General features: G+C 52.3%; 59 protein-coding genes and 1 riboswitch (1 of these 60 running past the window's edge). Of the genes, 11 read left to right on the top strand and 48 right to left on the bottom strand.

Annotated features, from left to right (window positions below):
* Window positions 1–547, top strand: partial view of a futalosine hydrolase gene (locus N0M98_RS24715; protein ID WP_259619474.1) — the 3' portion only. It extends 110 nt beyond the left edge of the window; the window shows 547 of its 657 coding nt (coding positions 111–657); its start codon lies off the left edge, out of view; its stop codon occupies window positions 545–547.
* On the top strand, window positions 547–1,389 hold the full coding sequence (locus N0M98_RS24710) for a 1,4-dihydroxy-6-naphtoate synthase (protein WP_249863103.1): 843 nt from the start codon (window positions 547–549) through the stop codon (window positions 1,387–1,389). The genes N0M98_RS24715 and N0M98_RS24710 overlap by 1 nt, the downstream gene beginning before the upstream one ends.
* Window positions 1,390–1,601: 212 nt before the next feature.
* On the opposite strand, the gene kimA is transcribed toward N0M98_RS24710, so the two are convergent.
* The 5 genes from kimA to N0M98_RS24685 all read right to left on the bottom strand — a co-directional run bounded on the left by kimA (window position 1,602) and on the right by N0M98_RS24685 (window position 7,550).
* Window positions 1,602–3,434: a potassium transporter KimA gene (gene kimA, locus N0M98_RS24705; protein WP_249863102.1), complete on the bottom strand. Its 1,833-nt coding sequence runs from the start codon at window positions 3,432–3,434 to the stop codon at window positions 1,602–1,604.
* Between the two features lie 103 nt (window positions 3,435–3,537).
* Window positions 3,538–3,677: riboswitch (cyclic di-AMP (ydaO/yuaA leader) on the bottom strand.
* 292 nt (window positions 3,678–3,969) lie between these two features.
* Entirely contained in the window at window positions 3,970–4,518 is a 549-nt protein-coding gene (locus N0M98_RS24700; RefSeq protein ID WP_249863101.1) for a hypothetical protein, read from the bottom strand.
* A 116-nt stretch (window positions 4,519–4,634) separates the two neighbouring features.
* Window positions 4,635–5,837, bottom strand: a complete 1,203-nt coding sequence (locus tag N0M98_RS24695) for an oligogalacturonate lyase family protein (protein WP_249863100.1) — start codon at window positions 5,835–5,837, stop codon at window positions 4,635–4,637.
* 246 nt (window positions 5,838–6,083) lie between these two features.
* Window positions 6,084–6,986 carry a polysaccharide deacetylase family protein gene (locus N0M98_RS24690; protein WP_249863099.1) on the bottom strand — a complete coding sequence of 301 codons (903 nt, stop codon included), beginning with the start codon at window positions 6,984–6,986 and terminating at the stop codon, window positions 6,084–6,086.
* Window positions 6,987–7,115: 129 nt separating this feature from the next.
* Window positions 7,116–7,550: a VanZ family protein gene (locus N0M98_RS24685; protein WP_259619473.1), complete on the bottom strand. Its 435-nt coding sequence runs from the start codon at window positions 7,548–7,550 to the stop codon at window positions 7,116–7,118.
* Window positions 7,551–7,716: 166 nt separating this feature from the next.
* On the opposite strand from N0M98_RS24685, the gene N0M98_RS24680 reads away from it, so the two are divergent.
* Window positions 7,717–7,905, top strand: a complete 189-nt coding sequence (locus tag N0M98_RS24680) for a hypothetical protein (protein WP_249863097.1) — start codon at window positions 7,717–7,719, stop codon at window positions 7,903–7,905.
* Window positions 7,906–7,966: 61 nt separating this feature from the next.
* Here the strand turns inward: N0M98_RS24680 and N0M98_RS24675 are convergent, their stop codons facing one another.
* From N0M98_RS24675 to N0M98_RS24650, 6 genes are all read right to left on the bottom strand, one after another.
* On the bottom strand, window positions 7,967–9,517 hold the full coding sequence (locus N0M98_RS24675; RefSeq protein WP_249863096.1) for an extracellular solute-binding protein: 1,551 nt from the start codon (window positions 9,515–9,517) through the stop codon (window positions 7,967–7,969).
* 144 nt (window positions 9,518–9,661) lie between these two features.
* Entirely contained in the window at window positions 9,662–10,537 is an 876-nt protein-coding gene (locus tag N0M98_RS24670; RefSeq protein WP_249863095.1) for a carbohydrate ABC transporter permease, read from the bottom strand.
* Window positions 10,538–10,569: 32 nt separating this feature from the next.
* Window positions 10,570–11,463, bottom strand: a complete 894-nt coding sequence (locus N0M98_RS24665; protein WP_249866532.1) for an ABC transporter permease — start codon at window positions 11,461–11,463, stop codon at window positions 10,570–10,572.
* 346 nt (window positions 11,464–11,809) lie between these two features.
* The gene (locus tag N0M98_RS24660) at window positions 11,810–14,065 is read right to left on the bottom strand and encodes a helix-turn-helix domain-containing protein (RefSeq protein WP_249863094.1); all 2,256 of its coding nucleotides are present in this window, start codon (window positions 14,063–14,065) and stop codon (window positions 11,810–11,812) included.
* Between the two features lie 258 nt (window positions 14,066–14,323).
* Window positions 14,324–15,721, bottom strand: a complete 1,398-nt coding sequence (locus tag N0M98_RS24655) for an endonuclease/exonuclease/phosphatase family protein (protein WP_249863093.1) — start codon at window positions 15,719–15,721, stop codon at window positions 14,324–14,326.
* Between the two features lie 275 nt (window positions 15,722–15,996).
* Entirely contained in the window at window positions 15,997–17,220 is a 1,224-nt protein-coding gene (locus tag N0M98_RS24650; protein WP_249863092.1) for an MFS transporter, read from the bottom strand.
* 144 nt (window positions 17,221–17,364) lie between these two features.
* Between N0M98_RS24650 and N0M98_RS24645 the strand changes: the two genes are divergently transcribed.
* Together N0M98_RS24645 and N0M98_RS24640 are read left to right on the top strand one after the other, a co-directional pair.
* Entirely contained in the window at window positions 17,365–18,246 is an 882-nt protein-coding gene (locus tag N0M98_RS24645; protein ID WP_249863091.1) for a LysR family transcriptional regulator, read from the top strand.
* A 107-nt stretch (window positions 18,247–18,353) separates the two neighbouring features.
* On the top strand, window positions 18,354–19,103 hold the full coding sequence (locus tag N0M98_RS24640) for a GTP pyrophosphokinase (RefSeq protein ID WP_249863090.1): 750 nt from the start codon (window positions 18,354–18,356) through the stop codon (window positions 19,101–19,103).
* A 199-nt stretch (window positions 19,104–19,302) separates the two neighbouring features.
* On the opposite strand, the gene N0M98_RS24635 is transcribed toward N0M98_RS24640, so the two are convergent.
* The 10 genes from N0M98_RS24635 to N0M98_RS24590 all read right to left on the bottom strand — a co-directional run bounded on the left by N0M98_RS24635 (window position 19,303) and on the right by N0M98_RS24590 (window position 26,618).
* Entirely contained in the window at window positions 19,303–19,848 is a 546-nt protein-coding gene (locus tag N0M98_RS24635) for a P-loop NTPase family protein (RefSeq protein WP_249863089.1), read from the bottom strand.
* A 53-nt stretch (window positions 19,849–19,901) separates the two neighbouring features.
* Window positions 19,902–20,414 (bottom strand): DUF6886 family protein, encoded by a 513-nt coding sequence (locus tag N0M98_RS24630; protein ID WP_249863088.1) that lies wholly within the window; start codon window positions 20,412–20,414, stop codon window positions 19,902–19,904.
* 661 nt (window positions 20,415–21,075) lie between these two features.
* Window positions 21,076–22,317, bottom strand: coding sequence for a serine hydrolase domain-containing protein (locus tag N0M98_RS24625; RefSeq protein WP_259619472.1), 1,242 nt, complete (start codon window positions 22,315–22,317; stop codon window positions 21,076–21,078).
* Window positions 22,318–22,365: 48 nt separating this feature from the next.
* A complete protein-coding gene (locus tag N0M98_RS24620) occupies window positions 22,366–22,521 on the bottom strand; it encodes a hypothetical protein (protein WP_249863086.1) in 156 nt (51 codons plus the stop codon).
* A gap of 44 nt (window positions 22,522–22,565) precedes the next feature.
* Complete coding sequence (locus N0M98_RS24615) at window positions 22,566–23,138, bottom strand: histidine phosphatase family protein (protein WP_249863085.1); 573 nt, start codon at window positions 23,136–23,138, stop codon at window positions 22,566–22,568.
* 64 nt (window positions 23,139–23,202) lie between these two features.
* A complete protein-coding gene (locus tag N0M98_RS24610) occupies window positions 23,203–24,315 on the bottom strand; it encodes a Gfo/Idh/MocA family protein (protein WP_249863084.1) in 1,113 nt (370 codons plus the stop codon).
* Window positions 24,316–24,335: 20 nt separating this feature from the next.
* Window positions 24,336–24,707: a GNAT family N-acetyltransferase gene (locus tag N0M98_RS24605; protein ID WP_249863083.1), complete on the bottom strand. Its 372-nt coding sequence runs from the start codon at window positions 24,705–24,707 to the stop codon at window positions 24,336–24,338.
* 23 nt (window positions 24,708–24,730) lie between these two features.
* Complete coding sequence (locus tag N0M98_RS24600; protein ID WP_259619471.1) at window positions 24,731–25,000, bottom strand: hypothetical protein; 270 nt, start codon at window positions 24,998–25,000, stop codon at window positions 24,731–24,733.
* A gap of 54 nt (window positions 25,001–25,054) precedes the next feature.
* Window positions 25,055–25,573: a GNAT family N-acetyltransferase gene (locus N0M98_RS24595; protein ID WP_249863081.1), complete on the bottom strand. Its 519-nt coding sequence runs from the start codon at window positions 25,571–25,573 to the stop codon at window positions 25,055–25,057.
* 355 nt (window positions 25,574–25,928) lie between these two features.
* Complete coding sequence (locus N0M98_RS24590; protein ID WP_249863080.1) at window positions 25,929–26,618, bottom strand: queuosine precursor transporter; 690 nt, start codon at window positions 26,616–26,618, stop codon at window positions 25,929–25,931.
* Between the two features lie 242 nt (window positions 26,619–26,860).
* On the opposite strand from N0M98_RS24590, the gene N0M98_RS24585 reads away from it, so the two are divergent.
* Window positions 26,861–27,784: an AEC family transporter gene (locus tag N0M98_RS24585; protein ID WP_249863079.1), complete on the top strand. Its 924-nt coding sequence runs from the start codon at window positions 26,861–26,863 to the stop codon at window positions 27,782–27,784.
* 106 nt (window positions 27,785–27,890) lie between these two features.
* On the opposite strand, the gene hisD is transcribed toward N0M98_RS24585, so the two are convergent.
* Window positions 27,891–29,207, bottom strand: coding sequence for a histidinol dehydrogenase (gene hisD / locus N0M98_RS24580; protein WP_249863078.1), 1,317 nt, complete (start codon window positions 29,205–29,207; stop codon window positions 27,891–27,893).
* Between the two features lie 421 nt (window positions 29,208–29,628).
* Here hisD and N0M98_RS24575 point away from each other — a divergent pair, with 421 nt between their 5' ends.
* On the top strand, window positions 29,629–30,723 hold the full coding sequence (locus tag N0M98_RS24575) for a GerAB/ArcD/ProY family transporter (RefSeq protein ID WP_249863077.1): 1,095 nt from the start codon (window positions 29,629–29,631) through the stop codon (window positions 30,721–30,723).
* Window positions 30,724–31,019: 296 nt separating this feature from the next.
* Here the strand turns inward: N0M98_RS24575 and N0M98_RS24570 are convergent, their stop codons facing one another.
* The 9 genes from N0M98_RS24570 to infC all read right to left on the bottom strand — a co-directional run bounded on the left by N0M98_RS24570 (window position 31,020) and on the right by infC (window position 40,222).
* On the bottom strand, window positions 31,020–32,381 hold the full coding sequence (locus N0M98_RS24570) for an ABC transporter substrate-binding protein (protein WP_259619470.1): 1,362 nt from the start codon (window positions 32,379–32,381) through the stop codon (window positions 31,020–31,022).
* Window positions 32,382–32,845: 464 nt separating this feature from the next.
* Window positions 32,846–34,048, bottom strand: coding sequence for an MFS transporter (locus tag N0M98_RS24565; protein WP_259619469.1), 1,203 nt, complete (start codon window positions 34,046–34,048; stop codon window positions 32,846–32,848).
* A gap of 190 nt (window positions 34,049–34,238) precedes the next feature.
* The gene (locus N0M98_RS24560) at window positions 34,239–35,483 is read right to left on the bottom strand and encodes an MFS transporter (RefSeq protein ID WP_259619468.1); all 1,245 of its coding nucleotides are present in this window, start codon (window positions 35,481–35,483) and stop codon (window positions 34,239–34,241) included.
* A 235-nt stretch (window positions 35,484–35,718) separates the two neighbouring features.
* Window positions 35,719–36,429 (bottom strand): FadR/GntR family transcriptional regulator, encoded by a 711-nt coding sequence (locus N0M98_RS24555; RefSeq protein WP_259619467.1) that lies wholly within the window; start codon window positions 36,427–36,429, stop codon window positions 35,719–35,721.
* A 127-nt stretch (window positions 36,430–36,556) separates the two neighbouring features.
* Window positions 36,557–36,901 carry a hypothetical protein gene (locus N0M98_RS24550; RefSeq protein ID WP_259619466.1) on the bottom strand — a complete coding sequence of 115 codons (345 nt, stop codon included), beginning with the start codon at window positions 36,899–36,901 and terminating at the stop codon, window positions 36,557–36,559.
* Window positions 36,902–37,005: 104 nt separating this feature from the next.
* The gene (locus N0M98_RS24545) at window positions 37,006–38,115 is read right to left on the bottom strand and encodes a hypothetical protein (protein ID WP_259619465.1); all 1,110 of its coding nucleotides are present in this window, start codon (window positions 38,113–38,115) and stop codon (window positions 37,006–37,008) included.
* A gap of 25 nt (window positions 38,116–38,140) precedes the next feature.
* Window positions 38,141–38,911 carry a DUF975 family protein gene (locus N0M98_RS24540; protein ID WP_249863071.1) on the bottom strand — a complete coding sequence of 257 codons (771 nt, stop codon included), beginning with the start codon at window positions 38,909–38,911 and terminating at the stop codon, window positions 38,141–38,143.
* A 56-nt stretch (window positions 38,912–38,967) separates the two neighbouring features.
* Entirely contained in the window at window positions 38,968–39,522 is a 555-nt protein-coding gene (locus N0M98_RS24535) for a GNAT family N-acetyltransferase (RefSeq protein ID WP_259619464.1), read from the bottom strand.
* Window positions 39,523–39,733: 211 nt separating this feature from the next.
* Entirely contained in the window at window positions 39,734–40,222 is a 489-nt protein-coding gene (gene infC, locus N0M98_RS24530) for a translation initiation factor IF-3 (protein ID WP_259619463.1), read from the bottom strand.
* A gap of 63 nt (window positions 40,223–40,285) precedes the next feature.
* On the opposite strand from infC, the gene yxiS reads away from it, so the two are divergent.
* Window positions 40,286–40,597, top strand: coding sequence for a protein YxiS (yxiS, locus tag N0M98_RS24525; RefSeq protein ID WP_259619462.1), 312 nt, complete (start codon window positions 40,286–40,288; stop codon window positions 40,595–40,597).
* Window positions 40,598–40,921: 324 nt separating this feature from the next.
* Here yxiS and N0M98_RS24520 read toward each other — a convergent pair whose 3' ends face one another.
* The 3 genes from N0M98_RS24520 to N0M98_RS24510 form a co-directional block, all read right to left on the bottom strand.
* Window positions 40,922–42,163: an RNA polymerase sigma factor gene (locus tag N0M98_RS24520; protein WP_259619461.1), complete on the bottom strand. Its 1,242-nt coding sequence runs from the start codon at window positions 42,161–42,163 to the stop codon at window positions 40,922–40,924.
* Between the two features lie 8 nt (window positions 42,164–42,171).
* A complete protein-coding gene (locus tag N0M98_RS24515; protein ID WP_249863066.1) occupies window positions 42,172–42,519 on the bottom strand; it encodes a YciI family protein in 348 nt (115 codons plus the stop codon).
* Between the two features lie 135 nt (window positions 42,520–42,654).
* The gene (locus N0M98_RS24510) at window positions 42,655–43,635 is read right to left on the bottom strand and encodes a serine hydrolase domain-containing protein (RefSeq protein ID WP_259619460.1); all 981 of its coding nucleotides are present in this window, start codon (window positions 43,633–43,635) and stop codon (window positions 42,655–42,657) included.
* A 304-nt stretch (window positions 43,636–43,939) separates the two neighbouring features.
* Here N0M98_RS24510 and N0M98_RS24505 point away from each other — a divergent pair, with 304 nt between their 5' ends.
* The gene (locus tag N0M98_RS24505) at window positions 43,940–44,410 is read left to right on the top strand and encodes an SRPBCC family protein (protein WP_259619459.1); all 471 of its coding nucleotides are present in this window, start codon (window positions 43,940–43,942) and stop codon (window positions 44,408–44,410) included.
* Window positions 44,411–44,818: 408 nt separating this feature from the next.
* On the opposite strand, the gene N0M98_RS24500 is transcribed toward N0M98_RS24505, so the two are convergent.
* From N0M98_RS24500 to N0M98_RS33785, 3 genes are all read right to left on the bottom strand, one after another.
* Entirely contained in the window at window positions 44,819–46,201 is a 1,383-nt protein-coding gene (locus tag N0M98_RS24500; RefSeq protein ID WP_259619458.1) for an FAD-binding oxidoreductase, read from the bottom strand.
* Between the two features lie 509 nt (window positions 46,202–46,710).
* The gene (locus N0M98_RS24495) at window positions 46,711–47,658 is read right to left on the bottom strand and encodes an aminoglycoside phosphotransferase family protein (protein ID WP_259619457.1); all 948 of its coding nucleotides are present in this window, start codon (window positions 47,656–47,658) and stop codon (window positions 46,711–46,713) included.
* Between the two features lie 498 nt (window positions 47,659–48,156).
* Entirely contained in the window at window positions 48,157–48,417 is a 261-nt protein-coding gene (locus N0M98_RS33785) for an SRPBCC domain-containing protein (protein WP_310944415.1), read from the bottom strand.
* Between the two features lie 315 nt (window positions 48,418–48,732).
* Here N0M98_RS33785 and N0M98_RS24485 point away from each other — a divergent pair, with 315 nt between their 5' ends.
* Complete coding sequence (locus N0M98_RS24485; protein WP_259619456.1) at window positions 48,733–49,629, top strand: phosphotransferase; 897 nt, start codon at window positions 48,733–48,735, stop codon at window positions 49,627–49,629.
* Window positions 49,630–49,701: 72 nt separating this feature from the next.
* Here the strand turns inward: N0M98_RS24485 and N0M98_RS24480 are convergent, their stop codons facing one another.
* The 7 genes from N0M98_RS24480 to N0M98_RS24450 form a co-directional block, all read right to left on the bottom strand.
* On the bottom strand, window positions 49,702–49,977 hold the full coding sequence (locus tag N0M98_RS24480; RefSeq protein ID WP_259619455.1) for a hypothetical protein: 276 nt from the start codon (window positions 49,975–49,977) through the stop codon (window positions 49,702–49,704).
* Between the two features lie 127 nt (window positions 49,978–50,104).
* Window positions 50,105–50,350: a DUF7667 family protein gene (locus N0M98_RS24475; protein ID WP_249863059.1), complete on the bottom strand. Its 246-nt coding sequence runs from the start codon at window positions 50,348–50,350 to the stop codon at window positions 50,105–50,107.
* A gap of 410 nt (window positions 50,351–50,760) precedes the next feature.
* Window positions 50,761–51,588: an HAD family hydrolase gene (locus N0M98_RS24470; RefSeq protein WP_259619454.1), complete on the bottom strand. Its 828-nt coding sequence runs from the start codon at window positions 51,586–51,588 to the stop codon at window positions 50,761–50,763.
* 13 nt (window positions 51,589–51,601) lie between these two features.
* Window positions 51,602–52,138 (bottom strand): DinB family protein, encoded by a 537-nt coding sequence (locus N0M98_RS24465; protein WP_259619453.1) that lies wholly within the window; start codon window positions 52,136–52,138, stop codon window positions 51,602–51,604.
* Between the two features lie 348 nt (window positions 52,139–52,486).
* A complete protein-coding gene (locus N0M98_RS24460) occupies window positions 52,487–53,947 on the bottom strand; it encodes an ArnT family glycosyltransferase (protein ID WP_259619452.1) in 1,461 nt (486 codons plus the stop codon).
* On the bottom strand, window positions 53,931–54,293 hold the full coding sequence (locus N0M98_RS24455) for an EamA family transporter (protein WP_259619451.1): 363 nt from the start codon (window positions 54,291–54,293) through the stop codon (window positions 53,931–53,933). The genes N0M98_RS24460 and N0M98_RS24455 overlap by 17 nt, the downstream gene beginning before the upstream one ends.
* On the bottom strand, window positions 54,290–55,063 hold the full coding sequence (locus N0M98_RS24450) for a glycosyltransferase (protein WP_259619450.1): 774 nt from the start codon (window positions 55,061–55,063) through the stop codon (window positions 54,290–54,292). The genes N0M98_RS24455 and N0M98_RS24450 overlap by 4 nt, the downstream gene beginning before the upstream one ends.
* A 231-nt stretch (window positions 55,064–55,294) precedes the next feature.
* On the opposite strand from N0M98_RS24450, the gene N0M98_RS24445 reads away from it, so the two are divergent.
* Window positions 55,295–55,462, top strand: coding sequence for a hypothetical protein (locus N0M98_RS24445; protein ID WP_249863053.1), 168 nt, complete (start codon window positions 55,295–55,297; stop codon window positions 55,460–55,462).
* Window positions 55,463–55,473: 11 nt separating this feature from the next.
* Here N0M98_RS24445 and N0M98_RS24440 read toward each other — a convergent pair whose 3' ends face one another.
* Genes N0M98_RS24440 through N0M98_RS24425 form a run of 4 tightly spaced genes read right to left on the bottom strand, consistent with a single transcriptional unit; the run spans window position 55,474 to window position 57,279 of the window.
* Window positions 55,474–55,944, bottom strand: a complete 471-nt coding sequence (locus tag N0M98_RS24440; RefSeq protein ID WP_249863052.1) for an NUDIX domain-containing protein — start codon at window positions 55,942–55,944, stop codon at window positions 55,474–55,476.
* A gap of 32 nt (window positions 55,945–55,976) precedes the next feature.
* Window positions 55,977–56,159 carry a hypothetical protein gene (locus N0M98_RS24435; RefSeq protein ID WP_259619449.1) on the bottom strand — a complete coding sequence of 61 codons (183 nt, stop codon included), beginning with the start codon at window positions 56,157–56,159 and terminating at the stop codon, window positions 55,977–55,979.
* A gap of 2 nt (window positions 56,160–56,161) precedes the next feature.
* Window positions 56,162–57,115: a phosphotransferase family protein gene (locus N0M98_RS24430; protein WP_259619448.1), complete on the bottom strand. Its 954-nt coding sequence runs from the start codon at window positions 57,113–57,115 to the stop codon at window positions 56,162–56,164.
* Window positions 57,112–57,279 carry a hypothetical protein gene (locus N0M98_RS24425; RefSeq protein WP_249863050.1) on the bottom strand — a complete coding sequence of 56 codons (168 nt, stop codon included), beginning with the start codon at window positions 57,277–57,279 and terminating at the stop codon, window positions 57,112–57,114. The genes N0M98_RS24430 and N0M98_RS24425 overlap by 4 nt, the downstream gene beginning before the upstream one ends.
* Window positions 57,280–57,671: the final 392 nt, after the last annotated feature.

Genomic DNA, 57,671 nt, shown 5'->3' with positions numbered 1-57,671 from the left:
GGGCGTCGGGCCGGTGGCGGCCGCCGTAGGCGCTACGAAGGCGCTGGCCGCGGCCCCGTACGGCCTCGTCGTTATCGCCGGGATCGCCGGCGGCTTCGCGGAGCAGGCCGCGATCGGCTCGCTCGTCGTCGCCAGCGAGATCATCGCCGCCGACCTCGGAGCCGAGACGCCGGACGGCTTCTGCAGCCTGGACGAGCTCGGCTTCGGCTCGGCACGCATCGCGGTCGACCTGGCGCGCGCCGAACGGCTGGCCGAGGCGCTGGCCGCAGCGGGTCTCTCCGCCCGGCTCGGCCCGGTGCTGACGCTGTCCACCGTGACGGGCACGGCGGAGACGTCCGCCGCGCTGGCCAAGCGGGTGCCGGGCGCCGCCGCCGAAGCGATGGAAGGCTTCGGCATCGCCGCAGCCGCATTGTACCGCGGCGTGCCGGTGCTGGAGCTGCGCGCCGTCTCGAACGCGGTCGGTCCGCGCGACCGCGCCGCCTGGCGCATCGGCGATGCGCTGCAAGCCCTGCAATCCGCCAGCAAAGTACTTCAGGAGGTATTATAATGAATATCGCATTTTCGCCTTGTCCCAACGACACGTTCGTCTTTCATGCATGGGTGCACGGGCTTCTGCCGGATGCACCGCAGCTTCAAGTGACTTATGCCGATATCGATATAACGAACCATCTCGCCGCCGAACGCCAAGGCCCCGAGGTGCTCAAAATTTCGTACGCGGCGCTGCCATGGGTATTGTCCGACTACGCGCTGCTCCCGTGCGGAGGCGCTTTGGGCCGCGGCTGCGGGCCGCTGGTTCTCACTTCGGGCCGCTTGACGACGACAAGCGACCCGTCCGTGCTGAGCGGACGCCGCGTAGCGGTGCCGAGCGAGCGCTCCACCGCTTATTTGCTGTTCCGGCTCTGGGCCGCCAAGAACGTTCCCGGCGGCGTCGGCGAGATCGTCGTCATGCCGTTCCATGAGATTATGCCGGCCGTACGCGACGGGCAGATCGACGCCGGGCTCGTCATTCACGAAGCCCGCTTCACCTATCCGTCCTACGGGCTTACGCTGCTTGCCGATATGGGCAGCTGGTGGGAAAGCGACACCGGACTGCCGATCCCGCTCGGCGCCATTATCGCCCGCCGATCGATGGATATCGCTTCCTTGGCCAAGTGGACCCGCCAATCCGTCGAATACGCGTGGGCCCACCCGGAAGCGTCCCGCGACTATATTATGAGCCATGCCCAGGAGCTCGCTCCCGAGGTCGCTCAGGCGCATATCGACTTATACGTCAACAAGTTTACGGCCGATCTCGGCGAGGACGGCTATGCGGCGATTACGTCGCTGCTGCACCGGGCCGCGCAGGAAGGCCTCGTTCCCGAGTTCGACCTTGCCCTGCTTCGTTCCTAATTGCCCCGTTCGCTTGACGGCCAGCAATCCCGTTAAGACCGCGCGGAAAAAGGCGCATTTCCCGTTTCACCGGGAGATGCGCCTTTTCCGCTATTTTCCTTACGCCTGCTCGCCGCCCCTCTCGAAGCGCCGCACTCCCCTCATGCGATCAAAGCGCCGAAAGGCGCATGAAGCCATCCTCCCCGCCGGAGAATGGCCTTCATGATTTCGAGTTATTCGCTTAAATGAAACGGCAATGTGGCGACGACAATATCTTTTTCCCGCAATAATCTGGAACGGATGCGGTAAGCGGATTGGTTATGCAGCAGCCGATGCCACCAGCGCTTCGGAACGAACTCCGGCAGCAGCACCATAATCGTCTGCTTCTCCTGCACATGCGCATCGATGCGGGCGATGAAATCGACCAAGGGCTTGATCAGCGTCCGGTAGCGCGATTTGAAGATGACGAGCCGCACTCCCGGGTTCCACTGCTCCCATTTTTCCTCCATCCGGTCTTCGTCCTCGTCCGAGTAAGACACATAGAATGCGATCACATTGGGCGACAGCGTCTTCGCATAGGAGATGGTCGAGGCCACGACCCGGTGAATGCCCGCGATAGGAACGATGATGATCGATTCTTTATGCGGCAGCGGTTCTCCCAGATCGAAGCGCAGTTGTTTGGCCACATCTTCATAGTGCTCGTAAATTTGGGTAATAAACCACAGCAGCACAGGAGTAAGCACGATCACGATCCAGGCGCCTTGGGCAAATTTGGTCACGCAAAAAATAATCAGCACCGCGAAGGAGACGATAGCGCCGAGCCCGTTGATCGCCAGCTTCCCCTGCCAGCCCTTCTGCTTCTCGCGCAGCCATTTGCGAACGAGCCCGCTTTGCGCCAGCGTAAACGAAAGAAATACTCCGATCGCGTACAGCGGAATCAGCGCATCGGTCTTTCCCTTGAAGATGATCAGCAGCAGACTGGCCAGCACGCCCAGAGTGACGATGCCGAAATGAAACGATAAGCGGTCCCCGCGGTTGGCGAACATTCTCGGAAAATTTTTATCGACAGCCATAATGGAGGCCAATATCGGAAAACCGTTGAAGCTGGTGTTGGCCGCCAACGTCAAAATCATCATCGTCGCGATTTGCGTGGCGTAATACATCCATCCGCGGCCGAAAGCATGCTCCGTGACCATCGACAGAACGGAAGTATGCCCCTTCGGGTCGGGAGCGATGCCGTAAGCGATCGTTAGAACGGTAATCCCGCCAAATATAATGGCCAGCAGCGTGCCGAGCGATACGAGCGTTCGTTTGGCATTCGCCTGGGACGGCGTTTTGAAATGCGGCACCGCATCGGAGATCGCCTCGATGCCCGTCACCGCCGAACAGCCTGACGAGAACGCCTTAAGCAGTACGAACAGCGTTAAGCCCGCCGGCATCGATGTAGGAATCAGCTGGGATTCCCTGACATGCTCGGAGCCGGTAATAAGATCAAAGGCGCCTTTTCCGATCAGCACCAGTACGCACAGAATAAAGAAATACGTCGGGAAAGCGAACACCGTGCCGGATTCGGAAGTTCCCCGCAAGTTGAGCCAGACCATAATCCAGACAAGGAGCAGCGCGATCGGCACGATATATGGGATAGTGACCGGAAAAGCGGAGGTGATCGCCTGAACGCCGGCCGATACGGATACCGCCACCGTTAACGTATAATCGATTAACAACGACACGCCCGTCAGCCGCCCGAACGGGACCCCGAGATTTTCCTTCGACACCATATAGGCCCCGCCCCCGCCGGGATATGCGTCGATCACTTGACGATAGCTGACGACCAGCAGCGTGATCAGGATGATGATTCCGACGGCAATGGGCAGCGAATACGCAAAAGCTGCGGCTCCGAACACGGCCAAGGCAAGCAGAATTTGCTCGGTGCCGTAGGCTACGGAGGATAGCGCGTCGGAAGAAAGAATCGGCAGCGCTTTCCATACCGGCATTTTCTCCTGCTCCAGCTCATTGGATTTGAGCGGTCGTCCAAATACGATTCTCTTGATAGAATCCGATGTCATGATTACACCCTCAATTTGGCTGAAAGTTCATCTTCAAGAAAAATAAGGCGTTCTTACTATGCCCAAAAACAAAAAAATACACAAGGATAAACGCCTGTGCATTTTTCCTTCCCAGAAGCGCCTACGAGGTTAGCTGGCGGGTTAGAGCGTGAGAAGAGCGCTCTTCCATCGTCGAACGATAGATTCACCCCAAAATCGGTTGGTTCCCCCGTTTTTCCTAAGAAAACTCAGCGTTAAATTTTTTTCATGAATCGTATGATACTTCTTTTATTTCCTTAAGTAAATGAATTGAAACTGCCGAATTGCGCGATTATAAGTCAAAAAATCTGACAGCCTGCCGCCAGCTTCATTGACATGGATCATCGCATGAATTTTCTTGAGCAATCGCCGATTTGGAATCGCGACTTGACATTTCCTTTTTCCGACAGGGGATTCGGCGAAAAAAAGAAGCATGATAGGGTCCGTTAAGGACGCTATCGATGCTTCCGGGTTCAAGTATATCATATATTTACATTTTATGTAATTTCGGCATCGTTTACGGAGAAGTTGTCGTCTCGGTCTTCACGGCCGGAGCCGACAGGTCGAATGTTTTATTCTCGTTAACGACGATGTTCTGGAACGCACCGTTATTGCTGACCCAACCGCTTGCCAAGAGGGACGCCGTTCCGGTATTCACTTCCACCGTGCCCATATAGACGCGTTCGTTGCACTGTTTGTGATTACCGAAATTAATATGGTACAGCCCTGTCGCATGGCCTGGTAAGCTCGCGGCTTTCCCCGGGACCAGCGTCGAACCGATATCGCGGTAAGACGAGCCCTCTTCTTTGAATTCGCTGCCGTCCTGCTGATACAAATGCAGCGTAATTTGCGCAGGCGATGCGGAAGTGTTGGACAGCTGCAGCGCGAAGTCCATATTTTGTTCGGTGCTGCAGAAATTGTTCATAGGAATGGAAAAGGCCATCTCGCTGGGCAGCGCAAGCTGCTGACGCTCGCTCGCCGAAGGTTCTACCGCCGCAGCAGGCAGCAGGAACATAAGGCTGAGAGCTATCGCAGGCATAACGGCCGCCTTCAGTTTGTTCTTCATTGCAAATCTCCTTTAGTCATATGATGTTTATACTCTTTACTGTAAAGGAGCCTGCGTCCGTTGTCCAGTCCTGCCGGTCCCATAACGGGATTTGCAAGCGCTGTCTGATGCCTGCGTTAATGGCTGCCGGGCAGTAAAGGCTGCTTCGGCAAGCTGTCGAAATCCGGAACGTCGATCAAGTACAAATTCCCGTATCCGGTCATATCGCTCGTAAACAGCACCTGCTTGCCGTCGGGGCTGAACCGCGGATGCACATGCAGTTTCTGCGCTTGAAAGCTGCCGCGATGCCTGCACAAAATACGCGGACCTTCCAGGACGCCCTGATTGTTTTTCCACAGGCAGATCGTATCCTGGAATTGATCTCCGTGATAGGCGCTCGTCTGCTGCCCGTCCCCTACGATCAGCGAAGCGTCGTTGGAGTGTACGTGCATGTTTTGGAACGGGAAGGCGCTTTCGACCTTGTCCGTATTATCGTATTTGGTCGAGCCGATAAACTTGCCGTCCTTATTGCTGAGCGATTCGGTATATCCGTGATAGCCGATCGTCACTCCGTCCGCATGCCAATATTCATGCCCTACGAAGACGTTATCCTCCGATGGGCGGATTTTCCAATATTCGCCGGTCTCGATATTCAGGCACCAAATGCGGTGGTCGACCAAATCCCACGGGCCTTCGTGACAGAAGCTGAGCAGATGCGGCTGCGTCGGCGACGTGTTGACGTGCCCGATCCAGACTTTATCTTCATGGATAATCTGCGATTCACCGCCGGCAGCGGGAATTTTGACGATTTTGCAATGAGGCTTGGCCCTCGCGGTCTCTTCGAAGCCGATATATCCGGCGCCGAGCGAAGTCGGAATCCGGTCCGACAAATCTTCTTTGATGCAGGTGCATACCCATGCCCCGTCGGCGGTACAGCTCAGATTGCCGAGATTGAATCCATCCGGCGCCGTATACAGCACCTTCTCTTCGAGCGTCGTCAGATGGATGGAGAGCAGCTGCTTGTCTTTCGTAAAATACGCTTCCGTGCCGTTCGGATTAATAAAGGCGTTTTGCAGCCCGACGGCCGTCCCGGCGGGAAAATCGGTCAATTGGGTAATCTCTCCGTTCGTCAAATCCAAACTGTACAAATTCGTGGCATTGAGCCGGTCCGACCCGAACAGCAGCTTCGTGCCGTTGTCGTACCAGCCGTCATTCGTAAAGTAAAGATGGAAGCTGTGCGCCATATAATTCGTCAGCTGTTTCATCGGAAGCCCTGTAATCAGATCCTTGGTCTCCCGCCATTCTGCAGGCCATGTTTTCCCTTTTCCGTTAGAACTCATCGTGCCACCCCATTCATTAGTCTGATCTTGCTACAACCAGATTATAGGATCGTCTCTTTTCGGACAACGCCACTTTTTTGTTTCGGTGCCCGGAGGGGATTGCACTTTCTTTCTTCTTTTGGACTTTTTTGATTTGACCGGATTGCGTGCGGCCTAAGTGCCGGAATCGGCTTCTGCGGAAGCGGTATACGAAAAAACCGCGCCTTCGCGCGGTTCGAAATCATTGCAGCTGCTATAACGTTCGCTTTAGAAAAAGCGATACCGGATTTGTAAAATCAAATTTTTCAGCAGGTCTTCGCCTTTGCCGAGCAGAGTCGTTTCTTTATTGATTTTGTCTATGAGCCCTTGTCCGGATAAGGTCGGCACTCCGGCGGTCACCCGCTTCACCAGATGGTCTCCGACCGAGTTCAGCCCGTAATCCCCGGTAAAGATCGTATCGATACCGACCTGGCTGCTGAGCTTGACCAGCGTCTGACTATAGCGGCCGTGCGGCAGGCAGAGCATCGACAGCGTGTTGCCGAGCTGCTCGCGCAGCGCGTTCTCGGCTTGGGACAAGTCCGCTTTCACCCTCGTCTCGTATTCCTCCTGCGTCTCCATCCGCTGCTCGCCTTCCAGCCAGATCCGATTCGTCAGCGGAGATACCTGCTTGCCCTTCTCGTTGACGTTGAAGCCGTGAGAATCGTATGTATGGGAATAAAAGCTGAAACCATCCTTATGCATTAGTTTAATTTCATCCCACGTTAGAAACGGAGTCTCGGCCTCGCGGTCGCCGACCGAACGGACGATCAGGAAGTTCGTCGCCGTCATCCCCTGCTGCTTCAGCTCCGGATAAGCGTACCGGTAATACGACTCATACCCGTCGTCGAAGGTGATAACCACCGCATTGGGCGGAACCGGCGTGCCTTCGTTAATGAACCGGACCAGCTCTTCTGCGGAAATCACTTCATAATGGCTGGCCGTAAGCGCCAGCAAGTGCTCGCGGAACCGCTCCGGCGAGATCGTATATTCGGATTCCACGGGATCGATGTGGTGATACGTCAGCACGGCGACCTGATTCCGAAAATGATCGTCGCCCGAGCCGCTGCGATTCAATAAGAAAAAAGCGCAAATCACGATAATAAGTCCGATAACAATAATCCGCTTGTACATAATCGCTCCTTTGATATGCTGCAATATTTAAAATAATAGCAGATATACTCGAAGGAGGAAACTTTTGCTGCAAGCGGCCGCATCTCAGCCGTAATCGGGCCTGCTGCCCGTTGAAATCGCGGGCCGGGGTCAAAGCCCCTGCCGCCGAAGCAGCCCGCTTCTGCTCGCGATCAGTCGGAGCAGGTAAAACAAGATCAGTGCGGCAAGCGCACCGGCGGAATCGATCCCTACGTCTGTGACCGAGGGAGTCCGGCCCGGAGCGAACATTTGGTGAATCTCGTCCGTCGCTCCATACAGCGTCGCCCCGATCCAGGCGGTCACCGCCGCGACTTTCCGCTCGCCGATTGCAGTGTAGAGCAGTACGGCCAAAACACCGAATAACGTGACATGGGCAGCCTTGCGGACGCCAAAATCGATCTTATGAATCGTGGCGGGCTTCGCTTGAATCTCGGAGCGAATGACGGAGCTGGTGCTTGTGCTGGTTGCCGCCGGTGATGAAGTTATACAGAAGATCATAACACACCATAGTATCACTGCGATCCAGCAGATCCAACGCTTTTGCAATACCCTCACCTCGATTTCATTGTATCGCAAGCGTAAAACCTTGTAAAATCGTGCAAAAAGAGGGCTTTGTAATCCCTTCCGCTTCACTTTTAGGCGGCTGGCCCTGCTTCATTTCGTGAACATTTAGTGGTATGATGATGGCAACAACACATCGGCAGGTGGTTTATTGAAAAAGATCGTTTGGTTCTCCTTGCTTTTCCCGCTTCCATTTGCCTTCGTCTACTATATCAACTCGAATAGCGGGATCGAGTGCGCCGTTTATTATGCGCTATTTGCCGCGCTTCTGCTGGTCGCCCTGTTGATCCGCAAGCGGAAACCGCCCAGCGACCGCGATTACGACGATTACATGATCTAAGCCGGCTTACCCGAGCAAGCATAAGAGCCCGATCCGTCTGCCGGACCGGGCTCTTGCCGTCTTATTTCTTTTTGCTCTCCGCGTAAGCGTCGTTCATTTCTTTAATGTATTCGTTGCCGCCGTTTTTCTTCCACAGCTCCATCTCGGCTTGGAAGCCGGCTTCGTCGATCTTGCCGACGATGAATTTCACGCGGGCATCCTCCACTTGCTGATCCAATTGCGCGCCTTTTTGCGTGTAGGTCTGGGAAATTAACGGCTCGCCCGGATTCGGCAGAGCGATCTTCTCGTTGGCGGCTTTCACTTCGTTGGCTTTGGCGCGAAGCGGCGTTCCCGCTTTGAACGCGGTATCCAGCACGTTCGGTACGCCGATCAGCAGCTGGTTAAAGCTCTTGATGTTAATGTCCGGCGCTTGCGGGGAGTCGGAGCTCAAAATCGTCACCAGCTTGCCGTCCTCCACTTTGTAGTGCGTGCCTTCGATGCCGTACGTAATCAGAATTTGCATGTCTTTGTCGTCGATCTTATCGAAGAAGTTCAGCACCTTGCGCAGATCCGCTTCGGTTTTTACCGCCGATTTGGAAATCAGGAATATACCGCCGTAGCCCGTCGTTGCCGGGGTAACCGGAGCGCCCTTAGGCCCGTTGATCGCGGCGATCACGTCCATTTCCCCTTTAACGTTGCCCGCCTTCATCTTCTCGTCGATCTGATACGAACGGTCGACCACGTCCACCGCTACGCCGGCCTGTCCGTTAATAATCGGATCGTTCCACTTGGCGGAGTCGTAGACGGCGAAATCCTGGTTAATGAGCTTTTCGTCATACAGCTTTTTGAAATATTTCAGCGAATCCATATATTCCGGAGTCAAGTGAGCCGGAACCAGCTTGCCGTCCTTGTCGATGCCCCATTTGTTCGGCGCGCCGAACCAGGTGGACATAATATCCCACGGCCCCGAGTATTTGGTTACGACCATGCCGTACGTATCGTCCTTGCCGTTCTTGTCCGGGTCCTTCTCCTTGAACGCCTTGAGCATGTTGTAGAAATCGTCGGTCGTCTTCGGCTCGCTCATGCCGACGGCCTGCAGCCAGTCTTTGCGGTAAGAAATGGCGAACCGGCCGAGCGGCCTTGCGGTATACAAGCCGTATGTCTTGCCGTTAACCGACGTATTGTTCAGAATCGTCTCGTTCATCTGCCGCAGGTTCGGATAATCCTTCAAGTAAGGGCCGATTTCCCAGAAGGCGCCGCCTTTAATGGCATTAACGATCGAAGGCAGCTTCGCGTTCGCGGTAAAAATAACGGACGGCATCGAGCCGGAGGCCAGCGTAATGTTCAGCTTGTCGCCATATGCGGCATCGGGGGTAAACAGCACCTCCAGCTTCGTATTCGTATATTCTTCGACCTGCTTCCAAATCTTGCTCTCCGACGTGATCGCATCGTTCTGGAAGCTTTTCATCATCACGGAAAATTTGTAGGGCTCTTCTTTTTGCGCCCCGCCGCCGCTCCCCGTTCCCGCCGCCTCAGGCTTGCTACCCGACGAGCTGCAGCCTGCAAATGCCGTTGCCAGCATAGCGATACCTATTGCGGCCGCGGCCGCTCTTTTTTTCTTCATCTTCATCATGTTTCTATTCCTCCCTTTTCTCATCGGAATACGAATTAACTTACTATGATATTCGCAAGCTCCCGGCGCCCTCCGCCCGGCTTCGGCAGCCGTACGGAAGAAGGCAGGCTCATGCGGCAATCAGCTTCTTGCGGGAGCCTCTGCTCATCCTTTGACGGCCCCGATCATAACGCCTTTGGCAAAATGCTTTTGAAGGAACGGATAGACCAGCAAAATCGGCAGCGTGCCTACGACGATAACCGCCATTTTGATCGACTGATCCGGAGGCTTGACATACTGCGGGTCCATCGTGGACATGTCGAGCGAGCCGGAAGCGAGCAAAATAATTTGCCGCAGCAGCACCTGCATCGGCCACATCTTCGTATCGCTGAGATAGAGCAGCGCGTTGAAGAAATCGTTCCAATGACCGACCGCATAGAACAGGGCGAACGTTGCGATTACCGGCTTGGACAGCGGCAGCACGATGCGCCAGAGCACGCCCAGATCGGTGCAGCCGTCGATTCTCGACGCCTCCATCAGCTCGTTCGGAATTTCCTGAAAAAACGATTTGATGACAATCAGATTGAAGGCGCTGATCGCGGTAGGAATCATGACGGACAAATAGGAATTCAGCAGCCCCATGCTTTTGACGACAAGAAAGGTCGGAATAATGCCGCCGCTGAACAGCATCGAGAAGACGACCAGGTTCATCACCATATTGCGGCCGATCATATTGCGGCGCGATAACGCATACGCCATCGTAAACGTGAAGAACAGATTTACGATCGTTCCGGCAACGGTGACAAAGACCGAAACGAGCAGACTGCGCGGCAGGGCGTTATCCTTGAACACGTATTCGTAAGCGTTTAAGGTCACCGTCTTCGGGATAATGAAGAAGGCCCGGTTGCTCAGCTCGATCTCCGTAGCGAAGGAGCCTGCGACGATATACATGATGGGCAAAATCATACTGAGCGCGACAAGCGCAAGGAAAATATAATTAGCGGCGTCAAATATTTTGCCGCCTATCGTGGTATGCCTCAAATCGGCCGCCTCCTTTTTCGCGATAACCCGAATTAAAATATGCCCGAATGCCCGGCGCGCTTGGCCAAATAGTTGGAGCCGAGCACTAAGACGATGCCGATCACCGACTTGAACAAGCCTACGGCGGTGCTGTAGCTGAACGCCCCCTGCGTAATCCCGATCGTATACACGTACGTGTCGAATACCTCGGCCACGCTGCGGTTCAGCGCGTTGCTCATCAATAGTACCTGCTCGAAGCCGCGGTCGAGGAAATTGCCCATCCGGAGGATAAGCAGCACGATAATCGTGCCGCGGATCGCCGGCAGCGTAATATGCCATAGCTGGCGCAGCCGGTTCGCCCCGTCCACAATCGCCGCTTCATATTGCTCCTGATCGACGCCGGCCAGGGCGGCAAGGAAAATAATCGTCCCCCAGCCCATCTCTTTCCATAAGCTCTGGGTAATAATTAACGGCCTGAACCAATCCTCGCTCGTCAGAAACTCAATCTTGCGGCCGATCGCCTCACCCAGCATCTGGTTGATGATCCCTCCCTCTGTCGTCAGCATCAGGTACGTAATACTGGCGACAATGACCATGGAGATGAAATGCGGAATGTAAATCAACGTCTGGATAAATCGTTTGTAGAAGGCGATGCGAACCTCGTTGAGCAGCAAAGCCAAAATAATGGGAGCAGGGAAGAAAAAGATCATATCGTACAATCCGAGCAGCAGCGTATTTTTCATTAAGCGGAAAAAGATCGGATCTCCGAAAAACTGCTTGAAATTATCCATGCCGACCCATTCGCTTTGAAAAAAACCGAGAAAAGGCTGATAGTTTTTGAAGGCCAGCAGTACGCCCCACATCGGAATGTACTTAAAAATAATGAAGTAGGCCAAACCGGGAAGCAGCAAGAGCAGCAAGTATTTATCCTGAATGATTCGCTTCATGAGCGTGCCCGGCTTACGGGCTCTCACTGATGTCGCCTGTGCCGGGAGCTGCTCGGTTTGTGATGTTTTGACCATGGTCTCACTCCTCGCAATCGATCTTCTGGTATGTTGAAAACGCTTCCTGTATTCAACATATACGGCGCCCTATTTTCCGGCAACAACACTTTTTTGGAAGCGCTTTTTTGCGGTTTGTACTTTTTTTTCCGCGTTTATACTTTTTTGAATCGCTTATATAGCGCGGGTTTAGACGGCTTGGGCCGCCTGATTCGAGCCGTTTGCCTCCAACACAAAAAACGGCTGCCCGCCGCTTGCGGACAACCGTGTTATGAAAAGCGTATAGCTTGTTCTACTGCCCCCGGCTAATTTCCCGGTAATGGCTCGGCGTATAGCCGACATGCTTTTTGAAAATCCGATTGAAGTAGCTGTGTTGGTAGCCGACGCTGACGGCGACGTCATTAATTTTCAGCTCGGTATCCCTAAGCAGCTCCTTTGCTTTTTCCATGCGCAGCTCGGTCAAATAATCGATAAAATTTTTGCCGGTAATGAGCTTGAACGCTTTGCTCAGCGCGACGGCGTTCATTCCGGTAAAATCGGCGCACGTATCGAGGGAAACCTCTTTCATATAATGGTTTTGCAAATAGATCATGGCCGACTCGACAACCTTCTTGAGATGAGCGTCCGAACGCGCTTCAAGCTCCTTCATGAACGGTTCTACAATTCGTTCGTTGAACCATTTCAGCATTTTTGCCGGCTCGCGGATTTGCGTCAGCTGCTCGTACAAATTCGCGGATTTGAATACGCGGCTCGGGTCCATGCCTAATTGGCGGATGGCGTGAAGAATGCTGCCAAGCAGCTGCAGCATGCCCTGCTGAACGTCGATTTCCTTGGCTCCCCGCTCCAGCAGCGCGTCAAGGAACGAGGCGATTCGCTGCTCTGTCTCCTGGCGCTGGCCTGTGCGGATCATTTGAATGACCTCGCGCTCCAGAAGGAACGGATACTGCGGCTCGCTCGCCCCCTCTTCCGTCTCCAGCGACTCCAGATCGATAATCTGGTTCTCATTCTCGAAATTGCGGTAGCTCAGCGCCTGCTTCGCATCCTCGTAATGCGACGGAATTTGCTCGACATCGCCCGATGCCTTGCCGATCGCGATCGAAACCTGCAGCTTCAGAATGCGGTTGACCGCCTGAATAATTTCATCGCTTAATGCGCGCAGCTTCTCCTTGTAAGGCTCGCCGGAAGGCAGGATGATCATAAGACCGATCGATAAATCGTGAAAATTGATGACGTCCGCCTGCTCCAGCCGCGCCAGCGTCAGCTCCTCGATCATATTGGCCGCGGCGAAAGTAACGAGCCCTTCGTCTCCCTGCGAGAATCGGCCCTCCAAGTTCGTAAATCCGGTCAAATGAATGTGCATCATCACAAATTGCCGCTCGTCCACTTCCCATCCGTAGCTGCGCATCCTCTCCAGCAGGTCTTCCTCCTTGTACGCATACAGAAAACCTTGGACCAGCTGCAGCAGAAAGCCTTCGCGCACATGAGTCAGCTGCTGCTCCAGCTTGGTTTGCAGCGAATCGCTCTCCCGCGACAGCTGCAGCCATTCCTTCTCGATCAGCTTGAACTCGTCGTTATGCTCGGCGAGTCCGGGCGTGATCGAACGGGCCGAGGCAAGCGTCTTAATGAGCCGTCCGACAGGGGAATAAATTTTGCGCGAAGCGAACCAGGAGAGCGCGCAGGCGAGCAGCAGAGCGGCTAAGCTCACCGTCAAAATCAGCTTGGAGATGAAATCGACAGGCTTCGTAATTACATCGATCGGCGATGCCGATACGTAGGTCCACTGCGTCCCGACGCGCTGAAGAACGCCGTAAGACACGGTGTACGTACTGTCGTGAAAATCGTACAGGAACGAGCCCGACTCCTGCCCTCTCCGGTCCACCTCCGCCTTTAGCGTCTCGTCGAAAACGGACGATTTGGGACCTTTGGCGCTGGAAACCAGCACGTCGCCTCCGCTTTGCATGATGAAGGTTTCCCCTACGTTGTACGGAGTCAGCGTCTTGATCAGATTGGCCGCCTTCTCATCATTCACGCGGACGATCAAGGCTCCGAACGGATGAATATCCACGCCGGGGATTTTATGGACCAGCGCCAAATCCTGTTTGCCGGAAACCGCGGAATCGTTCTCCAGGCGGGTCCAGAAGGCCAAATTGTTTTGCGAAAAAATCCGATTGTAGCTGTCGATGGTTTGCCGGTCGACCGGCAGATCGTATTCCGGATAAAAGCGAATCGGCTGAGGGCTGTTCAAATACAGCTCAACCTGTCTGGCTAACGGAGTGGAGCCCTGCATAACGCCCAATGTTTTGGTAATGTCACGGGCAATTTCAAAATCGCGGTAAAAGTCGGTCGTGTACAAATTGCTGTTGAACTTCGTATCGAAAGCCCAATGGGCGATCGACGTTTCCATATAGGAGAACTGATCGTCAATGTTGGCCGCTCTTTGCACAATCTGGTTCGTATGCAATTGGAGCAGCGCATTCTCCAGCCAGCTTCCTCCCATCCAATAAACGAGTGCGCCGACAATAATGCCCGGAATGCTGGAGATGATCAATATTAAAACGAGGCTGTATCGAAAAAAACGTCCTTTGAAAATAAGGCATCACCACCATAACGGGAATGCCATTACTTTCGACACGATCCCCCCGATTTCCTACCTGATAGCGCGGGTGCTTACCGAAAAAGGAGCGAGGACGTTCATCCGCTTCGCTGCGATGCTCCGGTCTCCTGCCCGGGAGAGTTCGAGTCGATGGTTGAACTCCCCCATTCACGCCGTCAAGTCAAGATGATCCGGGTACGCCGCCGCTCCCCGTCACATGCCGGACGGCGGCATGCCCGGCGACGGCTTCTGATGGGCCGCCTCCTTCTTCATGATGCTGGACAACGGTGCAGGCGGAGAGAAGACGACCGATTCGTTGCTCTTCACATCCAGCACGCCTTGGTTATAGGAAGCGCCGACCAGATGCGCCCCATCCGGGGAAACGATGCTGACCGAGCGGCCCGTCGTCGCCGTTCCGTTGAAGCCCTGATTCTCTCCGGGAGTAAATACGGCGAGCAGACGGTCGCTCGGCAGCTCTTCTTCCGTCAACCCGTAATTGCTTCTGAAGTCGTCGATCCCCAGCTGATAGCAGCAAGGCTGCTTCTTGATCCATACCGCTTTCGTGCCGTGCGGCTCGATCACACTGCTCGTGCTGAACGCGTCTTTGGCGATCGTCCATTTGTTGGCCTTCGCTTTATCGAACGGAGCGGCCGGATCGTAGTAATAATACAGCTTGTAGCCTTCCAGATCGATCGGCTCATCGCCCGGATTGTAGACTTCCACATAATTGTAGTTGCCGCTGCTGGCCGAATTCGCAACGAGCTCCGTCAGCAGCAGCTTTGTCCTATGCTGCCGTTTTACTGTAGTCTCTCCTGCCGTCCGGTCGGGGTCATGCAAGGTCAACCGTACGGTAACCGGATAATGATCGCTGGGATATTGTTCAGAAGTATGGTACGTCACCGTTTCGCCGCGGGAGACGTCCGCCTGCCCCCTGTATAAAATCCAATCGATACGCTTGCCGCTGCCTCCCGCGGTCGGGTCCGTGTAATTATGGAACGTGCCGATATCCCCGTTCACCTTCTCCGCGGCGTCCGCAAACGCGTCCTTCAAGCCCTCCGGCCCGGTCAGGACCCGGTAAACTCCTCCGCCGCTATTCGAATTGAAGTCCCCGGTTAAGATCACCGGAATATTCGGAGCGAACGATTGCATGGCGTCCAGAATCAGCTGCGCGCTCTCCAGCCGGGCCGTCTCCAATTCATGGTCCAAGTGAGTATCTACCATATAAAATGTGTTCAGGCTCTCCGTGTCCTGAAAGCGGACCCAACTAACCATACGGGGAATCCGGTTGCCCCAGGTTGCGGAGCTGATGACGTCGGGAGTAGCGGACAGCCAGAAGTGGTCCTGCTCCAGCGGCTTCAATCGCTCCTGGTTGTAAAAGATCGCCATATACTCCCCCAAATCTCCGCCTTCGCGGCCGACGCCGATCCGGCCGTAACCGGGCAAATCTTCCTGCAGATCGGCCAGCTGCGCCGCGATTCCTTCCTGCGTACCGATCAGATCGGGCTTCTCGCTTGCCAACATCTGCTTAATGACCGGCCGCCGCTGTTCCCACGGATGATCGTCCTTGGCTGCCGCGGTCCGCAGGTTAAAGGTCATAATAGTTAACGGCATTGACCATCCCTCCTCCCCTGCTCTGACTTGGCTCGAATCGGACGCGGCGAACCCCCAGGCGAGCAAAAGTATGACAATGGCTGATAACGACAAACGGTTCCTATTGAGACGATCCATGCGGCTTCATCCCTCTCCTTTCATTGGATTTAGCCCCATGATATCCCATAAGAACCGCTTGTGAAATTGACCTTTTTTTAGAATATTGCCTCTATTTACGAAAATATGCTTCTTCTGAAGGCAGCAGTCTCTCCGGCCACTTTTTCACCGCCTTTTAATTAAGAGCGTTCGCCTTGCACGACGACGGCCGCTTGCCGCGGCACGGCTGCCTGCTTAGGCTGCCGTACGGCATTGCCGATGCGCCACTGCATAACGAGCATCAGAACGATGACGATCGACAGACCGCCGAAGGCCGGGATGAAGCTTCCGGCCTTGTCATGCGCCCATCCGACGAAGATCGGTCCGAACGCGCCGATAATATAGCCTCCCGATTGATTCATCGCCGACCATGCGCTTGCCGCCTCGGCATTGCCGGTCTCTTCAATCGGCAGCATCAGCGCCATCGGGAACAGACCGCCGGCCCCGATGCCGAGCAATACCGCCACAAGCCACGGGCTGGCATGAAGCATGAACAGAAACATGCCGACCAGCTCGAGCAGCGCGCAGCCCATCAGCCAATAGCGTCTTTTCGGAAAACGCGCAATCAGTATAGGCAGCACAAAGCTCACCGGAACCTGAATGAACGTGAACAAGGTCAGTATGCCGCCCGCGACCGTCTTGCTGTACCCCATGCTTTCCACTGCGGGAGCGAGCCACGCCGTCAACGAATAGAACATCATCGCCATCGACCCGAAGAATAGTGTAAGCAGCCATGCTCTCTTGTTTCCCCACGGAAGCTTCGCCGCCGCGGAGCCTTGCGAAGCGGTACCGCCTGCCGGACGCGCCGCGCGCTTCGCCAGATGTATCCATACCGGCAGCGCAAGCAGAGCAAACACGGCCCAACTGGCGAGCGAGCTCTGCCACGAGCTGCCGTACCAATGCTGCAGCGGCACCGATAATCCCGCGCTCAGCGCGGCGCCGACGACCATTGCCGACGAATAGATGCCTACCATCGAGGAGGCTCGCTCCGCGAAATGCCGCTTGATAAATCCCGATAATAACGGACCCGCCACCGCGATGCCGATTCCGGCAAGAAACGACGTGACGACCATCAACAATGACGAAGCCGCAAAATAGCGGATGATCGTCCCTAATCCGATGACCAGCAGAGCGAGCGTAATCGTCCTCTCCATCCCCCACCTGTGACTGATCTTGACCGCCATGGGCGAAAATAGTCCCATACAAAGAACCGGAATGGAAGTCAGCAGGCTTGCAACGGAGCCGCTCATGTCGAGTTCCCCGCGCACGGTCTCCAGCAAAGGAGAAATAGAAGAAATGGCGGGGCGCAAGTTCAGCGCCGCCAAAAATAGCGCTAATAATAAGTAACCGAACTTAAACTGCATATAGCAAAATTCCCCCTAACTTGTATTAAATGAAGCTTCGGCATCGGTCGATTATAGTAGTGTAAAGGGAATCAAACAATTGATCAATACAATTATTTCTATTATTATCATTGGTATATCCTATGATCTAAGGAGGTTCCTGATTTGGAGCTGCGTCAACTGGAATATTTCATTGCGGTCAGCGAAGAGCTTCATTTTACCCGCGCCGCCGAGAAGCTGGGCATCTCGCAACCCACCCTAAGCCAGCAGATCCGGGCGCTGGAGGACGAGCTGGATATCCCGCTGTTCGACCGGATCGGCAAAAAAATCGCGATCACCGAAGCCGGCTCCATCCTGCTGGAGCAAAGCCTGCAAATCGTCCGCAATCTGCAAAATGTTAAAGACTCCATTGCCGAGCTGCATAATTATAAGAAAGGATCGTTTGTTGTAGGGGCGCTTCCGTCCGATCTGGATTACCGCATATCCAATCTTCTTATAGACTATCATAAGGAGTTCCCCAAGATCTGGCTTAAGATCGTATCCTCTGTCGAGATCGCGGCCCAAGTGCTGGAGAACGAAGTCGATATCGGCATCGGCATCATGCCCTTCCCGGACGACCGTCTCGTCCGGATTCCGCTATGCCGCGAGGAATATGTGCTGGTCGTCTCGGAACGGCATGCCTGGGCCGGACGAGATTCCATCGGAATTGAAGAACTGCGCGGTCTGGATACCGTCATGTTTCCTTCCGGCTTGATCGGCCGCGAGCTTGTGGACGATTGCTGCCGTAAATACGGCTTTACGATGAACACCATTATGGAGACGACCTCCATCACTTCGGTCATCCATTTGGTCAAAGCCAACATCGGCGCTACCGTTCAGCCGCTGCCGCTGATCCGCTCGCTGAACGATCCCGCGCTGCGAACGATCCGCATTGCCGATGACCCTCCGACACGCAACATCGGGATCATCTACCGTACGGACCGGTTTTTGGGCCACGCGGCCAAAGCGTTCATGCAGAAAGCGGCCGAACATTTCACCGCCCGTTGAGCTTCTCTTTCGCTATATTTGCTTTGTGTACGCTACTTATATTATGCTTTTCATATAGTCGGCTTTAGTTAAGCCAGGCACTCTTGGGCCAGGAAGGAGAAACACTCATGAACACATTGCAAATCGAACAATTCCGTAAATTCAAAAATGAAATTACCCGCTTCATGATGGCATATAAATTCGCCTTGGACGCCTTCGAAACCAAGATTGAAATTCTGAAGGAGGAATTCCAATTCCTTCACGATTACAATCCGATCGAGCATACCAAATCCCGGCTGAAATCGCCTGAGAGCATACTGAACAAGCTGCATAAAAAAGGCCACGAAATTTCGCTGCCCAGCATCCGCGAACATATTAAAGATATTGCCGGGATACGCATTACGTGCTCGTTCATTTCAGATATTTATCGGATCAGCGAAATGCTGCAAAATCAAAGCGACCTGACGATTCTCGAAGTAAAGGACTACATACAGCATCCCAAACCGAACGGATACCGCAGTCTTCATCTGCTCGCCGCCATTCCCGTATTTATGTCCGACCGGCAGGAGAATGTATGCGTCGAAGTTCAAATACGGACGATCGCCATGGATTTCTGGGCCAGCCTGGAGCATAAAATCTATTATAAATACGATAAAGCCGTCCCGCCAAGACTGCTGCAGGAATTGAAGGAAGCGTCGGATTCGGCGTCCGCGCTGGACCGAAAGATGGAGCGGCTGCACAATGAGATCGCCGAAGTGAAGGAAGCCCAGCCGCTGGAGCTGGCCGAGACGATGAAACGAATCAGCATCAACAACCAGCATTATCAGATCCCGGAGGCGCTTCTCAGGCTGATCGGCGACGATCCCGAGAACGGCTAATTGCCCGGGGAATCGAGAGGCCTACAAGCCCAAGCTGCGGCACACCAAAGAGCCCGGTATCCGTCAGGACGCCGGGCTCTTTGCCGCGCACAAGCGCTTTTTGTCGCACACATTTCCCATTCATTATTTCCCCGCAATGACGCTCCATTTCCCGGGTAAGCGCAAAAATCGCTAAGATGAACGAGCAGTAGACATTTCTTCAACCATTGTGTCGTGTGCCGTCGATATCCCGGGCAAGCGGACGTTCGATACGCTGCCCGATCATCGCAATGATGTCCCGGTTGCTCCTGACATTATAGCGTTTGTTCGCAAACGGCTCGGTCATCGACAAAATCCCGTTCCAATGCTCGCGGTCAAATTTGCGGTTCCACTTGTACATTTGGAGCAGTCCCTTGAACGTCTGCTTGTAGTTGCCGCTTTCCATGCCAAGTCTCGTCTTCACGAATCGGCTCGTTACCCTGTAATTACGAAGCAGCCGGTTAGGATTGATCATAAAAATGTAATCGGCATGACGGAACGTTTCCTCGGCCCATTTATAATGAACGCCCTCGATAATCCAGTCGTCCTGCGCTACGAGGGCCTGCAGAATGGCGTCCCGTTCTTCCGTAGTATGTCTGCGGTTAGGAACGGTTCGATCCCATACGACGTTGTCCAGCTCATGATACGGCAATCCGTACATAAGCGAGAGCCGCTTGGCGGCATACGTCTTCCCGCTGCCGCAGCAGCCGATAATGCGAATTTTCATAGCCCCCGCTCCTTTCTTTGGCGTAAACCGGAGATTGCTGCCGCAAAAAAACATTATAGAGGAGCGGCGTTCCGAAAGCGGTGAATACCGAAGCGATCCAGCGAAGATTGCAGAATGGCCGTCCTCAGAGGATGCAGATTCGGCATCAACCTCAACTCCACCCCTTTGCCGACAAGCCGGTCCAGCAATCCGTCGATGCGCTCCACTTCTACGGGAAATGTCGTCTCGCGGGAAATATAGTAGCCGGCTGTTTTATCGAACAATTCAAAGCCCGCCTCGTCGAAGGAGTAGCGGTACAGCGTCGTCTCCTTCATCGCCCGGTACCAGCGGCTCTCTATCGCTACGATGCAATCCGCCGTCGTAAGCCCGAAAAACAATCTTCTATCTTCCTCGCTCAAGCAAGACGACGGTCGAATGACGATCCTCGGGCAATCCCGCGGAAAATAATACGTAAACTCATTCTCCTCGTCGATTGCCCACACAACGGCCGGAAAATCACCGCGATTCTGTTTCTCGCGAGGGATGAACCGGGTAATATTCGGCTCTTCGCTGAAATGGTACAGCATTTGTTCACCTCTTATACTCTTATAATGGTATCCAATATTTTGAATTAGAGGTAACATTTTATCATGAAATCAGACAGAACGCTAGAAGTGTAGTGATTTCGTCGTGTCCTGCGGTCGATAGTGGTTTCCACTCGCTCTTGTAGCCGGATTTTTTTATTTCGAACCGCTTAAGCGGGGAACATCCGTCTACAAGGGCGACCGCTGACGCTGTTCCAACTATCTATCGGCTCTTCGGCCACTTTTTCACCACGCTTCCAGAGCCATTCTTGTCGGAAAGCAGCGTCCTTTATCCATCCTCAATCAAGCTTCGGCTTCTCCATCTTGTTCCCGATCCCGGAAATAGTTAATGACATTAATGATCAGAGCTTCGTTCATCATGGCTAGGGTATGATCCGTATAAAATGCGTAATGCGGCGTACACACGACATTAGGCAGAGGTCACGAGGGCTTACCTTCGTCGTCGCAACCCGGCCGCTAACCCATAACAGCAGCTGTATCACGATAAGCACGAAAGAAAGCTGCTCATACCGGAATCCGCCGAATGAATCCGCAACCCTCGCTGCAATGACAAAACCATATATCCACAGCCAACCAAGGGCATAAACGATCCTGTTCACGGTCCCCTCCCATTTTCTTCAGTTCCGATTACGCAGTTCCTTTGCTAGCATGCCTCTTCCTTAACAAACCCAAAAAACGTCATTTTGCCGTCTTCGCTCCTGGCTATTATGTAAGGCTCAATTTGATCGGAAAATCTGCGGGCAAATCGCCCTTCGCCGATCGGGTAAATTTCAATATGAAGATTGCCGGAAAATCTCGTGAAATATAACTTTCCGTTAATCAGCTCGATTTGAATTTTATCTCTCAAATAAGTTCCGCAGTACTCTCTGAGTTCGCTTTCGTCCATGGGAAGCTCTTCGTATCGGGCCGGAGCCTTTACGTCAACATCATGCAAAATATCCGAAATGGCATTGCCTAGCCGGTATTGATTGATCGATTCATTATTTGAAAGAATAATAATACAAATATCTTCGTCAAAATAATTTTGCATGTAGGCGCTTATCCCTAAATGATCTCCCCCATGGGAATACCTGTCCGTGCCGTAAATATGATGATGCTCCAGACCATAGCAGTAACGGTTTTGGTTCTCTTGGAAAAATCGGGTATACGTCATGGGCGACAGCATGAGGCGATCCCGCAAACAGCGGTACCATTTGTACAAATCGGCGCAGTTGGAAACGACGGCCCCGGCGCCGACGCTAAATTTTTCGTTATGATACGGACTTTTGACGGTCGTACCAAAATCTCGGGAATAATTGGACGACCGGTTTCGAATAGGCTTGCAGCCGTCATCGACGTCGCTATTTACCATGCCGAGCGGCAGGAATATATGGTTGCGAATATAATCTTCGTACCTTTCCCCTGAAACATGCTCAATGATCCATGCAAGCACGTTATAGTTCGCGTTATTGTAATCGTATGCCGTTCCGGGCGGATTGGCCGGCTTTCTATCGATATAGCGCCGGAAGAACTCGCTCCGCGAATAATCCAATCGGTTGTAACCGGCGAAAAAATCATCTTCAAACCGATAAAAATTAGTTAGTCCGGAAGTATGCGACAGTAAATAATGGACAGTGATCGACTCATCCAGCTTCATATCGGCAGGCAGGTATAACTGCGCAGATGCATCGATGTCCAGCATGTTCCTATCGTGCAGGAGCATAATGGCGAAAGCCGTGAACTGTTTGGATATGGAGGCGATGGAGAAGCGCGAATGGATATCGTTTTGTATTCCAAATTCGATGCTCGCATAGCCGTATGCGTTTTCAAAAAGCACTTCGCCTTTCCGAATAACTTGAACAACGCCGTAAACATCCCATAATTCCATAAGAAACGGCGCGGACATATCGAAATCCCCGGACCCGGATGAATGACCTCGCCTAACCGGTCCGGTTCACGATTCTTTCTTCTTCTCCAGCGTCCGGTTGATCAATACATCCAATCGCTCAATGATTCGTTCATCGTTTTTCAGCTTCAATCTCAGCTTGTTTTCCATGCTAATTAACGTTATAAATATGACGAGCAACAAGACAATTACGATAATGAGCATACGTTATCTCCTTGGCAGTCGGTTGTACGAAACGGGTTGCTTGTTTACTCCGGCAGCGAAACGGTCTCTTCCGCCCACAGTCTTGTCACCGAGTTTAATTGTTGCCCCTCGAAATGCAGCTTATACATATCCGGCATCGTCGTCGATGCCCAGAAATCGCAATCGTACGACGCATCCCAATCATTCAGCATCAGCGTCATAATATCCCCGTGCGTGCCGACGACAATATGGCGGTAATCGGCATGACCGATCCACGGCAGCAGAGCCCGGATAGCCCGCCGCTGCGCCGCCTCGCTTGATTCGCCACCCGGAAAAGCGAAGCTTTTGTCCTCGTATACGCGTCTCTTCGCGCTGCGGAACTGCTCTTGGCTAGCGATAAACTCTTCGCCCGACAGCTGCCGTTCCCGCAAGTCCTCTACGCTAATAATTTCCAGTCCGGCGGCTTCCGCCACATCTTGTACGGTCCGCACGGCTCTGTAGTAAGGACTGGAGAGGACGAGATCGACGGGCACATCCTTGAGTAGCTGCCGGACAAGAGCGGCATCCCGTTCCCCCTTCCCGGTGAGTCCTCTAGCTCTCTCCGTCCCCGGAGTATATATCGACTCCGCATGTCTCACGAAATATACAAAGGTTTCTATAGCGCTCAGCTCCTTTTTGACGTATCGTACCTAATCAAAATCATCATATATAGTCGCTTCGGGTATCGAATATCCCCGTATCCAACTTGGACCAAGGGGTAAACGTTGTCGTTAAGGAATAACGCTGCCCCGATTCCGCGGACCGGTACGCGGCAAACATAATCTCATGTACATGAAGCTGCTGACGGCCTGATTGCACAGGCTGTTCGCCGTTCCGAAGGCAGCGGACAAAATGGGCGATCACGCTTTCATGCGGGTATCGGTTTATTTTCTCATGGGGCACATAACAGTGCTCTAACCCGCGCCAGACCACCCGCTCCGCCTCCGGGACAGGCTGCCCCAGCGTTTGGATAACGAACGGATACCCGCTGTCATTCAAAGCCAGTGTGCCGTTTCGGCCGTAAATGATCGTGTTATTTTGCTTGAACGACATCCCCCATAGCACGCGGATCACGGCATGCTGCCCTCCGGCAAATTGGACGATCAGCGTCACGTTGTCGTCAACATCGCTCTGGACTCGCTTGCCGTCGCCAACGATCCGATTAGGTATCAATGTGTTGACTTCCGCCATCACGCTGACGGCAGGCCCCAGCAAAGCAACCAGTCTGCTGACCGGATAAACCAGGCAGTCCAGCACCGCACCGCCATGGGCTATAGATTTATTATAATACCAATTGTCGCGCCATGGCCCGGGAAGCGAGAGCTGCGCCTCGGCGCCGGTAATCTTGCCGATATATCGCTCATTCACATATTCGGAGGCAGCGAGGAGCGCGGGGTTCAAATCGAACGGCAAGCTCATGAAGATGGCGTTGTGTGCCTCCGCTAGCGATACCATCCGCTGACAATCCTCAAACGTTGTAGCCATTGGCTTCTCGTTCAGAACGTGCAGCCCGCGCTCCAGCGCCGCCAGAACCGGCTCCGCATGCAGCGAATGAGGCGTGGTAACGATGACGGCATCAAGTTCTTCTTTGTCCATCATCACCCGGTAATCGTCATACCATCTTGGGATGCCGTAGGCGGCAGCCTTGTTCTCCGCATTGGTTAAGTGTCTGGAGTACGTAGCGACAAAGCTTACTCCTTCTATCAGGGCGGCCTGCTCAAAATACCTGCTGCTGACATGACCGCTGCCAATCATACCTAATCGAATAGGTTTCACTGCAATCCTCCTCCTAAAAATCAATCTAGCGCGATAGCCAGCTCCAACAAAACAAGCTTGTTTCCCGCCCGATCCCGAAGCTCATTGAAATCGAAAGGCTTGAAGCCCATACTGCGGTAAAAAAGCAGCGCTCGCGTATTGATGTTATGGCACATGAGACGAAGCTGCTTCACTTGACGCTCTTGCTTGGCCAGTTGCTTCATGACGTTAATGAAATAAGCTGCCGCCCCTTTCCCCCTATAGGTCGGCGCAATGATGACGTTGCCCAGATAACAATGCTTTCCTTCCGTTACATTATACAGATTGCCGTACCCGACAACTTCGGCTCCGCATGTAATGACGGTAGCGTTATAACGCTGAGCGGCAACTTCCTCCATCTCTTCAGGCTTCACGGGATAGCTCCGGCCCTCCCTTCTTAACGTTTCGTACTGTTTTGCGCCTCCTGCATCTCCTTCTCCAGTTCCTCTTCGATCTCCTCGTCCGGCATATTGAAATCGTCTTGATCGCTAATGCCCAATTTCTCCTTAATTCTCTGCAAATCGGAATGAATCTCTATGTTTCTCCTATGTGCGCTTAATGCCAACCCGAAGGTAACCGAGACAATAACAAGCATACCGTAGGGACCTAAGAATAATGAGATAAGTACAGCTGCAGCAACGGCTGCAGCCATTCCAAGCAAGGTCATTTCCCTTCCACTCCTTTTCGGGACGACGCTATCCAAAACGCGCGAAATTCCCGCTCACTCCGAAAAAGCAGCCGGATACCGCAGTTCCCCCCGCAAATTCTGAAGCGCCCCTTCATTCAGCTCGCACACCATAAACACCGGGTCCGGCACCTGATACTGATGAAGCTCCAGTCCGAACGCCCTTGCCGGCTTGAAGCCGAACTTCGGATAATACGACGGATGCCCTATCAGCAGCACGGCCGGATAACCCAGCGCTCGGCTTCGTTTCAAGCCTTCGGTTATGAGCTGCGAGCCTACGCCTTTTTTCTGCATATCCGGTCTGACGGCTATCGGCGCCAAAACAATCACCTCTTGCCTCTTACCGTTCTCGTTGAATACTGCGGCTTTGCTCAGCAATACATGACCGGCAAGCTTGCCGTCCAATTCCGCTACAATCGACAATTCAGGCACGAATTCCTCCGATTGCCGTATCCGTTCGACTAACTCGGCTTCATCATGCCTCCGGCCAAACGCTTCGTAATTCAGGTTATAGACTTCCTTGTAATCGTCAGCTGTTTCGCTCCTAATGATCATACATACGCTCCCTCTGCACAGTTCTTATACCGGCGCTTGGATCGCCGCACTTCTAATCCTCTCGCGGCCGCACAGGCTAATACCATCCATTATAGCAACAATGCTATTTTCTGGAAACCCAAAACAACTCCAAAACGAATTTAGACAACCCTAAAAGCCCGCATTCATAACCATGAACGCGAGCCTTGAAAAAAATCCTACTATATTAATAGAGCCGTTTATGGAGCTACGGCACTCGTCACCGGCCTGCTGCGCAAGCCGAGCGGTTCGCCGCTGAGCTCGGCCGCCGAAAAGCTGATCGCCATCCTGCGGAAGGAGCTTCAGACCATATAAAGCCACCCTTCCGCACGGGCAGTTAGTCTTGCTCTTCTTCCCGGAACCGGAATGAACGCGCCCAGTACAGCACCGGCGTACCGGCTGCCGAAATGACGAATTTCAGCACATACGTGGTTAGCAGGATTTGCACCCAGACGTTCAGCGGATATACCTTGTAAAAGGCGATAGAGCAAAAGACGAGCGAATCGACGAACTGGCTAAGCCCTATGCTGCCGTTAATACGCAGCCAAAACTGATTGTAAGCGGGATACCGCTTCTTCAGAGCGCTGAATACGCGCACATCGAGAAATTGGCTGACGAAGTAGGCGGACAAGCTTCCCAGCGCGATTTGCGGCGCCAGCCCGAAGATCGTCCGGAGCGCTTCCTGGGAAATATCTCCTTCTTGCGGCACGAAGACGAGCACCATTTGCATGATGATCGCCGAGGCGAACAGCGTGAAGAAGCCGAACCATACGGCTTGTTTGGCCGCCTTCGCTCCGTACTTCTCGTTGAGCAGGTCCGTCGTCATATAGATCGACGCATAGATGGAATTGCCGAGCGTCATGACAATGCCGAACATTTCAATGGTTTTGATGACCTGAATGTTCGCCAGCACGGTCGCGAAGCCGACCCACGCATACAGCCCCTTGCGCCCGAACAGCCGGTAGCTGAGCAGGAACAGGCCGAAGTTGACGATGACAAAAGCAACGCCCCAAATAAAATTGAACATAGACAAATTTCCCCTTAGTTTTGATCACGCGGGATGGTCTCGAACCGCGATCGGCATGTCAGGCCCGCCGATTGGGCCGAATTCGATTCTATCACGGTCCGCCGATTCCGGCAATAACGGATGTCGCATTGATAGGGGATAACTATGGAAATGATAGATTTTCCCTCTTAGACGAAAAGCCGGGTTTGCTGTAGAGTGGATAAATGAACATAACCCTATCTGAATGAAAGGAATCCGTCTGCATGATTCAATCCGTCCTAACCACTCTGTTTCAAGTGATCGTACCCTTATCGATTCCCGTTATTGTCGGAGCTCTGTTGGCCAAATACAAAAACTTGGAAACCAAACCTCTGCTCACGCTGTATTTATACTATTTGAGCCCCGCCATTATTTATCAGACGCTGACGACCGCCGAAATTTCCTTCAGCGAGGTATACACGACCTTCGGCGTATCGATCGTCAATCTGATTATGCTGTGGGCCGTCGCGAATCTGATCGGCAGATTGCTCAAGCTGTCCGCCTCGGAGACGGCCGGATTGACGCTCGTATCCACCTTCACGAACAGCGTCAATTACGGGCTGCCGCTCGTGCTGCTGGCCTTCGGCAAGCTCGGATTGGACAAAGCCTCGGTCTATGTGATCGCCCAAATGATCATCGTTAATACGATCGGCATCTATTTCGCGGCGCGCTCGCAATTCTCCATTAAACAAGCGATTCGATCCGTGTTCTCGCTGCCCGCGATATACGCCGCTATCGCCGCCGTCATCGTCCGCTCCCTCGACATTCATTTTCCCGCAGGGGTGCAAAAAGGCATCGCCATGATCGCGGAAGCGTATTCGCCGGTCGTGCTGGCGATTCTCGGCGCGCAGATGGCAAGTGTGAAGAAGACGGTTTTCGACCCCGGCGTGCAAAAAGCGTTCTGGGCGGGCATGACCGTGAGGCTGATATTGTCCCCGCTCATCGCCTGTCTGGTACTGACGATGCTGCATGTCCAGGGCATGCTGTTCTCGGTGCTGCTCATTCTCGCCTCGATGCCTGCGGCCGTTAATGCGGGCATACTGGCCGAACGGTTCCAAGCGGCTCCCCAAGTCGTCACCAAATGCATACTATGGACGACGCTCGCCTCGTTCATCGTTCTGCCGTTATTGATTGTTATTGTAAAATAGAGCTTGCCGCGGCCTGAGGCGAGACATCGGGTTCCGGAACGGTTCCATGCAGGGGAATGTCCCTTAAGAACGAACCGCATCGCCTCGCTTCGTGGTTTCCGCCTGCTCAGCCGCGATCCGCCAGCCTAATATCCGCCGCTCTCCTGTGGCACGGCAGCTGCTCGTAGGCGCTCAGCTCGCGGATGACCGGCGCGATATCCGCGAGCGCGTCCCTGCTTAGTTGACCTACGGTTGTATATTTGACCATATCCTTGGACGTGACCCCGGAGTAGGCCCTGGCAAAATGATTCGTCGGCAGTACGGCGGTAATGCCGATTCCGTAATTGGCTGCGGAGAACGGCGTATATTGGCCGATCAAAACTTCTCCCGCATTCGCAATCTTGCTTAACACGCGGGCTTCCGTTTCCTTGGCGCATACAACCATCAAGTGCTCCGGAGCGAACCAGTTGACCCAATCGCAAGCCTGGTCGGTGTCCGTCGCAACAATGATCGCTCCTTTGCCGCCGGGGCCGAACACCTGCCGCACGTTTTGCCGTCTCCCCTCTTCAACCTCTCCTATACATCTCCAAAGAGCCGTCTCCGTTTCCCGGGCCACACGGGATGAAGTCGTCACCAGAATGGAGGACGAGTCGGGACCGTGTTCCCCTTCGTTGAGGAGATCATAGGCTAGCCTCACCGGATCGGCGGTATCGTCCGCCAGTATGACCGACTCGGTCGGCCCGATGCCGAGGGCGCTCCGCTTGCCGTAGGTCATCGCTACGCTCATCGCCGCAGCGATGCCGCCGGGGCCGGGACCGAAGATCCCGTCTACTTCGGGGATCGCGGCGGTGCCTTGGGCGAATCCGGCAATGACGGCCACTCCGTTGCCGATCACGAATTGATCCGCCCCGGCCAGCCTGGCCGCCGCTACCGTCCCCGGATCGCCGCAGCCGTCCTGAAGCGGCGGCATGCCGACGATGATCCGCTTCACTCCCGCAGTCTTGGCCGCCGCTACCAGCATGACGGCGGTCGAGAGCAGCGGCCCTTTCCTCGCCGGAATCCATATCCCCACCGATTCCAGCGGGCTTACGGTTTCTCCGACGATCGTGCCCGGCCGGATTTCCCTGCTCCAGGATTGCGGCAGCAGGACCGTGTTCACCTCTCGCACGTTGCGGATTGCCCGCTCGACGGCGCTTCGGAGCGTCGGAGTTAAGGATGCCACGCAGTCGGCAATATAACCGTCCGTCAGCATAAGCTCTGTTATCTCCACGCCGTCATAACGCTTCGTCAGCTCCAGAATCGCTTCATCGCCATGGGAAGCCACCTCATCGAAAATGTTCAAAATCCCGCTTAGCACTTCTCTGCCGAACAATGTTTTATGAGTCTTGTATTTCTCCATAAGAAGTTCTTTTTGCTCCGGCAGCCGGTAGATAATACTTTGCATGCACATTGCCTCCTTTTCGATTTTAAAAAAACAAAAAGAGCCATACGGATATCGAATACCCGCATGACTCTTCAACCTCTAGTCCGCAGGCAGAACGCCAATAAGCGTTTGTACCTGCGAAGAATGTCCGCTGTACAAACGCCTACCTATGATGATGGTTATAGCTATGAATAAGAATGAATGAACGCCGGTTCATAACGATAACCCCCCCACTGGACTGTTTGAACCTATTATAAGGGGGACCGTATCGTTTGTAAAGAGTTTCCATTGCTATAACACGCTCCTCCCCATTTCCCGGACGGCAGGGTTTACAGCCGGATATTTCCGGCAACAATGCATAGAGGACAGCCAGGACTTCGCGCTGCCTGTCCGGCACTTATTTTATCGTTTACTGGGAATGGGCAGAGGAAGGGGAAACGGAATGATCGAGAACGGCAAAATATCCGCAGTTCAGCTCGGAATGCTGATGTATTTCATGATCGGAGCTACGGCGACCTTGATGGTGCCCGCCATTACGGCCAAAGAAGCCGGACGGGACATGTGGCTCTCCCCAGTCTGGGGCTCCGTAAGCGGTTTTGTCATCATCTATATTACTTGGAAGCTGCACAGTCTGTACCCTCATGAATCCATCATTCAGTATGGAGATAAAATCGCCGGACGGGTGATCGGCAAAGCGGGAGGGTTTTTCGTCTTGTTTTTCTTACTGCACGGCATCGGACTTATTACCCGGGAATACGGAGAATTTTTAGTCGAATCGTTTTTGTCGAGAACGCCGATCCTCGTCATTATGGGGAGTTTAATTTTTGTTTGCATTTTTTCCGTCCGGGGAGGGCTGGAGGTGCTGGCCCGCTGCACGAAAGTGTTTTTTCCGTTTATCGTTATTATCTTTGTCAGCATTTTTTTAATGCTTATACCGGACATGGACGCTCGCCACATTCTTCCTTTAATGGAAAAGGGAATCGGCCCCTCCCTGAAAGGCTCCGTCGTCCCGCATACCTGGTTCATCGAGTTTTTTCTGATTACCTTCCTGTATCCGTTCAACAAAGAATCGGCCCGGGGCTTGAAATGGGGAATGCTGGCCGTTCTGGCGATGATGCTGACGATGGTATTTTGCAGTATTGCCAGCTTGTTCGTATTCGGCAATCTCACCGCGTCCTACATCTTCCCGGTTTATGTCGCCGCTTCGTTCATTAGCGTAGCCGACTTTATAGAGCATCTGGACGTCGTCATCTTGATGACATGGATATTGGGAGGTTTTATCCAAATCTCGTTATGGTTCTACGCCTTGGCCATCGGCACCGCACAGTGGCTGAATCTGCCCGATTATCGGCCGCTTGTCGCTCCGCTCGGATTGCTCAGCCTCTTTTGCGCGATGTGGGTCTCCCCCAATTTGCAGCAACTGTCCATGTTTTTCTCTACGACGGCTCCCTTTTATTCCTTCACGATCCAATTGATCTATCCGCTGCTCCTGCTAGTCATCGCCCTATGCCAACGAGCCTCGACCGCCACAAAATAACCCCGCAAAGCGGGCGCCTGAGCTTGGAAGCTGATTCAGCTTGCTTGTGGGGGAACCAATGGAACAAATCCCCCAAAAGTGACGTGATGCTCTGAAGCTTATTCCGTCCGCATCCAGCTTCAGCTGGATCGGCGTCTAACCATTCCGCTGGGATCGTTCTATGGTTAGACATTCCTTTCGGGGGAGCCCCCGGTTTTTCTCAGGATATGGCTGCGCATCATTTCCTAAACAATAAAAAAACCCGTCCTGACCGGAACGGGCCGTTATCTATGTATCGTCTCTCGTCGAGCGAGCCTCTATTTCTTCGCTTTCTCGGTTTCGATCTTATTGTTGGCGTCTTCCTCGGCCTTTCTGAGCACCGAGTTCAGATCGGTATTGTTCAAGGACAGATCGATAAGCTGCGAGGTCAGCGCTCCTTCGGCAATGCCGTCATAGTTTGTTTTATTAGGAATAGGAGCGAATTGATTGCGGAATACAGCGGCGAAGTTGACGTTCGTATACCTTGTCTCCGTCGCAAACACCTTCTTATAGCTTTCATCCTTCAATACCGGCATGACGCCCTTCTTGGAATATTCCATCTGATATTCGCCGGATACCAAGTATTGAATCGCTTGGAACGCTTCTTCCTTATGCTCGCTGTTTGCCGGAATCGCGAAGTACGTCGGGTAAGCCTGCGAGCCGATGCCCGGCATGTCCTTGAAGGTCGGAAACGAGACCATATCGAAATTGGTCGTCTGGTACGTGGAGTCGATGAACGGAAGATTGGATTGATGCACGTACATCGCCAAATCCTGCGTCCGGGTAAATTCCGTCGCATAAGGCAGCTTATTGCCCAACGAGCGGATTTTGTCCTTATATCCTTCGCTGGCCGCCGGGCGCACGAACATCGTCTGCAGCAGCGTCTTCCATTTCTCGTCGGCGAACGTCGATTTGTTCGTTTTGGCATCGACAACCGGCAGCGAGAACGGGTTCATCCGGATAATGTGATTCGGAGATACCGCCAGCCCCGCGTACTTTCTCCCTTCCTCGGTCTTATTGAACTGCTGGGACATCTCTATCGCTTCATCCCAGGTCATCCCGTCCTTCGGGTAGGCAACGCCGAAACGATCGAAAATATCCTTGTTATAATACATCACCATATTGTTATTATTGACGGGCAGCCCCCAAATTTGCCCGCCGGAATTATTCTTCATCGCCTCGATCAAGGTCGGTTCGAAGGAATCCAGATCGATGTTGTTTTGCTTGATCAGCGGCGTCAGATCGTACTGCAAATTGTACTGCGGCACATTGACGAAGAAGCCTCCGATCGACTCGTAGTACAAATCGATCGTCGTTCCCGATACGATCAGATTGGGCAGCTTCTGGGCGTCGTTATTGCGGGGATTGATGAATTTGAATGAGATATTCGGAAACTTTTTCTTAATCGGATCGCCGAACCGTTCGTTCCATGACTCCTCGGAATCGCCGGGAGCCGAATAGACGGTCAATTCGACCGGCTTGTTGCTGGGCCCCTTGGCGGAACCGCCGGCCTCCTGGGAAGAAGACGTCCCATCCCCGCCGGATTCGGAAGCCGTGCTGCCGCCGCCGCAGCCGCTAAGTGCAATTGCCAATAAACCGGACACTACCATAACCGGAATTCCCCGCCGTTTCTTCCTCACGCTACATCTCCCCTTTTTCGCTGTTGCTTTGGTTGTTGTGGCAGCCTTGCATCATTTAGTAAATCGCATCGTCTTTTAGCTAAAACAATAAGCAAAGCAAAATGTAAGCGCTATTTTTTCTCGGTCGATACTTATGATAACACCGCATTTTATTCATTGTCAATTAAAAATCAACTAAATCATTGCAAATATCAACTAAACAATTTATTTGTAGTTTAGTATCGCAAATAGGCTGAAGGCTATCTCTGTACACAAGAACCAATCCCCCAAAAGTGACGTGATGCTCTGAAGCTTATTCCGTCCGCATCCAGCTTCAGCTGGATCGGCGTCTAACCATTCCGCTGGGATCGTTCTATGGTTAGACTTTACTTTCGGGGGAGCCCACGGATATCCACAGGATATGGCTGCGCATCATTTCCTAAACAACAAAAAAACCCGCCACATTGAACGGGTTTTGCCGCGGATTATTCCGACAAGCTGGCGGTATCGCCGCCGGTTCCGGCCCCCAGCTTGCTGCTGCCGGGAAATACCTGGAACATACGACAGGCTATATAAAACCCCACCGTAGCCAAGGCGCCGATCAGCGCCAGCATGACGAATGAATTTTGGAAGCCGAAACGGGCTGCGTACAATCCTCCCAGCATGCCGCCGATGATTTTGCCGACACTCAGCTGAATAACGGAATTGAGCATTTGCCCGGTCGCTTTGAGTTCCTTGCGCACATGCCGGTTGACGTACTCCGCCAAACACATGTAGAACATAATATACGTGCCGCCGTGAAGAATCCAGCTGAGCAAATACGTGAACGGGGTCAGCGTCATCGCATACAAGCACCATCTCACCGTATGGATCAATCCGGATATCAGCAAAATATTGCGGATGCCGAACCGGTCGTAAATCCGCTGGAAAAAGATCATAAACGGAAACTGCGTGAACGAGCCGATGGCCAGCCCGATCCCGATGACCTCCAGGCTAATTCCTTGCTCCTTACTGTAGATGGCTTGAAACGACCATAGAAATCCCATCGTCGTAGATAAAACGAGCGTAAAGGCATAAAGAATAACCAGCGGCTTGCTCTTGAAAATTTCGACGAGCTTCACCCTGTTCTTGCCGCTCTGATGACCGGCCACCTGCGGGATGCCCAAGGAAAGCAGAAAACAGCCCAGCATAATGCCGGACGTCACCAGAAAGATCGTATCGATATGCTCGGCGAACAGCCAGCCCGCGGCGACCGAAATGACCGCATAACCGATCGATCCGAAGGTGCGGATGGTCGAGAAGCGGACGACGCCCCGGGAAGACAATTCCAAAGTAATCGCATCGCTTAACGGGTTAATTGCAATTTGGAACAAGCTGAATAGCGCCATAGCGAGCAGCAGCGGCAAAAACATCGTTCCCGCCCACGGTACGAGCCAGACGGTCAGCCCAGCCAGCAGCGTACAGATCATCAGCACCTTGTTCTTCGTTTGCGACCGGTCCCCGGCCAGCCCCCATACAGGCTGCGCGAACAGCCCCACCACCGCCCCGATCGAGGTTAAAATGCCGATCTCCGTATGCCCGATCCCCTTCTCCGTGAAATAGACGCCGATATAGGAGGAGAAGGAGCCGCTGCTCATATAAATAAATGCGTAAAAAATAGCCAAAATGATAACGTTCTTGTTCTGCATTCCGGTGATCCGCCCATCTTCCGAAATTTGGCGTTCAAAGCAAGGCGCCGAATCTTATTATAAACCACATCGGGTCATAAGAATAGGCTTTTGACCGGCCGGATCGAGACTTCGCTTTTGAGATCGGGAGATGATCAGACGAATGAAGGAAAGGCTTCCGCCTGCCTGCGGCGGGCTTAATGGCCCTACGTTATTTGCGCTCCGGACGTTTCCCCGCGAGGATAGCGTCGGAAGGCAGCAAGGCGGCAAGCAGGCCGAGCAGCGGCAGGAAGGCGCTGACCTTGATCACGATCTCCATCCCCGCCCAGTCCGCCAAGTAGCCGAGCAGCGCGGAGCCGATGCCTCCGAGTCCAAACGCGAGGCCGAAGAACAAGCCCGCAATCGTGCCTACTTTGCCGGGAAGCAGCTCTTGGGCGTACACGACGATAACCGAGAAGCCCGACAACAGAATCAAGCCGATGAGAATGCACAAAATTAGCGACCAGAACGGCCCGGCGTAAGGCAGCAGCAGCGAGAACGGCGCCGTTCCCAGTATGGAGAACCAGATCATGTTGCGGCGGCCGAAGCGGTCGGCCAGCGGCCCTCCGACAAACGTCCCGACCATGCCCGCAATAAGGAGCGCGAACAAATAATATTGCGCATGCTCCGTCGTCATATGAAACCGGTCCATCAGGTAAAAAGCGTAATACCCGGTCATGCTCGCCATATAAACGAATTTGGAAAATAACATAAATACCAGCACGGTTAACGCCAGCGCTACCGTACCGCGGGATAACGCGACTTTTCTGGCGTCCGCCTGCCCCGCGCTGCTCTGCCGTTTGCTTACGCTCAGATGATTCCCGTACCAGCGCGACACCGAGATTTGCACGAGGATGGCCGCCCCTGCGGCCAAAGTGAACCACAGCATGCTTTTTTGACCGAGCGGAATGAAGATCAGCGCCGCCAATACCGGAGCGAGCGCCTGCCCCGTATTGCCTCCCAGCTGGAAGATCGACTGGGCCAGCCCTTTGCGCGAGCCGGCGGCCAGATGGGCGACCCGGGAAGATTCCGGATGAAGCACGGCGGAACCGATGCCGACCAGCACGACAAAAACGAGCAGCCAGACAAACGAAGGCGCAAACGCCAAGCCGATGACGCCGGCCAGCGAAAACAGCATGCCGATAGGCAGCAGATAAGGCTTAGGGCGCGCATCCGTGTACAGACCGATCGCCGGCTGGATGACGGACGCCGTCATGTTCAGCGTAAACCCGATCCAGCCGATCTGCGCGAAGCTTAAGCTCAGAGAGTCCCGCAGCACCGGAAACATGGCCGGGATGATCGATTGGATGGCGTCGTTCAATAGATGGACGATGCTTATTGCTAATAATATGGGGTACATCGTAGCCGAGGATTGGCGTATGATGACGGAAGCCTGACTTGTGCCAGCTTGACTCATATTGGTTCTCACTCCGATCCGAATCTTTGTTTTCATCTTATCATCTGACGAATTTTCTTAAAAAAATAAACCCTGCTTTCCGGCAGCCCGTCTCCGGCTAGTATTCATCCTATCATCAGATGTTTATAGCTATGAAAAGAGTGTCCGCTTCTCAGCCTAGCCACTCTAACATCGCCGTCCCGCATCGGAATTTTTCCGGATGATTTTTTCCGGATGATTGCCTGCGCAGAACGAATTACTGTTCATTCACGAGCCTTTGCAAATCCAGACTGGTTTCGTCCAAATGCTGAAGACTGTATTTCTCAGCGGCCTGTACGTCCCGGTCTCTGATCGCTTCATAAATTTTCTCATGCTGCAGCGTAAAATGGCCCTTGTACTCCGGGTCGCCGACCAAAATTTCCAATGCCGTCCTCATGACGTCGGTGAAGCTGTGGTACAGATCGGCAAGCACAGCGTTCTTGGTCGCCGCCGCTACGGCGCTGTGATAAGCGACATCGGCGTCCAGATAGCCTTTGACGTCATTGCGGTCCAATGCCGCCTGGCGCTGGTCGAGATACTGCCGCATCGTCTTCAGGTCTTCGTCGTCGCGCCGCTCGGCCGCAAGCTTGGCCGCCTCCAGCTCCAGCATGCGCCGCACCTCGTACACCTCGAGAATTTCCGCGCGTCTGAGCCTGTAATCGAGAGGTTCCTGAATCGGCTTCTGCCCGCACACGAACGTCCCTTGACCCTGCTTCTTCTCCAGCAATCCGGCATGAACGAGCACGCGCACCGCTTCGCGGATCGTCGATCTGCCGACGGCGAACTGGCTCATCAGCTCCGGCTCCGTAGGAATCTGCATTCCCGGCGTCAGCTCGCCGAGCGAAATTTTGCGCTGCAGCTGCTCGACGACTTCATCGACGATTTGCTTGCGTCTGACCGTTTGAAAAGATAAAGAACCTTTATTCATCTGATCATCTCCTGTCGATATCTTATTATGATTTATGCGCCGAATCAATAGGAACATTTATTCCCTTGTCCAAATGCAAACAAGACTGCCCGGGCAGTCCTGGAGCCATTGCTATCATCATATCCTATCAAGAGACGATCGTATACACGCCGATAATCAGCACAGCGGTCGAAACCGTGCAGCACAAATACGTATGCCAGCCTCTTCTTCTCTGCTTCCAGGCCATATGCAGCTGCCGCACGGCAAAATACATGCCCGCGCCGTTGACCGCAAGCAGCGCTATCGTGAACAAAATCGTCTGCGGCGTCGCGCCGTGCGCCCCATGCTGATGGCCCTGCATCTCCATCGCCCCCATCATGACCGGAGCCGATAAAAAATGAATCAGATGCAGCACAATGACCGCAATGACGGACAAAACGGATACGGCCGCGTATTTGATGTCTTTTCCCATCCGGGCAACCTTCTGCAGCATTCCGAATCAACTCCCCAGAGCATATTGGGCCGTTTGCGCCCCCGCCTCCTAATTATTTATGCGGGTATCCTTGTACTTTATGAAATGCGCGGGCGCGATTCCGGTTACGGCTTAATCTCCTCCTGGCGGACAAGCTGCATCGTTCGGGCCTGCAAATCCGGCTGAAACGTATAGCGGATCGGGTAATCCATGCCCGCGGATATTCCGCCTTCTACGATCAACCGGCCGTCTGCGACGGCAAAATCGCGTCCAGGCCCAATGTCGAACGTCGGGCGGACGGCTCCGTCGATTTGAAACGAGAAAGGAAAAGCCTGTCCGTCCTTGACGCCGAACAAATAAAATTCAATGCCGTGGCAGTCCGCATAGGCAGGAATGAATGCAAACGCTTCGAACGAACCGAATGAAACCCTTTTCATAGCAAAAGGCTGCAAATCTGGGCGAATGAGGGATAGATCGTCAAAATGGCGGACCGCAGCCGACTCTCCGCCAGCCGGCTGAAACGTCAGGTCATAGCTTCCCGCGATACGGTAATCGTCCTCCCGTCCGATACAGCTCGGAGCTCCGAGCTGCTGCACCCGCTCCTCCGAAGCGGGCACCAGCCGCAGCGTTCCCTGCGCAGATACTCCCTCCGCACGGGGATTGGGATCGTTCAGCACGCCGACGGTCTCATAGCGGTAGTCGCGGTTAAGCCAACCGGCCAGCTCCGGCGATACGATCGTCTCCGGCTCGGCGGCTCCGCCGCGATACAGGCGCACGAACCCCTCTTGCTCGTGGCAATCCGTCAAGTTCGTTGCAAGTTCCATCGTGCATACCGGCTCCAAAATAGCCGACCGTCCGTCGGCCCATTCTATCCCCACTTGAACGTGCGGACGGACTTCGCTATACCGTTTCTCGTCGACCGCCGCGGGCTCGCCCGGGACTGCGCTGTGCAGCCATTCCGCCAGCTTGGCGATAATAGGCTTGTCATCCGGACGGTCCGCCAGCAGCGGCAGCCGCCTTATCTCCCCCATCGGAATTTGCGCCACTTGCACGCTCTTGACCGTATCCTGCCGCAGCTCCTCCTCCAGGGTCTGAGGCGCCGGCGCCTCCGAAGAGGACGGGGGCTGCACCTCCTTCGGCGGAAGCTTCCCTCCCGCCGCTTCGCCCCCTCTGCATCCGCCGAGCAGCAGGACGGCCGCGAGCAGCACGATCCCTTTCCATCTCAGCGTCATCATAGTCCGAATCTCTCTCCTTTTCGCATCACAGCATGTTTAACTCGGCTCTGCTGCTCCTGCCGTCGTGGACCGCCTGTTCCCGCAAGTCGAGGTACAGCTCCGCCTTGACGGCATTGACATACGGCAGAACGAACAACACGCCGACGAAGAACGCAAGCGTGCCGAGCAGATACCATCCGATGAACGAGAGGTCGAGGACGAACATTCTCCATTTATGCCCTTGCGTCATCTGATTGCTAAGCTCAACCGCTCGCTTGGTGCCGATTCCCGGATTATCCGCCAAAATAAACGGCGTCATGCTGTAGGCGTACGATTTGACGATGCCGGGAATAATCAGCAACAAATACCATAAAAAGTTCAAAAACAGTCTCCACAGCATCCCTTTGACAATATTGATATATCTTCCTTCGCCAAAGGCGTAGCCTATATAGCTCATATTAGCATCTTCCAGAGCCGCCTGCTTAAAATATTGCTGGGAGCCCACCTCGAGCGGCGCGCTCAAAAAAATGCGGAACGCCAGCACGCCCAGAAGTACGAGAAATCCGATAATGACGGCTATCGCTATGATTGCCAGCAGCGCCCCTCCGAATTCGCCGCTGAACTCGCTTCCCATATTCGGCCAGCTCGCCGAAGCGCTCGCCCCGTTTCGACCTTCTCCCCCGATCGTCGAGTTAAAGGAATAACTGGGCACTCCCCCCGTAACAAAAGCCAGCAGCAGGCTGACGACAAACGCCTTCCAGTAGGTTCTGCCGAGCACCCGTTTGGCCCTGCTCTTTAGTTCACTTCGTGTCCACATCGTTATGCTCCTCTCCTTATTCTCCTTTGCATGGAGATAACCTTCTATCCATCGTATCACAAAATCTTACAGTTGGGGACACACGGACGTTCCGATTTAAAATAATCATAGTCGCGGCCATCGGACAACCGGCGCTGATCCAATCGTTCAAAACCGGATTTCTTCAATACTCTACGCGACGCTTTATTGAACGGTTTCACAATCGCAACGATCTCCTCAAGCTCCGTGCAGCCCCAAATGAACGCCGCCATCCCTTGAACCGCCTCTGTCGCGTATCCGCGGTTTCGGAAGTCTTTGGAAATCGCATAAGCGATCTCCCTGTCCTTCGCCTCCAGCTTGTCATTGGGAAACACGCCGCACCAACCGATAAGGTCTCCGCTCATCTTCTCTTCCATCGCCAATAAAATCCGCACATCGGACGCTTGAAACGTATTATAAGAACGTATAACAAACTTCAGAAAGCGCTGCAGCTGTTCCTCCGTCATCTTCCAATCCGGCAGCAGATCGGTAATCTCCGTCTGTCTCGTTAACGCGAACAGCTTGTCATAATCATCCTCTGTAAACATCCGGAGTTTTAACGACTCGGTAGCAAAACCAAGCGGCTGATTCAATGCGATCCCCCCCATTTCCTTCCAGACTACCACAGTATACTGTAAAGTCACGGGAAAATATCGCTTTATTCAGATGATCCGCGAAACGGCCGAAGCTGCCATTGGGGCCAATGTTGGCTCTCGGGTTCTTTGCCTTAGACAGCCCTCCAAGTTCAGCCGAAAAAAAGCCTTGCCTCATGTAAAATCCCTGAGACAAGGCTTGAGCTCATATTTATTGCAGCGGGTCCAATTGCACGGCCGCCTGTTTCCCGCTAAGCTGGATGCCTGTCTTCTTGCTCCCTTCGCCGCTTAAGTCCCGGATCAGACGCTCCAGCAGCTCCTTCGCCTGAGCTCCTTCTTTGCCTTGAATCCGCACGACCAGCATGACGGCATCGCCGGACTTCAGTATTCGCTCCGCCTGGCTCCGCTTCGTATCGTAATCATGCTCCTCAATGTGAGGGGTCAGCCGAATCTCCTTCACTTTCGGAGCGCGGTTCTCCTTGGCCTCCTGCCTGCGGGCTTGCTGTGCTTCCTGCTTCGCGGCTCCCGCTCCCATCAGCTTGCACGGCGGAGGACTGCTCATCAGCGAAGTGCATACCAAATCCACCTTCAGCTTTTTGGCCATAGCCAGCGCCTCCGCCGTAGGGACGACCCCAAGATCTTCACCGTTCAAGCCGGTCAGCTGCACTTCGGTCGCTTTTATTTTTTCATTCGTAATCATTGTGAATCCCCCTGAACTTTCGCTATAATGAACCTATCTTACCGTCTAGAAGGAGATTTTTCAATGAATCGCAACGAAATGGAAGAACAAATTATTCGAGGGTACCAGCGCGATGAGCAGATGATGATCCTTGTCTTCGCTCAATGGTGCGTAAATAACGGGCTCGACCCGGTCGCTCTGTATGCCGAAGCTTATCCTGATCAGGAGGAGAACGAAGCGTTAAAGCAGGCGATGGAATTGACCGTGCCCAAAGAAGAAGCCGGAGAAGTGCCGGATGACACGGTACTCGGCGTGCTTTCTTTGTACGGGAACGAAGAGCTCGCTTTCGTCGTCACCGAGGCGATTGGGAAGCGCAAACGAGGACGGAGGGGGTAAGCCGATCTAAGCGGTAAAATATGTGCTTTCGTGCAGCCCGTTTCCCGGGCTGTTTGCGCTGCCGTCTTCCCCACTTTGAAGTTTCAGGACTTGCTGCAGCTTCCGTGCTGTTGGGTTTTATTCTTTGCGTCGCATTGATGCTCAAATATACCTTTAATAAAAAGATGACCCGCGCCAATTACACCGTCTGTAACGGCAAGCTTTAAGACCATCCTGCGGCGGATGGCTCTTTGTCTAAATCAGCCTATGGACGTTCTTGCATCACAATCCAAACCAGGATGGGGATATTGAAGGGCCGGGTATTCAACAGGGCTAGTGAATGGCCTATATTTTAGGGCCGATGGATTTCGCGGAAGCTTGGCGGCTTAGAAATTGTCGAACAGAAACGTCTGTGCTTAGTCCGATAGCATGGCTATAAGCAGAACGAGCATCTTCTATTCGATTCATCCGCTTGTACAAATGTCCGGCAAGCGCCCAATAAGGCTGGTAATTCACCACTTTTTCAGATGGAATAGCTTCCAGCAAGGTAATGCCCCGTTCCGCTCCGTAAGCCTCCGCGACCGCGGCGGCTCGGCCGACTAATGCGCCCAGCGACGGGTACATGCAAATGAGCCCCTCGTACAACTGAGCAATCGCCTCCCACTCGATACGCCCGGTCCATAAACGCTGAGCATGCACCGATTGAATCGCGGCCATGAGTTGAAAGCGACCGATTCCACCGGCTTGCGAAGCGTTATGCAGATAACGCTCCGCTTCCATGATCAAGCTTTGATTCCATCGCGAACATTTTTGCTCAGAGAGGGGAACATAGTTCCCCTCGTCATCATATCGGGCCTCACGGCGTGCCTCACAGTGCAGCATGAGCGCCAACAGACCGTAAACCTCCGGCTCGCGGGGAGCGAATTGGAGAAGCAGCTTTCCCAGATAGATTGCCTCCTCCTCCAATCTCTTACGAGACGAATCCGCAATAGCTGCCTCTCCCCACCCGCTCCCGTAAGCAGCATAGGTAGCTTCCAAAACGGAATCGAGGCGATTCGGAATCTCTTCTGCATCAGGCATTTCAAAAATAAGGCGTTCGGCACGGATTTTTGCTTTGACTCGAGTAAGACGCTGGCTCATAGTAGAGGGCTTAATGATGAATGCAGCCGCAATTCGGGCTGCATCGATCCCAAGCACTGTCTGCAACATAAGTGGCGTGCGCATCACAGGATCAATTGCCGGATGAGTGCAAAGAAACATCATCCTTAGGCGTTCATCCGGAAAAGCAGCGCTTGAAGAAGTCAGACGCTGTGTATCCTCGGACATGACAAGGAGAGTCGGCAGCGCACTTTCGGAAATCCGAGTACGGCGGGCACGATCGATAAGCCTCCTTCGGGCGGCCGTAATTAGCCATGCTTCAGGCTTATCCGGAACGCCGACCTTGGGCCAAGTTTCTAGCGCGGCGAGAAAAGCATCTCCAATAGCATCCTCAACAGCCTGCAGATCCCGCCAATGTACAGCCAAATAAGAAAGCAATCGACCATAAGCATCACGTGCCGTTTTTTCAATGACCTGATTCGTTTCCATAGAAATGATCACTTCAACGTGGGAATGTTCTGTCTGACCTCAACCGTATCGACAGGCCCTCGAGCAGCCCACTCTAATGCAGTGTCAAAGTCTGGAACATCAATCACGAAAATCCCGCCGAGCTGCTCTTTCGTCTCGGGAAACGGTCCGTCCTGAACCGCCATCTCACCGCTGCGCCGCTTCATTGTAGCAGCTGTCTCAGGAGCATAGAGCCCCGAACCGAACACAACAATTCCAGCCTGCCGCAAAGCATGCACATAGTGCGTCCAGCCTGCCAAGTATTGTTGTTGTCGCGCTGGGTCCGTTCTGGCCGCAAAGTCCTCCTGGCTCTCGTAAAACATCAAAGTGTAATTCATACAAAAACTCCTCCTTTTAAATTGGAATTTGGTTTCACTATAATGACGTATCCGCTATTCCGATTTCTACATTACAAGAATTTTTTTATTTACTCTCTAAATTTGGAAGAAGTCCTTACTGTAAAATTTTTTGTCTCACTGATTATTGTTAATAAATAACGGTATAATATGTTTTTCAATCAATTCAATTCTGTTCTTCGCACGTCGCATAAATCGTGAAGCGATTGCAACTACGATTTTCTTGTCGAGATTTACAAAAATCGTATTTCCGCCATCACCCAAAGCTGCGTAACAACGATGTCCCTTGTTGTCCATAATCCACCACAAATAACCGTACGGCAACTCTCCCCTTCGGCTGTTTTCTTTGGTGCTGTCCTCAATCCATTTTGAGGATAGAATTTGCTTGCCGTTCCACAAGCCTCCATTTAAGTATAGCTGTCCAATTTTTGTCATATCCCGTGGCGTTAAGGTAAGTCCCCAACCGGCGGTGTTCGTGCCTTTCGGATCTATCACCCAACCACGAGCATATTTATCCTTAATGAAAGCAAAATACTCCTCTTTGCAATGGATAATCGTATTATGGGGTGTTTTGATGCCAAGTGGTTCAAACAAATTTTCTGTGGCAAAATCACGTACCGGTTGGCCTGTTGCATTAGCGAGAATTCCCGACATAACCTGTATGCCGATGGTGGAATACTTGAACCCTCCAAGACCGCCCTTACCACCCAACAAGTCCAGCGCAGCTTTAGTCCAATCATCACTTGTATAAACCTTTGTATATGGCTCCGACTTGTACTTATACGGTGCGGTCATTGTCAGCATATTTTTTATTGTAACATTCTGTATCGTCTTCTCGCCGCGTTTGACCTTGTAGTCGGGAAAAAAATCCAATACTTTCTGATCTATGCTTTTAATATAGCCTTTATCAATGGCAATACCAATCAGCGCAGAAACAACACTTTTTGTCACCGATGCAATATGGACGGTATCGTCGGCGGTGTAGCCGTCAAAATAGCCTTCATATACCTTTTCGCCGCCGTGCAGTACCACAATACCAGCAATATTACCGTAGTCGGTTGTAATAAGACTTTCGAAATCTGCAATTCTTCTATTCATACTTTTCCACCTTTTAAATATAAGTACATCGATGTCTAAGAAAAGCATATTATGATATAAAATTTTTTGCCATAGTCTTTTTAAACTTTTTGAATCTGTGTAAAATTTCAATGACTTGCTACTAGAAATGGATACTCTCGCATCTTAGCCATTACGCATATACCGCATTGTTATACCCCCGCGCTTTTTCATGAGAATAATTACACAATTTACACTTGCATTTTGCAAGTTTATACTTGCGTTTTACAAGTACATAATTTATACTCGGTGTGTAGTCAACAATTAACGAGGGGAGATAACTTGTATGAATCAAAGTTACAGCACTTTTTTTAAGGTAGACCAAAGCCCCGAAGAAGTCTTTGCCGCTATCAATAACGTTCGCGGATGGTGGTCAGAGGAAATTGAGGGCACTACCGACGAACTCGGTAAATTTAAGTACCACTACCGAGATATTCACCGCTGCACCATCCAAATCACCGAGCTTGTTCCAGGTAAAAAGGTCGTTTGGCACATTACAGACAACTACTTTAACTTCGTAAAGGACAAGAGTGAGTGGAAGGATACTGACATTGTCTTTGAAATCGACAAGAAAGACGGCAAAACGGAAGTTCGATTTACGCACGTAGGCCTCGTTCCCGCGTATGAGTGCTACGCCGTCTGTACGGACTCCTGGGGCATCTACATAAGCGGCAGTCTTCGCGACTTGATCACCAAGGGTAAGGGCCGGCCCAACCAAAGCGAGCAAATTGCCAATAAACACGGCATAGAAACCTAGTAAAAAAGAGCGGAGCGGCCATTTGAATCTGGAAAAGCGTAAGCGTTCGCCTTTGAACACGGATTCTCTCCACAGAAAAACGAAAAAACAATCCAAAGAATCCGTTTTCAACAGCGATTGGAGGATCAAATGGACGCCGCAGCGGACTTTTTCACCACCCTTCTAGAGAACCACCATGCCATGACCGAAGCTCGGCGCTTAGCAACCGAGGCTTTGCCAAGAGATTTTGCGCTGCCTCTTCTGAAAGCGTCGAGCAACGTATTAGCAATAGTCAACGCAGACTCCTGCGGGTTTCTCCCCTAAAATTCCGCCATCATTATGGCAGGGATCACCTCAAGGGGGTATCAGCGAAAAATTCGAAAGGAGCTGCCGCCGTCAGCCCCGTCGCTTCAACTACTGTTGCGAGTATTATCCTTTTCTGCCCCGTTTCCCCACTGGAATACTCTGAGCAAAACGAAACACATTATGAGGATCATACTTTCGTTTCACCTGCTTCAGTCTGCCAAAGTTCACGCCATAATACGCCTTGGGCCAGTTCTTAATCTGCAAATCGGGAAAGTTCACATAATCCCCCTTAACAAAGGGACGTAACGCTCTGCGGAACCTTTTCACCCACTGAATATTCCGCTGCTGCTCCGCGTTGCTCCTCCAGCGTGCCGACAGTTCGTAGATGGTCTCAGCTTTCCGATGAGGATAAGCGGTTGCAGTAGGCGATACCAGGCTCACCGCGCTTCCTGCACCACCTAAGCTTTGACACCACACGGTAGAATGCCTGTTGGGCGCTTTGGACAAAAAGTCGCGTATAATTCGTACTCCTTCACGAGGCAGAGGGTGGAACCCGTAAGCCCCGCTTATTTTAAATTTCGGCTCCAAATTCAGGTCCGATTCGGCAAAAAATTGGGTTGCTTCAATAAAAGGCACCGTCTTCACTAGCACCTTCACTGGAGTGCCTGCTCGCAAGAGGGGTTTAATCAATCGACGCAGCTCCTTAGCACTGCCGAGCAATTGCCCGGTAGATTCAATTGTTCCCACCTGCTTGGCAGCCACCTCGATGGTTGAGGTTAAGCGGTTCGTGACAGACGGGGCCCAGCGCTGCCAAACCGGTAACACCTTCTCCAAATCGCCCCATTTCCAGGTGACGCTGTATATAGAAACCGTTGAAATCGGTCTAACCCGAAAAGTATAGGCTGTAGCAATGCCAAAGTTTCCTCCCCCGCCACCTCGTGATGCCCACAATAAATCGGCATGTTTCCTCCTGTTTGCCACAATCGTCTTTGCCCCATACCGTCCCGAGGCTACGACCATTTTCACTTGCTTCAAGTTATCGCACGTAAGTCCATATTTGCGGGACAGCAGTCCAATGCCGCCTCCCAGGGTAAGCCCGGCTAAGCCTACGTCGGGCGCAGTCCCAGCCGGAAGTGCTACACGCTTATCCCACAGCTTTTTGTACACACGGGCAAGTGGATTTCCCGTCTGTACGAGGGCCACCCTATTTTTCCGATCCACCTTAATCTTATTCATCTCGCTTACATCGATAATAATACCGCCGTTTACGGTCGAAAAGCCTTCATAGCTGTGCCGCCCGCTGCGCGCTCGCAGCCGTACGCCATGCTCACGAGCCCATTTGACTGCGTTGATCACATCCTGAGTTCGTCTGCAAAAAACAATGACTTTTGGAAACTTGGAAAAACGCCTATTGTACTCCATTCTGGCCGCATTATATGACGGATTGCCTGGAAATACGATTCTTCCGGTTAATCGTGTGCCTGTCTTTTTCCGATTTTGTGTCATCCACTTTACACCGTCCCTGTCCATGGCATAATCCTTTCTCATCAGCTTATGTAGGGACACTTGACCTAGTAGCGGCAAACGCCTTGTTTATGTCGTAAAATAGTTCGAATCAGCGTCACTTATGTACGCTACTTTTGCATTGAACGTTTTAACACTGCCCTTCATGGAAGCCCGCAGTATGCCAGGGAAACGAAGCATAAGTTGAAATAATTTCAGTTTAAAGCAGGAATCCAAGATCATATCTTTTATCGTTGTCAGAGCGAGGGTCTGACACTCCGTGACAAAATATGTCATTTTAATTTGGTAGCTTGCAAAGGCCGTCCGATAGTCGCCATCACTACGCTTGAGTTCGCGAGCTATTATAAACTCACCATTAATTCCACTCTGCGCTTTACCACTATTTGTGATACGATTCTCCGCGCTGTCAGTAACGGCAAGTTTTTAAGGCCATCCTTTGAGATGGCCTTTTCTTTGTAACTATTTGAACTGCTCTTGGTCAAAGTGCCCAGTCAAACATTAACTTGATACTGACTGTACCACTTAGGGACAGTTACCTCAAAGTTGTTATGATCATCCATTACCTTGTGGATCTTCATCAACATTGAATCTAACTCATCCGGTTTTACCTTCAAGATCCATACGACGGATGAGATCAGAGTCATGGCTAGATAGAGTGAATAAAGTTGCCAGAACTCACCGCCAGGTTCACTGTAATTATTGTATCCCTGGATTTGACCGACTGAAAAAGGCACACTGACTTCTGCACTAAAAATACCGACTTTCACAAACTCATGGATAGGATCTCCCCAGTCGTACCTGTTGAAATCAATGATACCTGAAAGCTTCCCATCGTTAACGATAAGATTTCCAATATGGTAATCATCATGTTGAAAAATATTGGGCCTATCCTTCATTAAGTACAGTTTGTCATCAATAAAGGATAACAACTTCTCTTCGTTATTTATCTCAACTCCGCATTTGGTATACTCCATTCGGTATCGATGATGCTTAGCTCTCATTCTTTCATCCCAAGACTTAATGTTATCAGGACAGATAACCTGATGGATCTTCTTTAATTCCAAGCCCGATTGAACACCAATGTTGAACTGCTCTTCTTCCGTTAAAAGAAGCAGCTCTTCTGACGCTTCATTTCCCTCAATGAATGAGACGATCATGTAACCGAGTCCTTGTTCAGGAAGAACCCCAATTTCAATAGGTCTGGAGCATTTCACATCATGCTTTTCCATCATCTTCAGTCTGCTAAATTCCAATTTCTTGTTTTTATCTTGATCAATGCTGTAGGTTCTTAATATGTATTGGGGGCGGCCATTGCTATCATGTACGATGTACTTATCATCACTTGAGTATCCCTTGTGAATTTGTTCAAGCTTTGCACTGTTTCCTAGTAGAGGAATGGAGTTGCGAAATCGTTCATACTGATTAATGGAATCACTCATGCTTAACCCTTCTTTCTCTAATTTTTCTAACTGAGATGAAGTCGATGTTAGATTTGTATAACTGTTTCCACCCAAAAGAAAGAGAAGTCGATAATGACCTCTCCTTGGTGAATAAATTGTATCATGTCATGGTAAAAGCTCAGGATTCGAACATATTTTTCAGATCTCTGCAAGAAGCTCTCTTACCGTCTCATCTCTGCGTATATCTGACCCCGGAAAACTTACGGGTTTCTTATTTAGCAAGCTCTTCAATCCTTGTTTCGGTCATATCGCTCTCCCCTACTCTTTCGATAACCCTGGCCTCTGAGGATATATCCTTTTAGAGTTCTGCGACAATACTCTTTACCGCTTCAATGCTGCATTACCAAATATTTTTCGAGCTGATCGAAAGTTCCTCCGAAGCCCTCCTGCATTGATTCGAGCATGCCTTCAAAAAAGCTTCTCTCTTCCTCGGTTGCGTTGATCGGCCCGCTGCGCAAGGTCATAGTGGTAATACCGTTATTTTCGCTCAAGGTTACCGCATTGCGTATTTCCAGCTTTACCCCACATTTGATTACCATCAGGAGATTGCATGTTGTAGTGGAAAAAACCGCCCGGACGGAAATCCAATTGCGCAACACTTATTTCAAATCCTTTCGGTCCCCACCATCGCTTCAAATGCTCGACCTCGGACCATGCTTTGAATACAAGCTCGCGCGGCGCATGGAGTACACGTGTTATAACTAATTCCTTGCCTTCCGAATTCACTGTCATATCCATTCCTCCATTTCTCCGTATAACCCTGTTCAAAATATACTCCAAAAGGAATATTCCAGTCAAGGAATACTTGTATCGCAATATAGAGGTATCCTTCGGAAACATATCAACAAAATCGATTCGCTATTGTAACCGACAAATTGAAGGCCATCCGTTGCGGTATGACCTTCACTGTTTACGTAAAAATAAAAAAGAGTCCTGAAATTTTCCAAGACCTTATTCAACATCGTACCAAACGGAGAATTATAAGTCTATATCTTTTTCACCATATATGTAAGAATATGTATCGTAAGAATAAGATGCGGGAGGGCTTCTGGAATGATTCCAACACGTTTTTCAGATTATTGTTCAAAGATTCCGTTGCTGAATGAGGTTGCAGAATGGGCTCTATTAAGGAAATGGGCTCTTTCAGAAGTCTACAGAGTTACGTTCGCAACAGGTGAAACACGCATAATTAAATGGGGCGGGAATGAGATGGCGGGAGAGGCCGAGATTTACCGAAATTTAGTGCATCCTTTACAAATCAAAGCCCCGCAGATTTTTGAATTTGTTCAATTGAGGGACAGCGGAGTAATGATCATGGAGGATGCGGGTGATAACAATTTGGAACAGCAACCGCAACCTGCTCATTTTCTTGAGGCGTCAAGGGAACTGGCAAGACTAAGAGTGAGCGCAACTGCGAGCTTAGAAAGGCTCCCTAAGAAGGTCATTGACACTTACTCCGTTTCAATGGAAAACTTTCTGGAACTGCTCAATGATCTGTTGAAATCGAAAAAGTTAGCAGAAACCAAAGTTTTATTGAAGCTCAAGAAGGTGTTGCCTCGTCATTTAGAAAGACTGTATCGAATGGTACCAACCTCAATAGTGCATCATGATTATCATGCAAAGAACCTTTTGATTCAAGACAATGGGATAATGCCGATCGATTGGTCCATAGCATATCTAAGTCCTCATCTTGGTGACCTATATTGCTTGATTACGGAAGCGCGCGCTTGGAGTAATCTATCAAGAGAAGAAATGATTTCAGCATACCTTGAAGTAACTGATCTTCAAATGGATCATCTGAACTGGCAATTGCGAACAGGCGGTTTATGTTGGCTGATTAAGACATTGCGTTGGCTTGTTTACGGAGGTACGGATATAATCCCTGAATCAGAGACTTGGATACCTGGTCTGCTGAAGGATGTAGAGCATCTATACCGGGAAATTGTATAAATGTTCTGGCATTCCAAACTTGTGATGTGAAAGAATTTTTAGACATATATCATATTCTTGAGGCTACGGGGGTTATCTCATTTTGATGCGAAGATACAGAAGCTTGCCTCCTGCAAACACCAGCATGCTCGCTGCCGCCAGGAGCAAAGCTCGCTGCGCTTCGGTTAATGAGGAAGCCGAGGCGCCGAAAGAAACCTCGCTTTGCAGCGTATGAGCGGATTCATACTGCGTCACGATATTGGGAACATACGTCATCGTTTGGTACATGCCTGCTCCGATGTGCACCGCATAATAACAGACGGTGACGATAACCGAGAATATCACCGACTGAATGACCGTTTTCTTCACCGTACCAGCCCCTTCTTCCATGATTTGGGATCAGTTTATTTTGATTGTACGTTTTTCCCTCTATCATAGTCAAGCAGCAAGCAGTAGATTTCGGTCCGGAGCGTTTGGCGTACGGTTGTGATTAAGTCTATTTAAATTCGGGGGATACCCCTTGGCTTTCCAGCTTCTCGATCCGTTGACAAATTTCATGCTGCCATTCAGCATCGTTGATCATGGATGCAGCAAGCGACAAATTGTACAAGCCGGACAGCTTCCTCGCGTAGATCGCATTGTAATGCAAACAAGCCGTCATTTCCGACTCCTCATCTTCGGTTAACTTGCGTTTTTGTTGAAGCGTCCACAGCTCAGCCAGTCTCCAGTGTACGGATAGCATCGTCCATTCCTCCCGTCTGTCTATAACTCATTATGTATTACTATCCATTATGGGCAGCAATCGGATGCTTTAGACATCGTGAGGCGGACGGCATTCCCGCTTGCCGCCGAAGACGGGCGAGACCAACCGGGAAGCGGGCGGACCTCGCAGAATTTCGGTAACGACCGGACTGTGAGGCCGTCCCCATCCAAGGATAACGAAACGCGCTTGAATGACGGGTCGACAATGAGATGCGGCGAGAGCCGAGCAGCAGTTTCCGGGGGTCCTGGCAGAGCACCAGAAGCAGGATGAATTACGAGCGGAGGGGTCATTGAATCTGAAAAACGTCAGCGTACGCCTTTGTAGACGGATTTTTCCCGCTTAAATCGCTATCGACCGCAGGCCACGAATACAGCACGACACGTCTGCGGTTAACCCGCCGGGGAGCGCAGGCCGCCTAGTCCCGGTAGCTGCTCCAGCACGACGGCAACCCCGTCTTCGTCGTTCGTTAATGTAACCGTACGGGCGATGGCTTGCAGCTCGCGGACGGCATTGCCCATCGCAACCGGATAGCCGCAATGCTCGAACAATGCAAGATCGTTATAATCGTCACCGAACGCCATCGCCTGATCCGCGGTAATTCCGAGCCGCTCCAGCGCGATACGCAGACCGTACGCTTTCGATACGGAAACGGGCATAATTTGAATCAGCTGCCGGTTATCCGTCAAGATCATATTCACTTCCGAACCGAACTGCCTGACTAGCGCTTCATAGATGCCGTTCCCGTTAGAAATCAGCAGCTTCGTTATAGGCCGCTCCGCCATATGCCCTTCCGTCATCACCCTCGGTTTGGGAGCGCCTGCCGGAATGCCCAGCGTTTTCTCTTCGTCTTCATTCAGCTCCCTGAAGCTCCACATCTCATCGCCGGATTCGAAGGTTACATAACTGCCTCTATCATGAAGTTCCATATACCGGTAAACGGATTGAACGGTATCGTTCGGAATATATGCGACATGCAGCGGAACCGCGCCGCGATCGGTCACCACTCCGCCGTTATAACAGATCCAATAACCGAGCTGCTGCAGCTCGCGGGGCAACAGCTCACGGACGGAGCGAGGCGGCCGGGCCGTGGCGATGATGATAGCATGTCCGCGGGCGCAGCAGTCCAGCACCGCCCTTCTGCTGTGCGCCGATACTTCTTTTGCCGAATTCAGCAGCGTGCCGTCCAAATCCAGCACCACCGCGCGAATCGTATTCATGGCAAAATCCCCCCTATTCCGGTTCATATTGTATGGCCCTTTGACGCAGCCACCGGATTTGCCCCCGATGGTTTATTTCATCCTCGAACACATGAAACCATTTGAAATAATTGTTGGCCGGCTTATCTCGCCAGAACGGCGTCTCCTCGTAGAGCCAGCTGTCGTCCCTACGTCTGAACTCCTCCAATGTCACCTTGCGCATTTCGCTAAGTTCATGGAGATAGTACTCCAGCTCTTTGCCCCGAATCTGTTCGCGTCCCAAATCTCCCAGATCAAACGGAGCTTGCCATTTCTCGATTTCCTCTGCGTTCGGTTCGCGGCCGTAAAATGTTTCCAGCTGATACCCCAGCTCTACCGCAGCCATATGAAGCAGAAGAGCTCCGATCGAATTGCTGTTCGCATCATGCACATAATCCAGCTGCCGCATCGACAACCCCTGCACCGTAGCCAATGTCGTATATCTCGCATAATTCATCATGGAGACCAGCCGGCCGATTTCGGGCGCAAACCCTTCCAGCTCCGTAATTAGAAACAGCTTGTCCTTATCCATTGGTCATCCCCCCGCTTCTTCGCCAGATTATCCGTTCATAGGAAAAAAATCATCGCGCCGAGCGATATTTGCCGAACCTGCATATGATCCTCCAGCTGAAAAGCAGCCGAATCTTCCACGCTAAGCCCCCTTTCTTAGAGGGTGTGGCGATTGATTCGTGGCCCGTGGTCTATGGTAATTTTTTCCATATTGAATCGCTGAAGCGGTGAAAAGCCATCTGCAAAGGCGACCGCTCATGCTGTTCCAACGCTCTATCGGCTCTCCGGCCACTTTTTCACCGGACTTTCAGAGAAGCCCGTCCTTACATGTTCTACCTCCGCCCGCCAATCCCTCTTTTTTCCAACTATGCTACTGCAGCTTATAGATCGAGTAGCCTCCCGGAATTTCAATGCGTTGAAATCGTTCGTTCAAGTAGGCGGCGAGCCTTCCGTCGTCTCCGTCAATATGACCTTGTAGCGGAATAAAGTAACGCGCCCCGTCCGCGATGAATGCATTCAGTTCCTTCACGGGATCGTCGGGCAACAATGAGCCCGTTCTCCAGCCGATGCGGCGGCTGGCATTAAGCAATGACGGATCGTCCGTACCCACGACTACCAGCGCATTCTTGGGCGTATACCTTTGAACCCATGCGGCCTGCTGCATAAGCACGGTCTGCTGCCCCTGCAATAAAGGGACGGCAATCGCATAGCTCTGGCAGCCTATCGCCAAAATGACCGCGGCGGCGGCAGCCTTCCCTACCCGCCACCGGCCGATGCGCGCCAGCGCCTGCGCCCCGAGCAGCGCCGCTACCGGAGCGGTCAGAATCAAATAATAGTCGAACCGGATCGTCGCCACGATGACGGCAAGCTCCAGCAGCATAGCGATCGCCCATACGCCGAGAGACCAATGCCGACGCCAGTCCAAGCATAACAGCCCGATGACGAATAATCCGATGCCGCACCAAGTGAACGTGCTGGGCAGATTCGTACGGAAAAATTGCAGCGCCTCGTTCGAGCGGAAGCTTTCCAGCAGATGAGGCCAAATATGCTTCGTTGCGATACCCGTCACAAACGGAAATTCCGCCACCGTGCTTAACCACTGAAAATAAAGGAACGGGAACCCCAGCGCAATAGCTGCAAAAATCCATAGCTCCGTACGGACAAACAAACGATGCTTGTATGCTTGAACTGCGACGGCAATCAGCGGGATGCCTGTGAACACTGCGGGGATTTTCTCCGCAATGGCCAGCGCCATAAATACTCCCGACAGCACGACCAGCCCCCGCTTGCTCTCTTCCACTCCTTTGACGAACAGCCAGTACGCCCCCAGCATGCAGCACAGCGCCGCCGATTCCGGCATAATCGCTCGGGAATACAGGATCGTCACCGGCATGATGCCGTAGAGCAGCACCGCCGTCCATGCCGTGCGATCCGTAACATACCTCCTGGCAATAAGCAGCAAAGCATACGCCGATATGACAAAAAAACCGATAGGCACCGCCCGCGCCAATGCATAGTCATGCCCGAACCAGCGATACAGCCAAGCGATCAACCAGGTCGTCATTTGAAATTCCAGCTGAACGTAGTTCGGCAGCGGCCCGTCGTAATTAAGCTGCGGGAAAAAGATGTTCATACGGTGCTCGATAAAATTCAAGGCGATCGATTCCGTATCGGATTGCCGCCACGAATCGTATTCATAAGGAGAATTCGCGATGTAAGGCAGGCGAATAGCCGTAATGAAGGCAAGCAGCAGTATAGTAACGACCGCGCGGCTAACACGGGACATTTTTTCGGCGGAAATAGCTTCTCCCCCCTCACTTGTTAATGACAATAATGCCGAGCACAATAATGACTATTCCGAGCAGCTTATTCCACGTGAACGTTTCCCCGAACAAAAAGTAAGACAACAGAGCTACGTTGACATAGCCAAGCCCTGCCATCGGATAAGCGTAGCTAAGCTCCGCACGCGTCAGCACCTTGACCCAGAGCAGGAAGCTTGCTCCGAACAGCAGCAGACCCATCCAAATTTCGGGCGTTTTGGCCAAACGAACCATGTCCGCAGGCATCGTATGGACCGTTAATCCGAACGATCCTAATCTGCCCGCTCCGAGCTTTAATATAACCTGTCCTACGGAACCGAGCAGCACCGAGGCGACGATCAACATCCAAATTTTCATGCCGTATGTCCTTTACTCCATTTTTTTTGGAACTTCACTTTGCCAAGCAAGCGCAAGTAGCCGAGAATCGTTCTGCCGATCCGCATCTTGCTCTTCGTTTCCTTCAGATCGTATTGGAGAACAAGCGGATATTCCCCCGCCTTCACGCCGATTTGACTGAATCGCGCCATCATCTCGGCCATGCATTCGAAGCCGCCGCTCGTAATGATGCTTCCCTCATAATGAGTCATCGCTCTCTGCAGGAAACCGATGCTGTAGCAGCGAAAGCCGCTGGAGTAGTCGCTTACATTCGCAATTGGAAAAAACAGCCTGAAGAACAGCCTCGCCCCCCGGCTCAGCAGCTTGCGGTGCAGCGCCAAACCGACTTCGCGGCCGCCGGAAGCAAAACGCGAAGCGATGACCACATCCAGCTCTTCGCCGACAAGCTTGCCGATCAAATCGGGAATGATGCCGGGACTATGCGTATTGTCCGCATCCAGCGTAATGAGAATATCTGAGGGATCATAGCGGAATACCGCATACTGCAGCAGCGAATTGACCGCTTCGCCCAAGCCGCGGTTGATCGTATGGGTTATGTAGTCCATGTCTGGGTTATAATGGGAATACTGCCGCAAAATCGCATCCGTATGATCCGTGCTCCCGTCATCGACGACAAGGATGAGCATCGAATCGTCCAGCAGCGGTCTCAGCGCCTCCAGCTTTGCCAATAAAGCGGGCAAGACGCGGCCTTCATTGTAAGCCGGCAAACCGATAATGACGTTTCGTTTCATGGTCGTGACACCTCTCCTTCGCTTCCGCCCCAAGGGTGTTGACGCGAGCTGCGCGGGCCGTCCCTATACTCAATTTATTCGGGTTGTCTGCGTTCCATGAGCCATTATTGAATTCGACGGCAAAAAGACCGGCTTCCGCAAGGAAACCGGCCCTCAAAGAGCTTGTCCGATTCGAATGATATAGTACGGAAAGGCGCACAGCCTCTCTCAACAAAGCAAAGGGATGATAGAATGAGATTCGTCACCAAAACAAGGCTCGATCATCTTCAAACATTGATTCGAGCGATCGCGGATGAACAGAAGCAGAAGGAAGCGCTGCATATTCTAGAATCCATTACAAGAGATATTGAAGAAAATTACGCCGAAATCGAGCGGCCGATCCGTTTGAACGAAATGTGAGAGCCTCCCCGCTAAGCCTGCCTGATGACAGGATAATACAGATCCAATGAATGCATTTTTCCATGAAGAAGGCTTTCGCATAGTTGCTTCATTAATGCAGGCTCGCGATATCCGCGGCAATCCGAAGCAAGCAAATCCGCAGCCGTTATCCATTTGCAATCGAGCATCCCCTCTTCCAGCTGCAAAGAGCCGCCGATGATTTCACCGGTAAAATGGAATAAAATCACATACGCGCCGGAAGCCGCCTGAAAATGGTAAATACCCGTCGTACCCGTCAGCTCGACCTCATACCCTGTCTCTTCCTTCGCTTCTCTGCGGGCGGCATCCGGAATGTCTTCTCCCGGTTCGATTCTTCCGGACGGCAAATTCCATTGGTACCTTACGGCAGGCTTGCCTTCCCGGATCACGAGCATCTTGCCGTCTTGAATGATCGAAACACTTGCCACTAATACCGTTCCGTTATGCGCCGCCATACTTCCCATTCCTCTCTCCCGTTAAGCCCTGGGCAACGCTATTAAGCGTTCCCTTGTGTTTTCAATTCGGCCACTTGTTTCGTCAATTCCTCCAGCTTTCGGTGCAGCTCCTCTTCCGTTCTTGTTCTGGACTCGTGTACTTTCAATAAGCGATATAACAAATACACAATGGCCCATGGAGATAAATAAAAGAAAAAATTCGCTATTTTCCCGAGTGCATACATCTTTACCCCCTCCTTCCGCCATCATGCAGCGAAATGCGATCCAATAAGCTCAATAAGTAACGATCCAGCCGCTCGCACATAATCTCTCTCGTTAAGCCGCTGACGCCTAGAGCCGTCCAACCGGCATATACCTCCGGCGGCCAATAAGCGAAGTCGATCATGGCGACCAGGTCCCAATACGGGGCGTAATCGAAGGACGCTCCGGCGTAACGCCGGTATGAGGACAACAATGCGTCCGCCGTCTCTACATCATGCAATTGGGCCAAATTCACGCGGCAGTGGCCGACATCAATGCCGGCGGGGCCGACGCAGCCGTTAACCCAATCGACAATGCCGCTTACTGCTCCGTTATCCCATAGTATATTAGCCGGATGATAATCCCGGTGAATGAAGCGCGGCGTGAAGGAAGGCCGGGATTGTGCCAACCAATCGGCCGCCGACTGCCATTGGTCGGGGATAGCCGACCATGACGACGTATCCAGAGAGGAAGCGTCGCAATATGGGGCGAACGTCCACCGGAAATCGCCGGCTTCGATCTTGTGAACCCGCGCCAGCGCTTCGGCCATGCCGTCCACCCAGCGACCGGTATCGGCCGGTTCCAGGACGACGCTTCCTTCCAGCATCGTCATCAGCACCGCCGGTCTGCCGCAGCCGTTTCCGGTTGCGTCGCGGGCGACAAGCCTCGGCGTCTGCACGCCTTCGGCCTGCGATGCCCGGAGCAAGCTCTCCGCTTCGCGAAGCGCGAGATCGGGCTGCTCCCGCACCCACTCCTCGTTATCGAACTGCCGCAGCACGACATGCCGCCTCGCCCCCCCGAAGCTTAGCTCTATCCCATGGACTAACGAAGAAATCCCGCCGTGAAGCTGTTGAACCGACAGCACCTCCGCCTCAGGGTGTAGGGCATCGGCAGCCCATCTTAGAGCCCGATCGGACAACGCGGGATGACGGCCGTTCATGGCCGCCTTCCATTCCGTTTTTCATCGAGATAAATATCCAGCGCCGCAATGCCTTTAGTCGCCAGCTTGATAAATAAATACAAGCAGTACAGCCCGAGCAGCAGAAATAAGGCGTACAAAACAAACATAATTTGAGAAAATGCGCTCATTATGGAAAAAGACATCGGTTCACTTCCTTAATCTATATATTTATGTATATAGTACCATAGTTTTGGCAATAGAGTAGACTTGCTTATTCGTAGCGCAAATGTTGGCCCATAGGTTCATTGAGCGATGCGCTGTGCCATGCAGCCTCTTTCCCCTTGAAGCAGGCTCCCCGCAGAGCTTGCCTGACTCTTGAACAAATCCTGTATCCATACATTTCACGATCCGTTCTCGCCCGTCCTTAACCCGACAGAAACAAATCCCCCAAAAGCCATCCATGCCGCTACGCGGCACCACAGACAATGGAAATGGGGTACCAAGAGTAATTTCCAGGGTAGTGACGTGATGCTCTGAAGCTTATTCCGTCCGCATCCAGCCTAAGCTGGATCGGCGTCTAACCCTTCCTCTGGGA

This window comes from Paenibacillus doosanensis (assembly GCF_025060755.1).
Taxonomy (GTDB): domain Bacteria; phylum Bacillota; class Bacilli; order Paenibacillales; family NBRC-103111; genus Paenibacillus_S; species Paenibacillus_S doosanensis.
Note: the sequence above shows the minus strand (reverse complement) of the source record. Positions and strands in the feature narration are given on the sequence as shown.

Coding starts and splice junctions, on each gene's coding strand:
- N0M98_RS24495 (WP_259619457.1), bottom strand. CDS start 47,658: ATGAGTGATTCCATTAATCAGTATGAACGATTTCGCAACTCCATTCCT.
- yxiS (WP_259619462.1), top strand. CDS start 40,286: ATGAATCGCAACGAAATGGAAGAACAAATTATTCGAGGGTACCAGCGC.
- N0M98_RS24710 (WP_249863103.1), top strand. CDS start 547: ATGAATATCGCATTTTCGCCTTGTCCCAACGACACGTTCGTCTTTCAT.
- N0M98_RS24600 (WP_259619471.1), bottom strand. CDS start 25,000: ATGACCTTGCTTGGAATGGCTGCAGCCGTTGCTGCAGCTGTACTTATC.
- N0M98_RS33785 (WP_310944415.1), bottom strand. CDS start 48,417: ATGGATATGACAGTGAATTCGGAAGGCAAGGAATTAGTTATAACACGT.
- N0M98_RS24455 (WP_259619451.1), bottom strand. CDS start 54,293: ATGAAAATTTGGATGTTGATCGTCGCCTCGGTGCTGCTCGGTTCCGTA.
- N0M98_RS24545 (WP_259619465.1), bottom strand. CDS start 38,115: ATGATGACGCTGAGATGGAAAGGGATCGTGCTGCTCGCGGCCGTCCTG.
- N0M98_RS24585 (WP_249863079.1), top strand. CDS start 26,861: ATGATTCAATCCGTCCTAACCACTCTGTTTCAAGTGATCGTACCCTTA.
- N0M98_RS24560 (WP_259619468.1), bottom strand. CDS start 35,483: ATGAGTCAAGCTGGCACAAGTCAGGCTTCCGTCATCATACGCCAATCC.
- N0M98_RS24550 (WP_259619466.1), bottom strand. CDS start 36,901: ATGCTGCAGAAGGTTGCCCGGATGGGAAAAGACATCAAATACGCGGCC.
- N0M98_RS24445 (WP_249863053.1), top strand. CDS start 55,295: ATGAGATTCGTCACCAAAACAAGGCTCGATCATCTTCAAACATTGATT.
- N0M98_RS24635 (WP_249863089.1), bottom strand. CDS start 19,848: ATGAAAATTCGCATTATCGGCTGCTGCGGCAGCGGGAAGACGTATGCC.
- N0M98_RS24500 (WP_259619458.1), bottom strand. CDS start 46,201: ATGACACAAAATCGGAAAAAGACAGGCACACGATTAACCGGAAGAATC.
- N0M98_RS24470 (WP_259619454.1), bottom strand. CDS start 51,588: ATGAATACGATTCGCGCGGTGGTGCTGGATTTGGACGGCACGCTGCTG.
- N0M98_RS24515 (WP_249863066.1), bottom strand. CDS start 42,519: ATGAATTACACTTTGATGTTTTACGAGAGCCAGGAGGACTTTGCGGCC.
- infC (WP_259619463.1), bottom strand. CDS start 40,222: ATGATTACGAATGAAAAAATAAAAGCGACCGAAGTGCAGCTGACCGGC.
- N0M98_RS24595 (WP_249863081.1), bottom strand. CDS start 25,573: ATGATCATTAGGAGCGAAACAGCTGACGATTACAAGGAAGTCTATAAC.
- N0M98_RS24465 (WP_259619453.1), bottom strand. CDS start 52,138: ATGGATAAGGACAAGCTGTTTCTAATTACGGAGCTGGAAGGGTTTGCG.
- N0M98_RS24440 (WP_249863052.1), bottom strand. CDS start 55,944: ATGGGAAGTATGGCGGCGCATAACGGAACGGTATTAGTGGCAAGTGTT.
- N0M98_RS24475 (WP_249863059.1), bottom strand. CDS start 50,350: ATGCTATCCGTACACTGGAGACTGGCTGAGCTGTGGACGCTTCAACAA.
- N0M98_RS24630 (WP_249863088.1), bottom strand. CDS start 20,414: ATGCTGTACCATTTCAGCGAAGAGCCGAATATTACCCGGTTCATCCCT.
- N0M98_RS24565 (WP_259619469.1), bottom strand. CDS start 34,048: ATGCAGAACAAGAACGTTATCATTTTGGCTATTTTTTACGCATTTATT.
- N0M98_RS24640 (WP_249863090.1), top strand. CDS start 18,354: ATGAACACATTGCAAATCGAACAATTCCGTAAATTCAAAAATGAAATT.
- N0M98_RS24650 (WP_249863092.1), bottom strand. CDS start 17,220: ATGCAGTTTAAGTTCGGTTACTTATTATTAGCGCTATTTTTGGCGGCG.
- N0M98_RS24505 (WP_259619459.1), top strand. CDS start 43,940: ATGAATCAAAGTTACAGCACTTTTTTTAAGGTAGACCAAAGCCCCGAA.
- N0M98_RS24690 (WP_249863099.1), bottom strand. CDS start 6,986: ATGTACAAGCGGATTATTGTTATCGGACTTATTATCGTGATTTGCGCT.
- N0M98_RS24510 (WP_259619460.1), bottom strand. CDS start 43,635: ATGAATAGAAGAATTGCAGATTTCGAAAGTCTTATTACAACCGACTAC.
- N0M98_RS24425 (WP_249863050.1), bottom strand. CDS start 57,279: ATGTCTTTTTCCATAATGAGCGCATTTTCTCAAATTATGTTTGTTTTG.
- N0M98_RS24450 (WP_259619450.1), bottom strand. CDS start 55,063: ATGAAACGAAACGTCATTATCGGTTTGCCGGCTTACAATGAAGGCCGC.
- N0M98_RS24485 (WP_259619456.1), top strand. CDS start 48,733: ATGATTCCAACACGTTTTTCAGATTATTGTTCAAAGATTCCGTTGCTG.
- N0M98_RS24430 (WP_259619448.1), bottom strand. CDS start 57,115: ATGAACGGCCGTCATCCCGCGTTGTCCGATCGGGCTCTAAGATGGGCT.
- N0M98_RS24540 (WP_249863071.1), bottom strand. CDS start 38,911: ATGTGGACACGAAGTGAACTAAAGAGCAGGGCCAAACGGGTGCTCGGC.
- N0M98_RS24655 (WP_249863093.1), bottom strand. CDS start 15,721: ATGCCGTTAACTATTATGACCTTTAACCTGCGGACCGCGGCAGCCAAG.
- N0M98_RS24700 (WP_249863101.1), bottom strand. CDS start 4,518: ATGAAGAACAAACTGAAGGCGGCCGTTATGCCTGCGATAGCTCTCAGC.
- N0M98_RS24520 (WP_259619461.1), bottom strand. CDS start 42,163: ATGGAAACGAATCAGGTCATTGAAAAAACGGCACGTGATGCTTATGGT.
- N0M98_RS24625 (WP_259619472.1), bottom strand. CDS start 22,317: ATGTCCGCGCCGTTTCTTATGGAATTATGGGATGTTTACGGCGTTGTT.
- N0M98_RS24620 (WP_249863086.1), bottom strand. CDS start 22,521: ATGCTCATTATCGTAATTGTCTTGTTGCTCGTCATATTTATAACGTTA.
- N0M98_RS24665 (WP_249866532.1), bottom strand. CDS start 11,463: ATGAAGCGAATCATTCAGGATAAATACTTGCTGCTCTTGCTGCTTCCC.
- N0M98_RS24590 (WP_249863080.1), bottom strand. CDS start 26,618: ATGTTCAATTTTATTTGGGGCGTTGCTTTTGTCATCGTCAACTTCGGC.
- N0M98_RS24435 (WP_259619449.1), bottom strand. CDS start 56,159: ATGTATGCACTCGGGAAAATAGCGAATTTTTTCTTTTATTTATCTCCA.
- hisD (WP_249863078.1), bottom strand. CDS start 29,207: ATGCAAAGTATTATCTACCGGCTGCCGGAGCAAAAAGAACTTCTTATG.
- kimA (WP_249863102.1), bottom strand. CDS start 3,434: ATGACATCGGATTCTATCAAGAGAATCGTATTTGGACGACCGCTCAAA.
- N0M98_RS24555 (WP_259619467.1), bottom strand. CDS start 36,429: ATGAATAAAGGTTCTTTATCTTTTCAAACGGTCAGACGCAAGCAAATC.
- N0M98_RS24695 (WP_249863100.1), bottom strand. CDS start 5,837: ATGAGTTCTAACGGAAAAGGGAAAACATGGCCTGCAGAATGGCGGGAG.
- N0M98_RS24575 (WP_249863077.1), top strand. CDS start 29,629: ATGATCGAGAACGGCAAAATATCCGCAGTTCAGCTCGGAATGCTGATG.
- N0M98_RS24675 (WP_249863096.1), bottom strand. CDS start 9,517: ATGATGAAGATGAAGAAAAAAAGAGCGGCCGCGGCCGCAATAGGTATC.